Origin of the sequence: Streptomyces sp. NPDC050161 (genome assembly GCF_044460025.1) — a bacterium.
Classification (GTDB): domain Bacteria; phylum Actinomycetota; class Actinomycetes; order Streptomycetales; family Streptomycetaceae; genus Streptomyces.
Genome location: NZ_JBITJM010000026.1, coordinates 56,615 through 114,285 on the forward strand (window position 1 = coordinate 56,615; position 57,671 = coordinate 114,285).

General features: G+C 69.0%; 48 protein-coding genes, 2 tRNA genes and 1 pseudogene (2 of these 51 running past the window's edge). 18 read left to right on the top strand and 33 right to left on the bottom strand.

Annotation, left to right across the window (positions count from 1 at the left end; all coding sequences use genetic code 11):
* Positions 1 to 449, top strand: partial view of a peptidoglycan D,D-transpeptidase FtsI family protein gene (locus ACIBK8_RS31360; protein ID WP_399045599.1) — the end only. It extends 1,021 nt beyond the left edge of the window; 449 of the gene's 1,470 nt are visible here — the last part of the coding sequence; the start codon falls outside the window, past its left edge; the stop codon is at positions 447 to 449.
* A 146-nt stretch (positions 450 to 595) separates the two neighbouring features.
* Positions 596 to 2,581, top strand: coding sequence for a Stk1 family PASTA domain-containing Ser/Thr kinase (gene pknB, locus ACIBK8_RS31365; protein WP_399045600.1), 1,986 nt, complete (start codon positions 596 to 598; stop codon positions 2,579 to 2,581).
* A gap of 137 nt (positions 2,582 to 2,718) precedes the next feature.
* Here pknB and ACIBK8_RS31370 read toward each other — a convergent pair whose 3' ends face one another.
* From ACIBK8_RS31370 to ACIBK8_RS31395, 6 genes are all read right to left on the bottom strand, one after another.
* Positions 2,719 to 3,459 (bottom strand): class E sortase, encoded by a 741-nt coding sequence (locus tag ACIBK8_RS31370; protein WP_399045602.1) that lies wholly within the window; start codon positions 3,457 to 3,459, stop codon positions 2,719 to 2,721.
* Positions 3,460 to 3,484: 25 nt separating this feature from the next.
* A complete protein-coding gene (locus ACIBK8_RS31375; protein ID WP_399045604.1) occupies positions 3,485 to 5,095 on the bottom strand; it encodes a class E sortase in 1,611 nt (536 codons plus the stop codon).
* Entirely contained in the window at positions 5,092 to 5,730 is a 639-nt protein-coding gene (locus ACIBK8_RS31380) for an aminodeoxychorismate/anthranilate synthase component II (RefSeq protein WP_393684345.1), read from the bottom strand. The genes ACIBK8_RS31375 and ACIBK8_RS31380 overlap by 4 nt, the downstream gene beginning before the upstream one ends.
* Positions 5,727 to 5,903, bottom strand: a complete 177-nt coding sequence (locus tag ACIBK8_RS31385) for a hypothetical protein (protein WP_033266980.1) — start codon at positions 5,901 to 5,903, stop codon at positions 5,727 to 5,729. The genes ACIBK8_RS31380 and ACIBK8_RS31385 overlap by 4 nt, the downstream gene beginning before the upstream one ends.
* Positions 5,904 to 5,986: 83 nt before the next feature.
* Positions 5,987 to 6,679, bottom strand: a complete 693-nt coding sequence (locus ACIBK8_RS31390; protein ID WP_399045607.1) for a class E sortase — start codon at positions 6,677 to 6,679, stop codon at positions 5,987 to 5,989.
* A gap of 38 nt (positions 6,680 to 6,717) precedes the next feature.
* Positions 6,718 to 7,488, bottom strand: a complete 771-nt coding sequence (locus ACIBK8_RS31395) for a DUF881 domain-containing protein (protein WP_399045608.1) — start codon at positions 7,486 to 7,488, stop codon at positions 6,718 to 6,720.
* A gap of 180 nt (positions 7,489 to 7,668) precedes the next feature.
* Here ACIBK8_RS31395 and crgA point away from each other — a divergent pair, with 180 nt between their 5' ends.
* Complete coding sequence (gene crgA, locus ACIBK8_RS31400; protein WP_393684351.1) at positions 7,669 to 7,923, top strand: cell division protein CrgA; 255 nt, start codon at positions 7,669 to 7,671, stop codon at positions 7,921 to 7,923.
* A 279-nt stretch (positions 7,924 to 8,202) separates the two neighbouring features.
* Here the strand turns inward: crgA and ACIBK8_RS31405 are convergent, their stop codons facing one another.
* Both ACIBK8_RS31405 and ACIBK8_RS31410 read right to left on the bottom strand, forming a co-directional pair.
* Positions 8,203 to 9,111: a rhomboid family intramembrane serine protease gene (locus ACIBK8_RS31405; RefSeq protein WP_399045610.1), complete on the bottom strand. Its 909-nt coding sequence runs from the start codon at positions 9,109 to 9,111 to the stop codon at positions 8,203 to 8,205.
* A gap of 177 nt (positions 9,112 to 9,288) precedes the next feature.
* Positions 9,289 to 9,822 carry a peptidylprolyl isomerase gene (locus tag ACIBK8_RS31410; RefSeq protein ID WP_399045611.1) on the bottom strand — a complete coding sequence of 178 codons (534 nt, stop codon included), beginning with the start codon at positions 9,820 to 9,822 and terminating at the stop codon, positions 9,289 to 9,291.
* Between the two features lie 349 nt (positions 9,823 to 10,171).
* Here ACIBK8_RS31410 and ACIBK8_RS31415 point away from each other — a divergent pair, with 349 nt between their 5' ends.
* On the top strand, positions 10,172 to 10,906 hold the full coding sequence (locus ACIBK8_RS31415; protein ID WP_399045613.1) for a DUF5324 family protein: 735 nt from the start codon (positions 10,172 to 10,174) through the stop codon (positions 10,904 to 10,906).
* 219 nt (positions 10,907 to 11,125) lie between these two features.
* On the opposite strand, the gene ACIBK8_RS31420 is transcribed toward ACIBK8_RS31415, so the two are convergent.
* A tRNA-Ala gene (locus tag ACIBK8_RS31420) sits at positions 11,126 to 11,198 on the bottom strand.
* Between the two features lie 128 nt (positions 11,199 to 11,326).
* Here ACIBK8_RS31420 and ACIBK8_RS31425 point away from each other — a divergent pair.
* Positions 11,327 to 11,875, top strand: a complete 549-nt coding sequence (locus tag ACIBK8_RS31425) for a helix-turn-helix domain-containing protein (protein ID WP_393684359.1) — start codon at positions 11,327 to 11,329, stop codon at positions 11,873 to 11,875.
* Between the two features lie 56 nt (positions 11,876 to 11,931).
* Complete coding sequence (locus tag ACIBK8_RS31430; RefSeq protein WP_399045616.1) at positions 11,932 to 13,290, top strand: serine/threonine-protein kinase; 1,359 nt, start codon at positions 11,932 to 11,934, stop codon at positions 13,288 to 13,290.
* Positions 13,291 to 13,329: 39 nt separating this feature from the next.
* Here the strand turns inward: ACIBK8_RS31430 and ACIBK8_RS31435 are convergent, their stop codons facing one another.
* The 12 genes from ACIBK8_RS31435 to dnaA all read right to left on the bottom strand — a co-directional run bounded on the left by ACIBK8_RS31435 (position 13,330) and on the right by dnaA (position 29,945).
* Positions 13,330 to 14,760 carry a hypothetical protein gene (locus ACIBK8_RS31435; protein ID WP_399045618.1) on the bottom strand — a complete coding sequence of 477 codons (1,431 nt, stop codon included), beginning with the start codon at positions 14,758 to 14,760 and terminating at the stop codon, positions 13,330 to 13,332.
* Positions 14,754 to 16,679: a VWA domain-containing protein gene (locus tag ACIBK8_RS31440; RefSeq protein ID WP_399045620.1), complete on the bottom strand. Its 1,926-nt coding sequence runs from the start codon at positions 16,677 to 16,679 to the stop codon at positions 14,754 to 14,756. Before ACIBK8_RS31440 ends, ACIBK8_RS31435 begins: the two co-directional genes overlap by 7 nt.
* Before the next feature lie 223 nt (positions 16,680 to 16,902).
* Positions 16,903 to 17,037: a DLW-39 family protein gene (locus ACIBK8_RS31445; RefSeq protein WP_003958712.1), complete on the bottom strand. Its 135-nt coding sequence runs from the start codon at positions 17,035 to 17,037 to the stop codon at positions 16,903 to 16,905.
* Between the two features lie 190 nt (positions 17,038 to 17,227).
* Positions 17,228 to 17,301, bottom strand: a tRNA-Ile gene (locus ACIBK8_RS31450).
* Positions 17,302 to 17,389: 88 nt separating this feature from the next.
* Entirely contained in the window at positions 17,390 to 18,070 is a 681-nt protein-coding gene (locus tag ACIBK8_RS31455) for a DUF3566 domain-containing protein (RefSeq protein ID WP_399045622.1), read from the bottom strand.
* 15 nt (positions 18,071 to 18,085) lie between these two features.
* Positions 18,086 to 20,710 (bottom strand): DNA gyrase subunit A, encoded by a 2,625-nt coding sequence (gene gyrA, locus ACIBK8_RS31460; RefSeq protein WP_399045624.1) that lies wholly within the window; start codon positions 20,708 to 20,710, stop codon positions 18,086 to 18,088.
* A gap of 50 nt (positions 20,711 to 20,760) precedes the next feature.
* Complete coding sequence (gyrB, locus tag ACIBK8_RS31465; RefSeq protein ID WP_393684371.1) at positions 20,761 to 22,815, bottom strand: DNA topoisomerase (ATP-hydrolyzing) subunit B; 2,055 nt, start codon at positions 22,813 to 22,815, stop codon at positions 20,761 to 20,763.
* A 310-nt stretch (positions 22,816 to 23,125) separates the two neighbouring features.
* Positions 23,126 to 23,659, bottom strand: coding sequence for a DUF721 domain-containing protein (locus ACIBK8_RS31470; protein ID WP_399045627.1), 534 nt, complete (start codon positions 23,657 to 23,659; stop codon positions 23,126 to 23,128).
* Positions 23,656 to 24,840, bottom strand: coding sequence for a DNA replication/repair protein RecF (gene recF / locus ACIBK8_RS31475; protein WP_399045629.1), 1,185 nt, complete (start codon positions 24,838 to 24,840; stop codon positions 23,656 to 23,658). Before recF ends, ACIBK8_RS31470 begins: the two co-directional genes overlap by 4 nt.
* Before the next feature lie 38 nt (positions 24,841 to 24,878).
* Positions 24,879 to 25,757, bottom strand: a complete 879-nt coding sequence (gene gnd / locus ACIBK8_RS31480; protein WP_399045631.1) for a phosphogluconate dehydrogenase (NAD(+)-dependent, decarboxylating) — start codon at positions 25,755 to 25,757, stop codon at positions 24,879 to 24,881.
* 203 nt (positions 25,758 to 25,960) lie between these two features.
* Entirely contained in the window at positions 25,961 to 27,091 is a 1,131-nt protein-coding gene (dnaN, locus tag ACIBK8_RS31485; RefSeq protein ID WP_399045633.1) for a DNA polymerase III subunit beta, read from the bottom strand.
* Positions 27,092 to 28,046: 955 nt separating this feature from the next.
* Positions 28,047 to 29,945 carry a chromosomal replication initiator protein DnaA gene (gene dnaA / locus ACIBK8_RS31490; RefSeq protein ID WP_399045634.1) on the bottom strand — a complete coding sequence of 633 codons (1,899 nt, stop codon included), beginning with the start codon at positions 29,943 to 29,945 and terminating at the stop codon, positions 28,047 to 28,049.
* Between the two features lie 377 nt (positions 29,946 to 30,322).
* Between dnaA and rpmH the strand changes: the two genes are divergently transcribed.
* The 9 genes and pseudogenes from rpmH (at position 30,323) to ACIBK8_RS31535 (ending at position 37,190) form a co-directional block, all read left to right on the top strand.
* Positions 30,323 to 30,460, top strand: a complete 138-nt coding sequence (rpmH, locus tag ACIBK8_RS31495; protein WP_143940007.1) for a 50S ribosomal protein L34 — start codon at positions 30,323 to 30,325, stop codon at positions 30,458 to 30,460.
* Between the two features lie 24 nt (positions 30,461 to 30,484).
* Positions 30,485 to 30,853: pseudogene (gene rnpA / locus ACIBK8_RS31500) on the top strand (ribonuclease P protein component); the annotation flags it as partial.
* 62 nt (positions 30,854 to 30,915) lie between these two features.
* Positions 30,916 to 31,233 carry a membrane protein insertion efficiency factor YidD gene (yidD, locus tag ACIBK8_RS31505; RefSeq protein ID WP_399045637.1) on the top strand — a complete coding sequence of 106 codons (318 nt, stop codon included), beginning with the start codon at positions 30,916 to 30,918 and terminating at the stop codon, positions 31,231 to 31,233.
* A 3-nt stretch (positions 31,234 to 31,236) separates the two neighbouring features.
* Positions 31,237 to 32,421: a membrane protein insertase YidC gene (gene yidC, locus ACIBK8_RS31510; protein ID WP_399045638.1), complete on the top strand. Its 1,185-nt coding sequence runs from the start codon at positions 31,237 to 31,239 to the stop codon at positions 32,419 to 32,421.
* Between the two features lie 14 nt (positions 32,422 to 32,435).
* Positions 32,436 to 32,942: a protein jag gene (locus ACIBK8_RS31515; RefSeq protein WP_399045640.1), complete on the top strand. Its 507-nt coding sequence runs from the start codon at positions 32,436 to 32,438 to the stop codon at positions 32,940 to 32,942.
* A 138-nt stretch (positions 32,943 to 33,080) separates the two neighbouring features.
* A complete protein-coding gene (gene rsmG, locus ACIBK8_RS31520) occupies positions 33,081 to 33,806 on the top strand; it encodes a 16S rRNA (guanine(527)-N(7))-methyltransferase RsmG (protein WP_393684388.1) in 726 nt (241 codons plus the stop codon).
* Positions 33,807 to 34,100: 294 nt separating this feature from the next.
* On the top strand, positions 34,101 to 35,171 hold the full coding sequence (locus ACIBK8_RS31525) for an AAA family ATPase (protein WP_399045642.1): 1,071 nt from the start codon (positions 34,101 to 34,103) through the stop codon (positions 35,169 to 35,171).
* Positions 35,168 to 36,265 (top strand): ParB/RepB/Spo0J family partition protein, encoded by a 1,098-nt coding sequence (locus ACIBK8_RS31530; protein ID WP_399045644.1) that lies wholly within the window; start codon positions 35,168 to 35,170, stop codon positions 36,263 to 36,265. Before ACIBK8_RS31525 ends, ACIBK8_RS31530 begins: the two co-directional genes overlap by 4 nt.
* Before the next feature lie 307 nt (positions 36,266 to 36,572).
* Positions 36,573 to 37,190: a GNAT family N-acetyltransferase gene (locus ACIBK8_RS31535; RefSeq protein ID WP_393684393.1), complete on the top strand. Its 618-nt coding sequence runs from the start codon at positions 36,573 to 36,575 to the stop codon at positions 37,188 to 37,190.
* Positions 37,191 to 37,264: 74 nt separating this feature from the next.
* Here ACIBK8_RS31535 and trxA read toward each other — a convergent pair whose 3' ends face one another.
* From trxA to ACIBK8_RS31570, 7 genes are all read right to left on the bottom strand, one after another.
* A complete protein-coding gene (trxA, locus tag ACIBK8_RS31540) occupies positions 37,265 to 37,591 on the bottom strand; it encodes a thioredoxin (protein WP_227047927.1) in 327 nt (108 codons plus the stop codon).
* 47 nt (positions 37,592 to 37,638) lie between these two features.
* Complete coding sequence (gene trxB / locus ACIBK8_RS31545) at positions 37,639 to 38,613, bottom strand: thioredoxin-disulfide reductase (RefSeq protein ID WP_399045647.1); 975 nt, start codon at positions 38,611 to 38,613, stop codon at positions 37,639 to 37,641.
* Positions 38,614 to 38,727: 114 nt separating this feature from the next.
* Positions 38,728 to 39,648 carry an anti-sigma factor family protein gene (locus tag ACIBK8_RS31550; protein WP_399045649.1) on the bottom strand — a complete coding sequence of 307 codons (921 nt, stop codon included), beginning with the start codon at positions 39,646 to 39,648 and terminating at the stop codon, positions 38,728 to 38,730.
* A complete protein-coding gene (sigM, locus tag ACIBK8_RS31555; RefSeq protein WP_399045651.1) occupies positions 39,645 to 40,340 on the bottom strand; it encodes an RNA polymerase sigma factor SigM in 696 nt (231 codons plus the stop codon). Before sigM ends, ACIBK8_RS31550 begins: the two co-directional genes overlap by 4 nt.
* 193 nt (positions 40,341 to 40,533) lie before the next feature.
* Positions 40,534 to 42,228, bottom strand: coding sequence for a protein kinase family protein (locus ACIBK8_RS31560; protein ID WP_399045653.1), 1,695 nt, complete (start codon positions 42,226 to 42,228; stop codon positions 40,534 to 40,536).
* A 107-nt stretch (positions 42,229 to 42,335) separates the two neighbouring features.
* Entirely contained in the window at positions 42,336 to 44,582 is a 2,247-nt protein-coding gene (murJ, locus tag ACIBK8_RS31565; protein ID WP_399045655.1) for a murein biosynthesis integral membrane protein MurJ, read from the bottom strand.
* Positions 44,583 to 44,628: 46 nt separating this feature from the next.
* Positions 44,629 to 46,929: a DUF6049 family protein gene (locus ACIBK8_RS31570; RefSeq protein WP_399045657.1), complete on the bottom strand. Its 2,301-nt coding sequence runs from the start codon at positions 46,927 to 46,929 to the stop codon at positions 44,629 to 44,631.
* A gap of 242 nt (positions 46,930 to 47,171) precedes the next feature.
* On the opposite strand from ACIBK8_RS31570, the gene ACIBK8_RS31575 reads away from it, so the two are divergent.
* Complete coding sequence (locus tag ACIBK8_RS31575; protein WP_399045658.1) at positions 47,172 to 48,653, top strand: CCA tRNA nucleotidyltransferase; 1,482 nt, start codon at positions 47,172 to 47,174, stop codon at positions 48,651 to 48,653.
* A gap of 116 nt (positions 48,654 to 48,769) precedes the next feature.
* Here ACIBK8_RS31575 and ACIBK8_RS31580 read toward each other — a convergent pair whose 3' ends face one another.
* From ACIBK8_RS31580 to ACIBK8_RS31595, 4 genes are all read right to left on the bottom strand, one after another.
* A complete protein-coding gene (locus ACIBK8_RS31580; RefSeq protein WP_399045660.1) occupies positions 48,770 to 49,381 on the bottom strand; it encodes a hypothetical protein in 612 nt (203 codons plus the stop codon).
* 96 nt (positions 49,382 to 49,477) lie between these two features.
* On the bottom strand, positions 49,478 to 50,755 hold the full coding sequence (locus tag ACIBK8_RS31585) for an MFS transporter (protein WP_399045662.1): 1,278 nt from the start codon (positions 50,753 to 50,755) through the stop codon (positions 49,478 to 49,480).
* A 78-nt stretch (positions 50,756 to 50,833) separates the two neighbouring features.
* Positions 50,834 to 51,916: an inositol-3-phosphate synthase gene (locus tag ACIBK8_RS31590; RefSeq protein ID WP_399045663.1), complete on the bottom strand. Its 1,083-nt coding sequence runs from the start codon at positions 51,914 to 51,916 to the stop codon at positions 50,834 to 50,836.
* A gap of 46 nt (positions 51,917 to 51,962) precedes the next feature.
* Entirely contained in the window at positions 51,963 to 52,637 is a 675-nt protein-coding gene (locus ACIBK8_RS31595) for a PadR family transcriptional regulator (RefSeq protein ID WP_399045664.1), read from the bottom strand.
* Positions 52,638 to 52,998: 361 nt separating this feature from the next.
* Between ACIBK8_RS31595 and ACIBK8_RS31600 the strand changes: the two genes are divergently transcribed.
* Together ACIBK8_RS31600 and ACIBK8_RS31605 are read left to right on the top strand one after the other, a co-directional pair.
* Positions 52,999 to 55,629: a transglycosylase domain-containing protein gene (locus ACIBK8_RS31600; protein WP_399045666.1), complete on the top strand. Its 2,631-nt coding sequence runs from the start codon at positions 52,999 to 53,001 to the stop codon at positions 55,627 to 55,629.
* Between the two features lie 129 nt (positions 55,630 to 55,758).
* Positions 55,759 to 57,237, top strand: coding sequence for a glycosyltransferase family 87 protein (locus ACIBK8_RS31605; RefSeq protein ID WP_399045668.1), 1,479 nt, complete (start codon positions 55,759 to 55,761; stop codon positions 57,235 to 57,237).
* 96 nt (positions 57,238 to 57,333) lie between these two features.
* Here the strand turns inward: ACIBK8_RS31605 and ACIBK8_RS31610 are convergent, their stop codons facing one another.
* Positions 57,334 to 57,671 carry the 3' portion of an alanine racemase gene (locus tag ACIBK8_RS31610; RefSeq protein WP_399045670.1) on the bottom strand. Its footprint extends 694 nt past the window's final position, so the window shows 338 of its 1,032 coding nt (coding positions 695-1,032); its start codon lies beyond the right edge, outside the window; its stop codon occupies positions 57,334 to 57,336.

Below are 57,671 nucleotides of genomic sequence, written 5' to 3' on the forward strand. Positions count from 1 at the left end.
CTCCGCTCCAGATGGCCATGGTGACCGCCGCGATCGCCAACGGCGGCAAGCTCATGCAGCCGTACATGGTCGAGAAGCTGGTCGCGCCGAATCTGAACGTCGTGCAGCAGCACACTCCCAAGGAGATGAGCAAGCCGCTGTCGCCGGAGAACGCGCAGAAGGTCCAGGACATGATGGAGACCGTGGTCGAGAAGGGCACGGGAACCACCGCCCAGATCGACGGCGTCAAGGTCGGCGGCAAGACGGGTACCGCCCAGCACGGCGAGAACAACAAGGACAACCCGTACGCCTGGTTCATCTCCTACGCCAAGACCGACAAGGGCACCCCGGTCGCCGTCGCCGTCGTCATTGAGGGCTCCGACACACTTCGCAACGACATCGCGGGCGGCAAGCTCTCCGCCCCGATCGCGAAGAGCGTGATGGAAGCGGTGCTCAGCGACAAGAAGTGACCCTGGGCATGGCCATACCGGTCGGATATCAGCTTGCGGCTACGGCCCGGCCCGGAGCAGTGCGCCGGGTACGGTATGCCCGGACAGCACACCGCCGGACCACACACGGGTGCGGTCGGGACTGACGGAGAGGGCTGGAGAAGCTTATGGAAGAGCCGCGTCGCCTCGGCGGCCGGTACGAGCTGGGCTCGGTGCTCGGCCGCGGTGGCATGGCCGAGGTGTACCTCGCGCACGACAGCCGCCTGGGCCGCACCGTAGCGGTGAAGACGCTCCGGGTGGATCTCGCCCGCGACCCGTCCTTCCAGGCCCGGTTCCGCCGTGAGGCCCAGTCGGCCGCCTCGCTGAACCATCCGTCCATCGTCGCGGTCTACGACACCGGCGAGGACTATGTCGACGGCGTCTCGATCCCGTACATCGTCATGGAGTACGTCGACGGTTCCACGCTGAGAGAGCTGCTGCACTCCGGGCGGAAGCTGCTGCCCGAGCGGTCACTGGAGATGACCACCGGTGTGCTCCAGGCGCTGGAGTACTCGCACCGGGCCGGCATCGTGCACCGCGACATCAAACCGGCCAACGTGATGCTGACCCGCACCGGCCAGGTCAAGGTCATGGACTTCGGTATCGCCCGCGCGATGGGCGACGCCGGAATGACCATGACGCAGACCGCCGCGGTCATCGGCACCGCCCAGTACCTCTCGCCGGAGCAGGCCAAGGGCGAGCAGGTCGACGCCCGTTCCGACCTGTACTCCACCGGCTGCCTGCTCTACGAGCTGCTCACCGTGCGTCCGCCGTTCGTCGGTGACTCCCCCGTCGCCGTGGCCTATCAGCACGTGCGCGAGGAACCGCAGAAGCCCAGCAACTTCGATCCCGAGATCACGCCGGAGATGGACGCCATCGTCCTCAAGGCGCTGGTCAAGGACCCCGACTACCGCTACCAGTCGGCCGACGAGATGCGGGCCGACATCGAGGCGGCCCTCGACGGGCAGCCGGTGGCGGCCACCGCGGCGATGGGCGCCGGCGGCTTCGACCAGGACCAGCCCACCACCATGCTGCGTCCGCAGGACCCGGCGGGGCAGACCTCCATGCTGCCGCCGATGAACCCGGACGACGGCGGCTACGGCTACGACGAGCGGGACGGCCGGCGCCGCGGCGGCTCATCCGGCGGCCAGAAGAAGAGCCACACCTCGACGATCCTGCTCGCCGTCGCCGGTGTGCTCGTCCTGGTCGGCGCGATCTTCATCGGCAAGGCGATGTTCAGCAGCAACAAGACCAGCGGGACGATGTCGGTGCCCCCGCTCATCGGCAAGACGCTGGACCAGGCCAAGGAAGCGGGCCGCAACGGCAACTTCAAGGTCGTCAAGGGCGGCAGCGAGTCCTGCGAGAACGCCGACAAGGGCCAGGTCACCAAGCAGGACCCGGAAGCCGACAGCGACATCAGCAAGGGCGACACCGTCACCGTCACGATGTGCACCGGGCCCGCCGAGATCACGGTCCCGAGCCTGACGAACCTCACCGAGGAAGACGCCAAGGCCGACCTCAAGGACAAGGGCTTCACCAACATCGAGACCCAGTCCGTCGTCGCCGACCGGGAACCCGGCACGGTGGTCTCCCAGGACCCGAAGGCGGGCACGAAGAAGCCCAAGGACACGACGATCACGCTGTCCATCGCCAAGGCGAGCCCGAAGGTCAAGGTCCCCGACGTCGTCGGCAACGACTTCGCCGCGGCGGAGAAGCAGCTGAAGGACCTCGGCCTCCAGGTGACCAAGCAGGAGCAGGACGTGTCCGACCCGGCGCAGGTCGGCAAGGTCACCGCGATGAACCCGCCGGGCACCACCGAGGTCGACAAGAACTCGATGGTCACACTGACCGTCGGCAAGGCCGCCGCGCAGACGCCGGTGCCGAACGTGGTCACCCAGAAGGTGAAGGACGCCAAGAAGGCGCTGGAGCAGGCGGGATTCACCAACATCCAGTTCGCCGACGGCAGTTCCGATGACGACAACGCCCGCGTCATGTCGCAGGACCCCGCGGGACAGACCCCGTCCGACCCGAAGTCGACGACCGTGACGCTGACCACCATCGGTGGCGGCGGCGATGACAACGACGACGGCGGCATCCTCGGCTGGCACCACTGACGGCCCGCTGTGGCCCCGGCTCCCGGGGCCACAGCGCCGAACGTACGACTGAGCCCCGGCGGCCCTGGAAAGGGCCAACGGGGCTCACGTCATGGCTGCCCGCCCCGCCGCGTCGGCAGCACCGCCGCGGATGCGCCTCAGCGGAGCTCCGGGGGCGGCGTACGGTCGGCGTCGACCTTCTCCGTGCGTTCCAGCTCGCCCCAGACGATGTAGCGGTAGTCCGAGGTGTAGACCGGAGTGCAGGTGGTGAGCGTGATGTAGCGGCCCGCCTTGTGCTTGCCGGACTCCTTGGGGACCTCGTCGAGGACATCGACGTTGTACTTCGAGGTCTGGGGGAGCGTCGCGTAGACCTTGTAGATGTACCAGGTGTCCTTCGTCTCGAAGACGATCGGATCGCCGTCCTGGAGCTTGTCGATGTTGTGGAACTTGGCGCCGTGACCGTCGCGGTGGGCGGCGAGCGTGAAGTTGCCCTTCTTGTCCTGCGGCAGCTCCGACTTGACCGGCTTGGTGTAGTAGCCGGCCACACCCTCGTTGAGGATCGTGTCTTCGGTGCCCTGCTTGACCAGCACCTCGCCGTTCTTCATGGCCGGTACGTGCAGGAAGCCGATGCCGTCCTTGGTGTCCAGCTTTCCCGGCCCCTTCGGCCCGCTGGACGCCCAGTGCTTGCGCACCTCGTCACTCTGCTTGTGGGAGGCGCGGTCGGCGAGGACGTTCGTCCACCACAGGGAGTAGACGACGAAGAGCCCCAGGATCAGCCCCGCGGTGATCAGCAGCTCACCGAAGACGCTGATCACCGAGGCGATCGCCCCTCGCACCCGGCGTGGACGGCGTGACGGCGTGGACCGGTCGATGTCCTGTTCGTGGTCCGTGGCAGTCACCGCGTAATACCCCTCTTACCTTCGGTCAGCCGGTGAGCGCTTCCGGTTCGCCCTTGCTCCGCGGTCGCTCGTCGACCATCTTGCCCCAGACGATCATCCGATAGGTACTGGTGAATTCCGGGGTGCAGGTCGTCAGCGTGATGTAGCGGCCCGGCCCCTTGAATCCGGAAGCCTGCGGCACCGGTTGGATGACGCTGACGTTCTGCGGACTGGTCTGCGGGAGGATGCTCTCCATCTGGTACGTGTAATACGTGCTCTGCGTCTCCACAACGATCTTGTCGCCCGGAGTGAGCTTGTTGATGTAACGGAACGGCTCGCCATGGGTGTTGCGGTGGGCGGCAACCGAGAAGTTGCCCTTCTTGTCCCACGGCATCGCGGTCTTGATTCCGCTGCTCTTGTCGTAGTGCCCGACCATGCCGCGGTCCAGCACCGAGTGCTTGTCGATGCCCTCGGCCACCGGCGCCTTCACGTCCAGCTTGGGGATATACATGATCGCGAAGCGTTCGCCGGGGGTGAGCGTCTTCTTCTCCTCGCCACCCTCGTCCCAGGTGTGCTGGAGGGTGCTGGCGGCGCCACCGGCCTCTTCGTTGGCCAGCACGTTCGTCCACCACAGCTGGTAGGTCACGAACAGCAGCATCAGCACGCCGAGCGTGATGAACACCTCGCCCACAGCGCGGCTGGCGATCAGGCCGAGACTGTCCTTGGCGGCTCGGGCGGCGCGACGGGCCTCCAGCCGCGAGGTGGGCGCGGGCGGCGGCTCGGCCGCGGCTGACGCGGTCGCCGCACCACCGCGCTTGCCGCGCCTGCCGCCGCGCTTGGCCGCTTGCTGGGCGGCCTTGCGCCGGGCAGCACGACCGCCCGGAGCCGGATCGGTTTCACGTGAAACCGACAGGCCCATCGTCGAGTCGGTTTCACGTGAAACGTCGTCACCGTCACCGCCCGCGTGGCTCTTGCCGCCGGTCGCCGCAGACTCCTCGGCCTGACGCAGCGCCATGGTCGACTCGTCCAGCCCCGGGCCGGGGTGGGGGGACGGGACCGGAGAAGCGGGCGGGGGCACCGCCGCGGAACGGAAGGGGCGGGCCGCGGCCGGGCGCGGTGCCGCCGGCTCACCGCCGGAGAACGGATCGGCGGCGGGAGGGACGGATATCGGGTCGCCGTGCACCGAGTGGGGCTCTTGGCCGGTGCCGTAGCCCGCTTCACGGCCGGTGCCGTAGGCACTGCCGGACCTCGGGGCGTAGCCGCCGTCGTAGGGCTGTTCCCCGCTGTGGGGAGCGGTCGCCGCCTCGTCGGCCGGCGGCTGTGTCTGCGGCGTCTGGGGGTGCGGGCGGAACCAGGGCGAGCCCTGTCCGCGCGGCGCCTGCCGGGCCTGTTCGCTGCTGGGCCGCGCCCCGGTCCGGCCCGCGGGGCCCTGCTGCTGCCCCGTTGAGCTGTCCGGCCCGCTCGGGGCATCGGCCGTGCCCGCGCCGTACGTCCCGGCCGGGCCCGGCAGCGGGTCCGTCAGCGGGTCGTTGAGCTGTCCCACCGCCGCCTCGAAGGCCGCGTCGCCTCCGTACGTACCGGCGGCCTCGTACCCGGGCGACGGCTGGTCGTACGGATCCTGGGACCTGCCGTCACGCTCGGGGCGCGTGGTGGTCACGCGCCGGCCTTGCCGACCACCGGGGCAAGCCCCGTCGAGCGCTCCGCCGCTCCCGTGTCACCGCACTCCACCAGCCAGTTGGCGAGCATCCGGTGGCCCCATTCGGTCAGCACCGACTCGGGGTGGAACTGCACGCCCTCGACGGGCAGTTCACGGTGGCGCAGCCCCATGGGAATGCCGTTGTCGGTCCAGGCGGTGACGGTCAGTTCGTCCGGCACGGTGCCCTGCTCGACGGCCAGCGAGTGATAGCGGGTGGCGGTGAAGGGCGAGGGCAGGCCGCGGAAGACACCGGCGCCCTCGTGCGAGACCAGCGAGGTCTTGCCGTGCAGCAGCTCGGGGGCCCGGTCCACCACGCCGCCGTAGGCGACCGCCATCGACTGCATGCCCAGGCAGACGCCGAACACCGGGACGCCGGTCTTCGCGCAGTGCCTGACCATGTCGACGCAGACACCCGCCTGCTCGGGGGTGCCGGGGCCCGGGGAGAGCAGCACGCCGTCGAAGCCGTCCTGGGCATGGCTCAGGGCGACCTCGTCGTTGCGCAGTACCTCGCATTCGGCGCCCAGTTGGTAGAGGTACTGCACGAGGTTGAAGACGAAGCTGTCGTAGTTGTCGACGACCAGAATGCGTGCGCTCATCGGACGGCTGCCATCCCTTGATCGACCGTGACGTCATTGAAGGGGAGCAGCGGCTCCGCCCACGGAAAGACGTACTGGAAAAGCACGAAGACGACCGCCAGCACCAGCACCAGTGAAATCAGCGCCTTCACCCACGTGTTGCCCGGCAGATGCCGCCAGATCCAGCCGTACATGCTGTCGCTGCCCCTACTTGCCGATGACGATGACGATGTCGATTGCCCCTCCAGACTAAGGGGAGAGGGTGGGGGCACGTGGGTCAGCCGGGCAAAGCCGATGGCCTTCCCTGTGCCACGGGTTGGGTGGAATCCAGATGCGCCCAGGTGATCAGCCGGTGGCTGTGGCCCCATTCCGGTTCGCAGGTCGTCAGCGTCAGATAGCGGCCTGGGCCGTTGTATCCGGAGGCGCGGGGCACCGGGTCGATCACACCGATGTCGCTGGGCAGCGTGGTGTACGGCCGCCTGTCGATGCGGTACGTGAACCAGGTGGTGCCGTCGGTCAGGACCACGGCGTCGCCCGGCCGCAGCCGCGGGAAGTCCTTGAACGGGTCGCCGTAGGTGCGGCGGTGCCCGGCGACGGCGAAGTTGCCGACCGCGCCGAGCCGCGCGGTGCCCGCGTAGTGACCGAGGCCACGCTTGAGCACGTCGGTCGCGGTGCCTTCGATGACGGGCTTGGACCAGTCCGCCCCGAAGCGCGGGATGTACATGGCGGCGAAGGGCCTGCCCGCTTCGTAGGGGCACGGCCGGGCGGACGGCGCGGGGCCGGGTGCGTCGTGCTGCCCGGCGGCCGGGGCGGCCGACCACTGCTTCCGCAGCGTGCCCAGTTCGCCGTCCATCGCGCTGTCGGCCCGCACTCCGGTCCAGAACAGGGTGTAGACGACGAGGAGGACGATCAGGGTGCCGGCGGTGACGCAGATTTCGCTGAGCGTCCGTACGATCCACCGCACCGTCATACCGGCCCCGCCCCTTCCCGCCGGCCCGGCGGGGCGGGCTACGGCTTCACAGGCTGTGCGTAGTGGAGCTCCACTGTGCCGGAGTAGCCGGGAAGAGTCACCGCCTCGTGCTGCTCGACTTTCCAGCCCAGGCCGTAGGCGTTCACGTACTGCAGGTAGTTCTGGATCGCGGGCGAGGCGTTGAGTGCCTTGTTCAGTGCCTCGCGGTCGCCGACCGCGGTGATCTTGTACGGCGGTGAGTAGACGCGGCCCTGGAGGATCAGGGTGTTGCCGACGCAGCGCACCGCGCTGGTGGAGATCAGCCGCTGGTCCATGACCCGGATGCCCTTGGCACCGCCCTGCCACAGCGCGTTCACCACGGCTTGCAGGTCCTGCTGGTGGATGACGAGGTCGTTGGGCTGCGGCTCGGGGACGCCGGGGATCTTGGCGCTCGCGTTCGGCGGGGCGTCGGTGAGGGTGACGGACATGCCCTGGCCGTGCAGTTTCTCGGTGCCGGCGTTCTCCTCCAGGGCCTTGACCTTGGCGTCCTGGGCCTTGGAGCTGCCGTTGTCGCGCCGGGCGAGCGCCTCGACGTCCTCGCGCAGGGCGGCGTTGCGCTCGTCGTGCGTACCGTTCTTCTGGCTGCGTTCCTGGATGAGGTCCGACAGCCGGAGCATGGAGTCGTCCGAACGCAGGTCCGTGCCACGCGCGGTGTCAAAGCTCAGCCAGAACATCAGCCCGGCGAGGGCGAAGACGGCGAGAGTGAGCAGACGCACAGGCCGCAGGCGCGAGCGGGACGGGCGGGCGGAGGAGTCGGCAGAAGTGCTCAACGTACCCTTGCTCCTTACGACGCCGCGGAAGCACTACGCTAACGGACGCCCTGGGGCGAGGACCCGCTCCCCGGCGCATCCATCCGGCTCCCATCCCGTACGCCCCCGCGTGGAAGGGGGCACCTCCCGCTCGAGGGAAGTCGAGAGTGGGGGAGCAGCGCATCGACAGGAGAGTTCCTCGTGCCGAAGTCACGGATCCGTAAGAAGGACGACTTCACGCCGCCGCCGGCGAAGACCACCAGCCTGAAGGTGAACTCGGGCCGTGGCTGGGTCGCGCCGCTGATGCTGGCGATGTTCCTGATCGGTCTTGCCTGGATCGTGCTGTACTACGTCTCCGAGGCCGATCTGCCGATCAAGGCCATGGGCAACTGGAACATCGTGTGCGGATTCGGCTTCATCGCGGTGGGCTTCGGCGTCTCCACGCAGTGGAAGTAGCGCAAGCCCTGCCCAAGGCCATCCACACGGTTATCCACAGTCGGGGAAAACTTCAGAAGATCTGTGGATAACCTCTCGGACGTTGACGCCGGTGTGACCTGTCACACCCGCGTCGAGCCCGTCGCTCCCCCTGCTCTTACTGGGGAAACACAGGTCCGTACGGTCCGGGGCCGACGTTCCCCACAGCGTGCACAAGATCCGCCACGCGCTGTGGACAACTTGACGGAACGGGGCCCCGTGCCCTAGTTACCCCCAGCCCGCCGAGACGCCGATGCCCCTTCAGCCCACGAGCTGGAGGGTCCGTACCCACACCACGGCGACGACCGCCAGCAGCGCGACCACACACGTCAGGGTGTGCACCAGCGTCCGGCGGTCACGCGGCGCGTGCACCATGCCGTACGCGACCGCGGCGCCCACCACCAGTCCGCCGACGTGCGCCTGCCAGGCGATATTCGGCCACAGGAAGGTGAAGACGAGGTTGAGGGCGAGCAGGATCAGGACCGGCTTCATGTCGTGGTTCAGCCGGCGCAGCAGCACCGCGGTCGCCCCGAGCAGCCCGAAGATCGCGCCGGAGGCACCGAGCGAGGGCTGGTTCTGCGCGGCGAGGAGATACGACAGGGCGCTGCCGCCGAGCCCGGCGATCAGGTAGAGCGCCACGAAGCGGACCCGGCCGAGCGCCGCTTCGAGGGGCGGGCCCAGCCACCACAGCGACAGCATGTTGAACGCGATGTGCGCGACCTGCTGGTGCAGGAACATCGCGGTGACCAGGCGGTACCACTCGCCCTCCGCGACGCCGACGAGCCGGTACTGATCCGGGTCGAAGGCCAGGCCGATCAGGTCGAGGCGCCCGATCAGCCCGTCGTCGGCCGCGGACACCGCGATGAAGAGGGCCACGTTGAGGCCGAGCAGGATCTTGGTGATCAGCCGCGGGTCGGCGGCGACCACGCCGCCGGCGATCGTGCGCGGCGCCGTCGCGTGCGCCGAGTGCCCGGTGCCGCTGCCGCCGCGTACGCAGTCCTGGCACTGGAAGCCGACCGAGGCGCTGACCATGCACTCCGGGCAGATCGGCCGCTCACAGCGGGTGCAGTGGATGCCGGTCGCACGGTCCGGGTGGCGGTAGCAACCGGGGAGGCCGCGCTCGCCGTCCGCGTTCTGCGGCTCCTGTGGGCTGCCTGGCACCTGATCCATCGGTCCCTCGTCCTCTCTGCGGCTGAGCGCGTCATCACAGCACACCCGCCGGTCGCCCGGCCAGCGCCCGCGGCGGGCGTCGCGGCCTTCCTGCGCCGCCCGGACACGCTGTGCGCCCCGCCTGGTCTACGACCGGGCGGGGCGCAATGGTTCCCTCGGGCTCGATGCCCACGTGCGTCAGCCTTCGCGGGTCTCCACGACGACCGAGTCGATGATGACGTCCTGGAGGGGACGGTCGGTGCGCGGGTTGGTCTGGGTGCCGCCGATGGCGTCCACGACCTTCTTGCCGGCCTCGTTGCTGACCTCGCCGAAGATGGTGTGCTTGCCGGTCAGCCAGGCGGTCGGCGCGAGCGTGATGAAGAACTGCGAGCCGTTCGTGCCGGGGCCCGCGTTGGCCATGGCCAGCAGGTACGGCTTGGTGAAGGCCAGCTCGGGGTGGAACTCGTCGGCGAATTCGTAGCCGGGCCCGCCGGTGCCGTTGCCCAGCGGGTCGCCGCCCTGGATCATGAAACCGCTGATGACACGGTGGAAGACGGTGCCGTCGTACAGCTTGTCCGTGGACTTCTTGCCGGTCGCCGGGTTGGTCCACTCCCGCTCACCGGTGGCGAGTTCGACGAAGTTCTTGACCGTCTTGGGTGCATGGTTCGGCAGCAGCCGAATCTCGATGTCGCCCTGGTTGGTCTTCAGGGTGGCGTAGAGCTGCTCAGCCACGGATCTACCTTCCATAAGTCTTCGCTGTCGGTTCCCGATCCTCGCACGGGGCGGCTCAGCTTTCGCCCGGCCGCCGCTCTTCGGGCGGCACGACGGCTCTTTTCCGCCGCCGCCCCGCCGGCCGCCGCCGACGACGCGTGGCGTTCCGTCCCATCCGGGGCGCGGTGCGGCAAATCGTGGCATTGTCACCCCAAGGCTTCCGGAAGGTCCCCGATGACCCGGATGCCCGCCAGCACCTGCCGTACGAGGAGCGAGCGGGCATGATCTTCAATCGGGTGGACAGGCGACACAGCAGACATGGGGGAGCAGCCCCCACAGACCCGGACACGCCACCGAGGAGGAGGATCCCGTGACCCGCAAGGACAGCGTGCGCGCCGCGACCGGTACGGCCAGGGACAGCGTGCGGCACGCCGCGGAGGCGGTGGCTCCGTATGCCGGTACGGCCAAGGACACCGCGATGCAGTTCGCCCAGGAAGCGCGTACGCGTATGACACCGATGGTGGCGGAGGCCGCCCACCAGGCACGCGCCCAGTACGACACACGTCTGCACCCGCGGATCGAGCACGCCCGCGGTGCGCTGCCGCCCAAGGTCGACGCGGCGGCGACCCGTGCCGCCTGCCGCACCCGCAGCGCCGCCCGGCAGGCCGCCGACTACACCGCGCCCCGGGTGGAGAGCGCCGTGCACACCGCGCGCGCGGCGGCCGAGCCGGTGCGTGAGGAAGCGTTCGCCCGTGGCAGCGCCGCGCTCGCCGCGCTGCGCGGGCAGGTGACGGCGGCCGAGATCGAGAAGCTCGCGAAGAAGCACCGCAGGCGCTGCAGCGCAGGCAAGGCGGCCAAGCGGCTCGTGGTGCTCGGCATCCTGGCCGGCGGTGCGGTCGCCGCCTGGAAGTGGTGGGACAAGCAGGCCAACCCCGACTGGCTGGTGGAGCCGCCGGCCCCGACCGAGGTCGGCGACCGGGGCCGGCTCAGCTCGGTCGACGGCAGCGGGGGCGCCACGCTGGACCCCGATGTCCAGGCCAAGCAGGCCGAGGCCGACGAGCACGGCAACGGCGGCAAGGGCAGCAAGGGCGGCAGCAGCGCCTGACCGGCGGACGCGGACGTGCGTACGGTGCCCGTCACCCCACGGCAGGGTGACGGGCACCGCCGTGCCGGGAGCCACTACCGGGTGGCGCGCACGGCAGTGGCTCCAACCGGCCGACGGGCCCGCGACGAACGGGATTTCGGGCACCACGGCCGCCTCGCCCACCGCAACGAAAAGACCCCCTCCGGACCGCTGTACTGCGGTCCGGAGGGGGTCCGGCTGTGGAGCCTAGGAGAGTCGAACTCCTGACATCTGCCATGCAAAGACAGCGCTCTACCAACTGAGCTAAGGCCCCTTCGCGGACCAGGGTACCTGGTGTTCCGGTGGTTTCCCGACCGGGTATCGCCGGACACCGTCGCTCTCCGTAGGATGCACCGCGAGATTCGCGGCAGCGAAGCGGGATCGGGGAGATGGGGAGACGGCATGGACACAGCACAGCAGGAAGCCACCGCGCGGGCCCGGGATCTACAGCGCAGTTGGTACGGGGAGCCTCTGGGTGCGCTGTTCCGTCGTCTCATCGATGACCTGGGCCTCAACCAGGCACGACTCGCCTCCGTTCTCGGTCTTTCCGCGCCGATGCTGTCCCAGCTGATGAGTGGTCAGCGCGCGAAGATAGGCAACCCGGCCGTGGTGCAGCGGGTGCAGGCGCTGCAGGAACTGGCCGGCCAGGTCGCCGACGGCAGCGTGAGCGCCGCCGAGGCCACCGACCGCATGGACGAGATCAAGAAGACCGCCGGAGGCTCGGTGCTGAACAACACCGCGCAGGCGACGTCGTCGACCGGAGCGACGACGGTGCGGCGCGTAGTGCGCGAAATCCAGTCACTCCTGCGGTCCGTTTCGGACGCAGGCGACATCATCGACGCGGCGAACACCCTCGCCCCCACGCATCCGGAACTGGCAGAGTTCCTCAGGGTCTACGGTGCCGGTCGCACCGGCGACGCGGTCGCGCACTACGAGGCGCACCAGGGTTAGGCACGGCGCGGGGCCGCAGCGGAGCGTGCGGATTTCGGGAAAGCGGACGGGGCACCATGGGTGAGATCTTCGCCGGTCGGTACGAGCTGATCGACCCGATCGGACGCGGTGGTGTGGGCGCGGTCTGGCGTGCCTGGGACCACCGGCGCCGCCGCTACGTCGCGGCGAAGGTGCTCCAGCAGAGCGACGCGCACACGCTGCTGCGGTTCGTGCGCGAGCAGGCGTTGCGGATCGACCATCCGCACGTGCTGGCCCCGGCGAGCTGGGCCGCCGACGACGACAAGGTCCTGTTCACCATGGATCTGGTGAACGGCGGCTCGCTGGCGCATCTGACCGGTGATTACGGCCCGCTGCCCGCACGGTTCGTCTGCGTGCTGCTGGACCAGCTGCTGGCGGGGCTGACCGCGGTGCACGCCGAGGGTGTGGTGCACCGTGACATCAAACCGGCGAACATCCTGCTGGAGTCGACCGGCACCGGCCGCCCGCATCTGCGGCTCTCCGACTTCGGGATCGCGATGCGCAAGGGCGAACCGCGGCTCACCGAGACCAACTACGTGGTGGGCACGCCGGGTTACTTCGCGCCCGAGCAGATGTGGGGCGCCGAACCGGACTTCCCCGCCGATCTCTTCGCCGTCGGCCTGGTCGCGCTGTATCTGATCACGGGCGTCAAGCCGGACGCCGAGGCGCTGGTGGGGCGCTTCCTGGAGCACGGCGTCCCGAACGCGCCCGAGGGCGTGCCGGAGCCGCTGTGGCAGGTGCTGGCCACGCTGCTGCACCCGGACCCGGACGCGCGGTTCAAGACGGCGACGGGGGCGCGCAAGGCGGTGCTCTCCGCGGCCGAGCTGCTGCCCGAGGCGACGATCGAAGAAGAGATCGTCGAGGTCTTCGACCACATAGGGCCGCTGCCTTCCGGCTTCGGACCTGACGGGCCGCTCCGTACCGCGAAGGGCGGCGACGGCTCCGGCACCGCGCCGCCGACCGGACAGGTCTCGATGTCGGACACCGGGAGCTTCGTTCTCGCGCCTCCTGGTGGGCGGTTGCCCGTGCCGCAGCCGCCGGGCACCCCGCCGACGCCGGTGCCGCAGCCGGGTGCCACTCCGTCGGCGCCGCAGCCGGGATCCGCTCCGCCGCCGCCGCGGATGCCCGCCGCACCGGCCGTGCCGCCCCCGGGACCTGGCTACCGGCCGACCGAAGCGGTACGGAACGATCCGCCGGCGACCCGGCCGTACACGGCGGACCCGTACCCGGCCCCCGGACGGCCTCCGGTCATGGCACCCGGCGGGCACCCGCCCCCGGCACAGGCCGTCGCCGCACCGGCGAGACGACCGGGACCGCCCCCGAAGGTGGCGGTCCCGGTACTGATCGTCGCGCTGCTGTGCATCGCGTTCGGGGTCTGGGCGCTGCTCTCCTCCTGACGCGTCCGTCCTGGGGGGGGACGCCGGTCCGGGCAGCCGCTACCGGTCCCCCGGCTGCCCGAACTGCTGTGGCGGCAGGCCCTGTTGGGAAGGCGGCGCGGGCGGTACCGGGCGCGGGGCGGGCTCGGTGGGCTGGGACGGGGACACCTGCTGCGGGAAGGGCGGCGCCGCGGCCGGTACCGCCGCCGTGCCCCGTCGTCGTGCCACGAGCGTCCAGGCCGCCAGACCGGCCAGCAGCACCACACCCGCGCCGAGCCCGGCGTAGCCCAGTGTCCGCAGGCTGCCGCCGTCCGTCGCTTCCTGCACGGTCAGACCCTTGTCGGCCGTCTCACGGTCGTCGGGTGTGACGGTGAAGTCGCGGGTGGGCTCGGCGTATCCGGGCCCGGCGTGGGCCTTGCCCCGCACGTCCACCCGCAGGGTGAGGTCGGCGCCCCGGGGGAAGAACTGGGTGGTGTCGGGGTGGAGGGTGACCTCCAGGTAGTACCAGCCCGCGAACCGCATCGCCTGGACGGCGTCGCTGTAGTCGAAGCGGTTCCCGTAGTCGACCGGCGCGGTGAACATCTTGGCGGCGGCCGGTTTCCCGTCGTACGGGACAAAGGCGTCGTCGTCGACGGTGCCGCGTGCCGGGTTGTAGACGGTCAGGCCGAGCGCGTCCGAGACGTGCCCGGAGGCCGTGGCGGTGGAGTTGGGCAGTTCGGCGCTCAGGTTCAGCCGCTGGCCCCAGTCGACGGGCACCCGGTAGAAGCGGGTTTCGCCCGGCCTGATGCGGTCCCTCCACAGGCCCTGGCCGACGGATCCCGCGTCGTTGAACCCGGTGCCGCCCCGGGCCTTGCGCTTGCTGCCCGTGGTGAGCGGCGCCGGTGTCTCGGTGGGCCGGCTGCCCTCGGCGGGTTTCGCCGGGGTACTGCCCTTGAGGACGGGCTCGGCGATGCGGGTCAGCTCGATCGGCCAGGTATCGGGCCCGGACGTGGCCGAGCCCTCACGGCCGACGACGAGGTAGTACGGGCCGGCGCTCTGGCAGTCCGTACGGTCGCCGCCGATCCGGCGGGTGGCGTAGTCGCCGATGGGGTACGGCGCACCGCCGCCGTGGAAGGCCGCGTCGGCATCCCTGTCGCAGGTGGTGCCGCTGCTGTCCTGCACGCTGAGGGTCAGCTTGTCGCGGTGGTCCTCGACCTTGGTGCCGTGCGGCGGGGCGGCGACCACGGAGAAGTAGGCGTTGGTGCGGGCGTCCAGAGTGACCACGTAGTACTTCTGCTCGCCGCGCTTGAGAGCGTCGGTGTGCGGCCCCTTGCCGAACTCCTGGGCGTCCGCGGCGCTGGCGGTGCCCCGGATCGGGGTGGCGCCGTCGGCCGTCCGGTACGCGGGGAGGCCGTCGGCCGAGGCCACACCCACCGCTCCCGGCATGATGGTCACCACCGCCAGCGCCGTCAGTACGGCGAGCCCGCTGTGCGTCGTACGCCCCGTCACCACGATCCACCCCTCGTCGGATCCGCATTCCCACCGTCCGGCCGCGGCTTCCTGCGCGCGCGGAGGAAGGCCACCGCGAGCCCGGCGAGCAGCAGCACTCCCACGCCGATGGAGACGACCGGCAGCAGCGGACCGGAAGTCCATCCTCCACCGCGGGTGGGCCCGTTGTCCGCCGAGGCTGCGGAATCGTCCGGTGCGGTCTGCTGCACCGCGACCGAACCGGCCTGCGGACCGGACTTCGCCGTGCCCAGCACCGCGACCCGCAGCACCACACCGATCTGCGGATCGCGGGCGATCTCGGCGGCCTTGGCGCCCAGCGTCACCGCGATGTAGAAGTCGCCGTTGCTGTGCACCGGCGTCACATTGGGGTTCGTCTCGTAGCGGTTGGTCCAGGCGACCGGCACGGTCCCCATCTGGAGCAGGGCCGGACGGCCGGTGTACAGGGTCTGCGGGGTGAACTCACCGGTTCCGCTGCCCACCGGGGCGCGGTGGGGCGTGTAGACCTGGGTGCGCCCGAAGGAGAAGTGGCCGCCGTGGCCGCTGACCGTCGGCTCGTTGGCGAACTGCACGTCGTAGCGCAGCTGCTGGCCCCAGCCGACCGGCACCTTGTACCAGAGGGTCTGTGCGGGCAGCAGACGGTCCCGCCAGACGCCCTGACGCAGCGTGCGGGCATCGTTGAAGCCGGAGCCGCCTGTGACGTCCTGAGGGGCTCCTGTGGGCAGCGAGGCGCCCTTGCCACCCGCGCCGTACTCAGGCTCCGACTGGGCCGGTGTGACGCCCTTCTTCAGCGGATGTTCCACGTGAAACATCAGCTCCAGCGGCCAGCGTGCGGCGTCCGATCCCCTGGCCGCCTTCCGCTGGACGGCCAGCCAGTAGCGGCCGGCCTTGTCGCAGCCTCCGGTGCCGCTCTGGGACGGTATGCGGCTGACGCCGGAGGTGAGCGGGGTGGCTCCTTCGTGCTGGCCGAACAGTTCCGTGGTGGAGTCGCAGGAACTGCCGGTGCCGTACACGACCTTGGTGTTCAGGGCGTCGAGGGAGCCGACGGCGGCGCCGGGCTGCGGCACCACGGTCGCCGAGAAGTCGGCGGTGGAGGCGGCGTCGAGGTCCGTGGCGTAATACCGCGTCTCGTTGGGGCCGATGGTGTCGCGGTACTGCCCCGGGACGATGCCGGGCGCGCCCGTGCGGGTGGCCGTGCCGCGGACCTTGTCCCCCTTCAAACGGTAGCCGTCGGCGGAGAGTTGACCGGCCCTCTGGAGCTGACGGGTCAGCGACCCGGCGTCCGGCGCATCGTAGTAACGGCCGTTGCCCGCCTTGGCGATGCACTCCAGCTGTTCCCTGGCCTTGCCCGCGACCTGGAATCCGATCGTGTCGATCCGCAGGTTGGCACCGCTCTTGCCGAGCTGTGCCGCCACCTGACAGGGCGGCGGCGTACGGCAGTTGTCCTCGCCGTCGGAGATCAGCAGGATCGTCCGGCTGCCGTCGGATCCTGCGGCCGGCAGGTCCTTCGCGGCGCTGCGCAGGGACAGCCCGATGGGGGTGTCGCCCTTGGGTTCGACGGCGGCCACCGCCTTCTTGATGCCGGACCGGTCCAGCGCGGTGACCGGCTGGGCGAGGCGGGTGTCGGCACAGCCCTTGGGCCGGTCCGCTCCGTAGACCCGCAGTCCGGTGGGGTAGCCGTCGGGCAGGGCGTCCACGACCGCGCCAACGGCCTTGCGCGCGGCGGCGATTCGGGTGCTGCCGGATCCGTCGCCGCCGGCCATCGAGCCGGACGAGTCCAGCACCATCACCATTCCGGAACCGTCACCGGCCGGTGCCGCGGGTGCGGCGGGTGCGGCTGCGGCGGTCTGGAGCGGTGTCCCGCACAGGGCCAGCAGCAGCCCCCCGACCAGCGCCGCCGCCCTTCCTCGATGTCGTCGTGCCACGTTTCCCGTCCCCCTCGCGCACCGTACGGCAGGCCCGCCTACCTGGACTTTGCCAATGCAACTTAATAATGTGCTGTAGCAAATTCACGAGCGGGGTGTCACGTCCCTGCGACACCGCGCCGCCGGCTCCCCGCCCACGGCCCCCCACCCGTCCCGCGACGCACGAAACCCCGGCCGCCAACCGGCGACCGGGGTCCGTACGAAATGTGCTGTGCGTCTGGTCTCACACACCCGAACCTGCGGGCACGGAGTCGGTCGCCTCCGTCCACAGATCCTGCTCGGCGCGATCCGCCTGGATCTGGCGGTACACGAGGAGCCCGCCGATGGCGGCCAGTGCGACCAGGAGAAGCTTCTTCACCGCGCGACCTCGTCTTTCGTTGACGTAGGGGACCTATGTGGGCCGATGATACACACCGGTCGATACCGATCGGTTACCTAGTCCGCCGTTGGCGACGACCTGGCTCCGGCAGCGCGCGCAGCGCCAACTTCCGCCCCCTGCAAAAGCATCGGCCCGGCCGGAGAAATCTCCGGCCGGGCCGATGCTGCGGTGCGGCTACCAGGACTTGAACCTGGGGCCTCTTCCTTATCAGGGAAGCGCTCTAACCGTCTGAGCTATAGCCGCTCGTTCGCTGCACCGAAAGATTAGCGCACTTCAGAGGCGTTCCCAAAATCGGTTCGCGGGCCGCCTCCACGACCCGCTCCCCGACCCGTCATTCGTCCTCGGCGAGCGTCAGCTCCACCCCGCCGACGAAGCCCGCCGACAGGTTGTAGATGAACGATCCGAGGGTCGCCAGCGCCGTCGCGAGAACGACATCGATCACCGCGATGATCGTGGTGAACATCAGCACCCGCGGCAGCGAGAGGAACGACTCCAGGTCGAAGCCGCTGCCGTCGCTCGACCCCGTCGCCTGGCTGATCGTCCCGCCGACGGTGGTGAAGACACCCATCGCGTCCATCACCATCCACAGCACGGCGACCGCCACGATCGTGCAGACACCCAGCGCGATGGACAGCAGGAAGCTGACCTTCATCACGGACCACGGGTCGGCCCGCGCCACCCGCAGCCTGGCCTTGCGCGTCCGCGGCTCCGTACGGGCCCCGGTGCGGGGCAGCCGCACCGACGGGGCGCCGCCCGTGCCGCCGCCCGTGGCGTACGCCTGAGGCGGCTCGTAGGGCTGCTGCCGGCCCGGCTGCGGCGCGGGCTGCGGCTGTGACTGCGGGTACGGCTGGCGTGTATCGGTCACGGTTCCCCCCTGGTACGGGCCCTCTTCCCGGGGGCCGCCGGACGCGGCGGAGCCACGGGCGCTGTCTTCCGTCACGGTTGCGGGTCCGGATGACGAGCCTTTCCCGGCTCCCGATCCACCCGCCGCAGCGCCCGTGGCTCCACTCACGACCTACTCCTCGTGCTACTCCGCCGCGGGCTGCCCGCCCTCGGCCGCCGTCGGCTCGGTCCCCTCGGCGTCAGTGGTCTCATCGGGCCCCTCGACCCCATCGACCTCTTCGGCCTCGCGCCCGGCCTCGGCGTTCCGTGCGATGCCGACGACGGCATCACGCTTGCCCAGGTTGATCAGTTGGACGCCCATGGTGTCACGGCCGGTCTCCCTGACCTCGCTGACCCGCGTACGAATCACGCCACCGCCGAGGGTGATCGCCAGGATCTCATCGCTCTCCTCGACGACCAACGCCCCGACCAGCGAACCCCGGTCCTCCACGATCTTGGCCGCCTTGATGCCCAGACCGCCGCGGCCCTGGACGCGGTACTCGTCCACGGGGGTGCGCTTGGCGTACCCGCCGTCCGTCGCGGTGAAGACGAAGGTGTCGGCGCGCACCACATTCATCGAGAGCAGTTCGTCGTCCTCGCGGAAACTCATGCCCTTCACACCGGACGTCGCGCGGCCCATCGGGCGCAGCGCCTCGTCCGTGGCGGTGAAGCGGATCGACTGCGCCTTCTTGCTGATCAGCAGCAGGTCATCGGCGCCCGACACCAGCTCGGCACCGATCAGTTCGTCGTCCGTGCCGTCCTCCTGCTCGCGCAGGTTGATCGCGATCACGCCGCCGGACCGCGGCGAGTCGTAGTCCTTGAGCGGGGTCTTCTTGACCAGACCCGCCTTGGTGGCGAGCACCAGGTACGGGGCGGCGTCGTAGTCCCGGATCGCCAGGATCCGGGCGATCTGCTCGTCCGGCTGGAAGGCCAGCAGGTTGGCCACGTGCTGGCCGCGCGCGTCCCGTCCGGCGTCCGGCAGTTCGTACGCCTTGGCGCGGTAGACCCGGCCCTTGTTCGTGAAGAACAGCAGCCAGTGGTGGGTGGTCGAGACGAAGAAGTGGTCGACGATGTCGTCTTCCTTGAGCTTCGTGCCGCGGACGCCCTTGCCGCCGCGCTTCTGCGAGCGGTAGTCGTCGGTCTTCGTCCGCTTCACGTAGCCGCCGCGGGAGATCGTGACGACGATGTCCTCCTCGGCGATCAGGTCCTCGATGGACATGTCGCCCTCGAAGGGGACCAGCTTGCTGCGCCGGTCGTCGCCGAACTTGTCGACGATCGCGGCCAGTTCGTCGCTGATGATCTGCCGCTGCTTCTCCGGCGACGCGAGGATCGACTGGTACTCGTTGATCTTCTGCTGGAGTTCGTCGTGCTCGGCGGTGATCTTCTGGCGCTCCAGGGCGGCCAGCCGGCGCAGCTGCATCTCCAGGATCGCGTTCGCCTGGATCTCGTCGATGGACAGCAGGCCCATCAGGCCCTCGCGCGCCACATCGACCGTCTCGCTGCGCCGGATCAGCGCGATGACCTCGTCGATCGCGTCCAGCGCCTTGAGCAGACCGCGCAGGATGTGCGCCCGCTCCTCGGCCTTGCGCAGCCGGAAGCGGGTCCGCCGGACGATGACCTCGACCTGGTGGTTGACCCAGTTGCGGATGAACGCGTCCAGGGAGAGGGTGCGCGGCACCCCGTCCACCAGCGCGAGCATGTTGGCGCCGAAGTTCGTCTGGAGGTCGGTGTGCTTGTAGAGGTTGTTGAGGACGACCTTGGCGACCGCGTCCCGCTTGAGGACGATGACCAGCCGCTGGCCGGTGCGCGACGACGTCTCGTCGCGGACGTCCGCGATGCCGCCGATCTTGCCGTCCTTCACCAGGTCGGCGATCTTCTGCGCGAGGTTGTCCGGGTTGACCTGGTACGGCAGCTCCGTGACCACCAGGCACTGGCGGTTCTGGATCTCCTCGACCGCCACCACCGCACGCATCGTGATCGAGCCACGGCCGGTGCGGTACGCCTCCTCGATGCCCTTGCGGCCCACCACCAGCGCGCCGGTCGGGAAGTCGGGGCCCTTGATGCGCTCGATCAGCGCTTCCAGCAGATCCTCGTTGGACGCCTCGGGGTTCTCCAGCGCCCACTGGGCACCGGCGGCGACCTCGCGGAGGTTGTGCGGCGGGATGTTCGTGGCCATACCGACCGCGATACCGGCCGAGCCGTTGATCAGGAGGTTCGGGAAGCGCGCCGGCAGGACCGTCGGCTCCTGGTTACGGCCGTCGTAGTTGTCCTGGAAATCGACGGTTTCCTCGTCGATGTCCCGCAGCATCTCCATGGAGAGCTGCTTCATCTTGCACTCGGTGTACCGCATGGCCGCGGCCGGGTCGTTGCCCGGGGAACCGAAGTTGCCGTTGGAGTCCACCAGCGGCATCCGCATCGACCACGGCTGCGCCAGACGCACCAGGGCGTCGTAGATCGAGGAGTCGCCGTGCGGGTGGTACGTACCCATGACGTCACCGACGACGCGGGCGCACTTGTAGAAGCCCTTCTCGGGCCGGTAGCCGCCGTCGTACATCGCGTAGAGCACGCGGCGGTGCACCGGCTTGAGGCCGTCGCGGACATCGGGCAGCGCACGCGAGACGATGACGGACATCGCGTAGTCGAGGTAGGAGCGCTGCATCTCCGTTTCGAGCCCGACGGGCTCGACGCGCATACCCACGCCTTCAATGGCGGCGGGGGCGCCCTCGGCGGTCACGCCGTCCGGGATGATCGGGGGATTCTCGTCGGCCATGCTGGTTCAAAATCCTTTCGAGCTGCGGCTGTTGTACGGGCCGACAGGGCTCAGATGTCGAGGAAACGGACGTCCTTGGCGTTGCGCTGGATGAACGAGCGGCGCGCTTCGACGTCCTCGCCCATCAGCACCGAGAACAGGTCGTCCGCACGGGCCGCGTCGTCGAGCGAGACCTGGCCGAGCACCCGGTGGTCGGTGTCCATGGTCGTCACCCGCAGCTCCTCGGCGTTCATCTCGCCGAGACCCTTGAACCGCTGGACCGAGTCGTCCTTGATCCGCTTGCCGGCCTGCTTGCCCATCTGGATCAGCGCGTCGCGCTCCGGGTCGGAGTAGGCGTACTCGAAGTCGTCCCGGCCCCACTTGATCTTGTAGAGCGGCGGACGGGAGAGGTAGACGTGCCCGGCCTCGACCAGCGGTCGCATGAAGCGGAAGAGGAAGGTGAGCAGCAGGGTGTTGATGTGCTGGCCGTCGACGTCGGCGTCCGCCATCAAGATGATCTTGTGGTACCGGAGCTTCTCGATGTCGAAGTCCTCGTGGACCCCGGTGCCGAACGCCGAGATCAGCGCCTGGACCTCGTTGTTCTGGAGGATCTTGTCGACCCGCGCCTTCTCGACGTTGAGGATCTTGCCTCGGATCGGAAGGATCGCCTGGTACTCGGGGTTACGGCCGGACTTCGCCGAGCCGCCGGCCGAGTCACCCTCGACGATGAAGATCTCGCACTTCGTCGGGTCGTTGGACTGGCAGTCGCTGAGCTTGCCCGGCAGCGACGCCGTCTCCAGCAGCCCCTTGCGGCGGGTCAGATCGCGCGCCTTACGGGCGGCGACCCGGGCGGTGGCCGCCTGGATGCCCTTGCGGATGATGTCCGCGGCCTCGTTGGGGTTGCGGTCCAGCCAGTCGGTGAGGTGCTCGTAGACCACCTTCTGGACGAAGGTCTTCACCTCGGTGTTGCCCAGCTTGGTCTTGGTCTGACCCTCGAACTGCGGCTCGGCGAGCTTGACCGAGATGATCGCCGTCAGACCCTCGCGGATGTCCTCGCCCGTGAGGTTGTCGTCCTTCTCCCGCAGCAGCTTCTTGTCCCGCGCGTACCGGTTGATCAGGCCCGTCAGCGCGGCGCGGAAGCCCTCCTCGTGGGTACCGCCCTCATGGGTGTGGATGATGTTCGCGAAGCTGTAGACACCCTCGGTGTACTGGGTGTTCCACTGCATCGCGATCTCGACCGAGAGCATCCGCTCCTTGTCCTCGGCCTCCACGTCGATGACCGTCGGATGCACCAGCTCGCCCTTGCGCGAGTTCAGGTACGTCACGAAGTCGACGATGCCGCCCTCGTAGTGGTAGCGCACGGAGAGCGGCTTGCCCTCCTCGTCCACGTGATCGGGGCGCTCGTCCCGCAGCGCGATCGTCAGGCCCTTGTTGAGGAACGCCATCTCCTGGAAGCGCCGGGACAGCGTCTCGAAGCTGTAGACGGTCGTCTCGAAGATGTCGCCGTCGGCCCAGAACGTCACCGAGGTGCCGGTCTCGTCCGTCGCCTCCTGCTGGGCGAGCGGCGCGGTCGGCACACCGAGCTTGTACTCCTGCGTCCAGCGGTAGCCGTCCGTGCGGACCTCGACCGCCACCCGCTGCGACAGCGCGTTCACGACGGAGACACCCACGCCGTGCAGACCACCGGAGACCGCGTAGCCGCCGCCGCCGAACTTGCCGCCGGCGTGCAGCACCGTCATCACGACCTCGACGGCCGGCTTGTTCTCCGACGGCACGATGCCGACCGGGATACCGCGGCCGTTGTCGACGACGCGCACCCCGCCGTCGGGCAGGATCGTCACGTCGATGGTGTCCGCGTGCCCGGCCAGCGCCTCGTCGACGGAGTTGTCGACGACCTCCTGGACGAGGTGGTGCAGTCCACGCTCGCCCGTCGAGCCGATGTACATGCCGGGGCGCTTGCGTACCGCGTCCAGGCCCTCAAGGACGGTGATCGCGCTGGCGTCGTACGACGTCTCCGCCGAGGAGTCGCCCATGGCGCCGGCCGGAACCCCCTCTTCGGTAGAAGCCGTGTTGTTCTCGTTGAGGTCGCCGGAGTCGGCCACGAAGCGCCCTTTCTGGCACAGCACGAGCCCTTCCGCGCCTGTGGGGGAAACCCCTGACAAGACAGGCGGGAGCGGCTGCGTCGTTCGACATGTTCCGCAAGTGGGCGGGATTGCCACCAGTCTACCGGTAGCGCCGACACTCATGGGGGTTTGCAGGCACCTGAGTCGTCATGTGCCGCCCTGAACTCACGTCCGCCGACTCCCCATATCTGAGAAGGGGCCTCAGGACGCTCACACGGGCACTCAGCGCTTCGGGCTGTCAACCGGCCGCAACCGTGAGCGGGGTCTCATCAGCACCGCATCAGGACACCCCTCACCAGGGCTTCCGCACGGCTCAGCCGTACGTGTCCCCAGGACCCTGGCTGCCCGGCGCCCGCAGCGGTCCGTACCGTCGCGCGGGGCCGCCAGGACCCAGCACCTTGATCAGCTTGACGGTGCCCTGCCCCAGGTCCTGGTTGAGCCGTGCCACCAGCTGCGGCGCCAGTAGCCGCAGCTGCGTCGCCCACGCCGTGGAGTCGCACTGCACCGTCAGCACCCGGGCGTCCTCGTCGTACTTCTGCGGCTCGCAGTGCTGCGCCACCTCGGGCCCCACCAGCTGCGGCCACCGCCCCATCACGCCGCCGACCGCCGCCGGCGTCTCCCAGCCGCGCTCCGTGATCAACCGGTTGATGGCGGCACCGAGCGGCAGCGGATCCCGGCCGTCCGCCCGTGCGCCCGACCGCAGCCCGCCCCGCTTGGCCTGCTTCTTCTGCTGCGCGGCTGCGCCACGGGCCCGCGCCTGCTCCTTCGCCGCGACCAGCGCCTGCCGCGCCAGATCGATGCCGGACAGTTCGGGCGGCTTGGGCGGCTCCGGCTGCGAGGACGTCACGGCGCCAGCTTTTCCGCCGTGCCGTCGGACACCGCGAAGCGCGCACCGGCCAGCACACCCGGCACGTCATCGGCCACCGCCGCCGTCACCAGCACCTGCTCGCCGGGCGCCACCAGCTCCGCCAGCCGCTCCCGGCGCCGCGCGTCCAGCTCGGCGAAGACGTCGTCGAGCACCAGGACCGGCTCGCCCACCCGACGCTCGCCGCCGCCCTCCGGGGAAAGCCCCACGGCGTGCTCGCCCTCCGACCGCAGCAGGTCGTAGGAGGCCAGCCGCAGCGCCAGCGCGTACGACCAGGACTCGCCGTGGCTCGCGTACCCCTTCGCCGGCAGCTGACCGAGCTTCAGCAGCAGGTCGTCCCGATGCGGCCCGACCAGCGTCACCCCGCGCTCGATCTCGTTCTTCCGGGCGCCGCCCAGCGCCTCCAGGAGTACGCCGTACAGCTCCTGACGGGTCGACGCATCGGCCATCGCCTCGCCCGCCGAGCCGCGGTAGTCGAGCCCCACCGGGCCGCCGCCGGGCGCCAGTTGCTCGTACGCCTTGTCCACCAGCGGTTGCAGCGCGGCGATCAGATCGAGCCGCTGCGCCAGCAACTCGGCGCCCGCGCGGGCCAGATGCTGGTCCCACACGTCCAGCGTCGACAGATCCATCTGGCGCCCGCCGTGCCGCCGCGCCAGCGCCGCAGTCTTCAACAGGGTGTTGCGCTGCTTGAGCACCCGGTCGTAGTCCGAGCGCACCCCGGCCATCCGCGGCGAGCGGGCGGTGATCAGCTCGTCCAGGAACCTGCGGCGCTCGCCCGGATCGCCCTTGATCAGCGCCAGGTCCTCGGGCGCGAACAGCACCGTCCGGACGATCCCCAGCACGTCCCGCGGCCTGACCTGCGAGGACCTGTTGATCCTGGCGCGGTTGGCCTTGCCAGGGTTCAGTTCCAGCTCGACCAGCTGCTGCCGTTCGCCCTGGACGACGGCGGCGCGGATGATCGCGCGCTCGGCGCCCATCCGCACCAGCGGCGCGTCGGACGAGACGCGGTGGCTGCCGAGCGTGGCCAGATAGCCGACCGCCTCGACGAGGTTGGTCTTGCCCTGGCCGTTGGGGCCCACGAACGCCGTGACGCCCGGTTCGAGCGGGACCTCGACCCGGGCGTACGAGCGGAAGTCGGCGAGCGACAGATGCGATACGTGCATGGAGCTGCGCCGACCTCCCGCGGCTGCGGACCTGCTGACTACTTCTTGTTCTCCACCGCGTGGCCACCGAACTGGTTGCGCAGCGCGGCGATCATCTTCATCTGCGGGGAGTCGTCCTGGCGGGACGCGAACCGTGCGAACAGCGACGCGGTGATCGCGGGCAGCGGCACGGCGTTGTCGATCGCCGCCTCGACCGTCCAGCGGCCCTCACCGGAGTCGGCGGCGTACCCGCGCAGCTTCTCCAGGTGCTCGTCGTCGTCCAGGGCGTTGACCGCGAGGTCGAGCAGCCAGGAACGGATGACCGTGCCCTCCTGCCAGGAGCGGAAGATCTCCCGCACGTCGGTGACGGAGTCGACCTTCTCCAGCAGCTCCCAGCCCTCGGCGTACGCCTGCATCATGGCGTACTCGATGCCGTTGTGGACCATCTTCGCGAAGTGGCCGGCGCCGACCTTGCCGGCGTGCACCGAGCCGAAGTCACCCTCGGGCTTGAGCGCGTCGAAGATCGGCTGCACCTTGGCGACGTCATCGGCGGCGCCGCCGTACATCAGCGCGTAGCCGTTCTCCAGGCCCCAGACACCGCCGGAGACGCCGCAGTCGACGAAGCCGATGCCCTTGGCCTTCAGCTCCTCGGCGTGCTTCTCGTCGTCGGTCCAGCGGGAGTTGCCGCCGTCCACGACGATGTCGCCCGGCGAGAGCAGCTCGGACAGTTCGTCGACCGTCGCCTGGGTGGCGGCACCGGCCGGCACCATGACCCAGACCACCCGCGGACCCTTCAGCTTGCCCACAAGCTCTTCGAGGCTGTGGACATCCGCCAGGTCAGGGTTGCGGTCGTATCCGACGACGGTGTGGCCGGCGCGGCGGATGCGCTCGCGCATGTTGCCGCCCATCTTGCCGAGACCGACGAGACCGAGCTCCATCAGAGACCCTCTTTGCACGTAGTCGTTGCTTTTCGTACCTGCATCGAGCCTACGCCCGAAGGTGCGTGCACACCTGTGGGCTCAAGCGCTCATAAGCCGGTCGCCCCAAGGGGTCCTGGACCGGTCCTGGCAGCCCCCGCGCGGCGCCGCCCGGACCGATCGCCGGGCGGGGCCGCGCGGGCTGATGCCCCGGCCGCAGGCCGTCAGCCCGAGAGCCGCACCGGCATGATCAGGTACTTGTACGCGTCGTCCGCCTCGGCGTCCTTCGCGGGCCGGCCGCTGAGCAGCGCGGGCTTCGTCGAGGTCGTGAAGGACAGCTGGGCCACCGGGGAGTCGATGGCCGACAGGCCCTCCAGGAGGAAGCCGGGGTTGAAGGCGATCGAGATGTCGTCGCCCTCCAGCTCCGCGTCGACGCGCTCCACAGCCTGTGCATCGTCGCTGGAGCCGGCCTCCAGGATGAGCACACCCTGTTCGAAGCTCAGCCGGACCGGGGTGTTCCGCTCCGCCACCAGCGCCACACGCTTGACCGCCTCGACGAACGGCGCGGTCTCGATCACCGCCACGGAGTTGAACTCGGTCGGGAAGAGCGTGCGGTACTTCGGGAGGTCGCCCTCCAGCAGCCGGGTGGTCGTACGGCGCCCGGCCCCCTCGAAACCGATCAGGCCCTCGCCAGAACCGGAGCCGGACAGCGCCAGCGTCACGGTGTCACCGCTGCTCAGCGACTTGGCGGTGTCCAGCAGCGTCTTGGCGGGTACCAGCGCGACGGCGGACGCGTCCGGGTTCTCCGGCTTCCACAGGAACTCGCGGACGGCGAAGCGGTAGCGGTCGGTGGAGGCCAGGGTGACGGTGTCGCCCTCGATCTCGATCCGCACACCGGTCAGCACCGGAAGGGTGTCGTCACGGCCGGCGGCGATGGCCACCTGGGCGGCGGCAGCGGCGAAGACCTCACCGGGGACGGTGCCGGTGGCGGTGGGCATCGTCGGCAGGGCCGGGTACTCCTCCACAGGCAGTGTGTGGAGGGTGAAGCGGGAGGAGCCGCAGACGACGGTCACGCGTACACCGTCGGTGGAAATCTCCACCGGGCGGTTGGGGAGGGCGCGGCAGATGTCGGCGAGCAGCCGGCCGGAGACGAGGACCGTGCCCTCTTCCTCCACCTCGGCGTCCACCGAGACGCGTGCCGAGACCTCGTAATCGAAGCCGGAGAGGCACAGGGTGCCGTCCTCCGTCTTCAGCAGCAGGCCCGCGAGGACGGGCACCGGCGGACGGGCCGGGAGGCTCTTGGCCGCCCAGGCCACTGCCTCCGCGAGTACATCGCGCTCCACCCGGATCTTCACCGGAAACCGCCTCCTGCTGTTGCTGGCTCTCGCCCTGCTGGCTTTCGTCGTCGGCTGAGTTGCCGGAGACCAGTCTGACGCACGCCACCGACAGTCGGTGCTGCTCGGGGTCAAGTCGACTCGGCGGGCGGTCGGCGTTCCGGGCCCGAGTTGTGCACAGGCCCCGTTTCCGAGCGAGTTCCCCGGTAGATATCCGTGGTCGTAGTAGTAGGGCCTGTGGAAACCGTGGACAACTGCTTTTTCGCAGGTCAACGCGGATTTTTTGTCCACCGGCCCTGTGGGTGGAGGTCGTGGATAACCCGGGCTCTCTGTGGACCGCCCGAAGTTCTGCACACCCGATACACAGGCGAGGGCCACTTCTCCCCAGCGCCGTCCCCAGTTTTACCCACGTTCCCCACAGCCCAACCCACCACCTTGGTGTGACCGCTTTCACTCGGCACGGTGAGGGCGGGTGTTGCGTTGCCGAACAGTGGACAGCGGTGTGGAGAAGCTGGGGACAACCCCCGCTCACCTGTGGGCAGCCGGTGGACAAGTGAAATCCACCTCTGTGGACAGATCCTTCGTCCACAGCCTGTGGATTACGGTTGACCACAAATCCCCAGCCCTCTGACCTCGTCCGATGATCCGTCAGGACACCGGCCTGTGGATCCCACAGGGATAACTTTCCAGTCCCCAGGGTGTGGACGGAAGATTCTTGCCCAATCTGTGGAGAGAGGCCGTGACCTGGCACGGAATCGAACAGAGCCGGTGCCTTCCACAGGTTCGGGACGACGGAGGACGGGGTCAGGAAGGCCGGATCCGGCGTCCGGAGGACCGCACACCGCTGCCCCGGAGGCTCCGGCGCGAGCGCTGCCGACGCCGCAGGAGCCCGTACGGCGAAGGGCGCCCCGGGAACCCGTCCCGGAGCGCCCTGGAGCGCTGCAGCGGCGGCCCGCACGGGCTCCCGCCCCGCGCGTCAGCCGTTCTTGATGCGGTTGGTCAGCTCGGTGACCTGGTTGTAGATCGAGCGGCGCTCGGCCATCAGCGCCCGGATCTTGCGGTCGGCGTGCATCACCGTCGTATGGTCACGGCCGCCGAACTGCGCGCCGATCTTCGGCAGCGAGAGATCGGTCAGCTCCCGGCAGAGGTACATGGCGATCTGGCGGGCCGTCACCAGGACCCGGCTGCGCGAGGATCCGCAGAGGTCGTCGACGGTCAGCCCGAAGTAGTCCGCGGTCGCCGCCATGATCGCCGTCGCCGTGATCTCCGGCGCCGCGTCCTCACCGCCCGGGATGAGGTCCTTGAGCACGATCTCGGTCAGGCCCAGGTCCACCGGCTGGCGGTTGAGCGAGGCGAACGCGGTGACCCGGATCAGCGCGCCCTCCAGCTCACGGATGTTGCGCGAGATCCGCGAGGCGATGAACTCCAGCACCTCGGGCGGGGCGTTCAGCTGCTCCTGGACCGCCTTCTTGCGGAGGATCGCGATCCGGGTCTCCAGCTCGGGCGGCTGGACATCGGTGATCAGACCCCACTCGAAGCGGTTGCGCAGCCGGTCCTCCAGGGTGACCAGCTGCTTGGGCGGCCGGTCACTGGACAGCACGATCTGCTTGTTCGCGTTGTGCAGCGTATTGAAGGTGTGGAAGAACTCCTCCTGCGTCGACTCCTTGCTCGCCAGGAACTGGATGTCGTCGACGAGCAGGATGTCCATGTCGCGGTAGCGCTTGCGGAACGCGTCCGCCTTGCCGTCGCGGATGGAGTTGATGAACTCGTTGGTGAACTCCTCCGAGCTCACGTACCGCACCCGGGTGCCCGGGTACAGGCTCCGCGCGTAGTGCCCGATCGCGTGCAGCAGGTGCGTCTTGCCGAGCCCGGACTCGCCGTAGATGAACAGCGGGTTGTACGCCTTGGCCGGCGCTTCGGCGACGGCGACCGCAGCGGCGTGCGCGAAGCGGTTCGACGCGCCGATGACGAAGGTGTCGAAGAGGTACTTCGGATTCAGCCTGGCGGTCGGCTCTCCGGGGCCCGTCGCGGGCGCGGGCTGCGCGGCGAGCGGACTCGGCGCACCACTGGGCGCGGGCAGCTGGGAGCCGGGGTCGAGATGCCGGCCGTGCGAGGGCTGGTGCTCGGAGCGGTCGCGGCGCGGCGTCTGCTGGTCGTACGGCCCCCGGCCGTCCCCGTGCTGCGGCCCGTTGGAGCGCTCGGGCCCCTGCTGGCGGTAGTCGTTCTGCGGCTGCTGATGCTGGGGGTGCTGCTGCTGTATGTGTGACGGCGGCGGCGAGGCGTACGGATCGCGCTCGGGAAAGCCGCCGAGGCGCTGCTGCTGCCAGCCGTACTCCTCGCGCGGGCCCGCGCCCATGGACGAGGAGTGCTGCGGCCAGGAACCGGGCTCGTGGCGGGGCTGCTGGTGCTGCTGCTGATAGTCGGGGTAGGCGGGCCGGACGTTCGGCAGCTCGTCGCCCTGACGGCCGTAGCCCTGCCTGTTGTCGTAGCCGTCATAGGCATCGTGCTGCTGCGGCGGCTGCGGGTGCGACTGCTGCTGTTGGCCCTGGTGCTGCTGCGGCTGCTGGTACTGCGGGGGAGCCTGCGGAGCCGACGGTTCTTCGGCGGAGTCGTCGACCGTGATCGCGATCCGGATCGGACGCCCGCACTCATGGCTGAGGGCCTCCCCGATCAGCGGTGCCAGCCGGCCTTCGAGCACGCCCTTGGCGAATTCATTGGGGACGGCGAGCAGCGCGGTGTCGGCGACCAGCGCCAGCGGCTGCGTCCGCTTGAGCCAGTCCTGGTCCTTGGGCTTGAGGCCGTCGCCGTCCGCCCGTAGGAGGTGCTCGAGGACGCGCGGCCACACTGCGGCAAGATCGGCAGGTACATCAGCCACGGGGCACGCTCTCTCAGCAGTCCCACGAATGTGTGATTCTCAGGACGGGCGGGAAGGAATCGGGGTTCGGCCACGGTAGTCAGGCCGGGCCTGGGGATTCAAGTCGTTGTCCACAGGCTGTGCATAGTGTGTCCTGACAAGTGTCCGGTACGGGGCCCGGTACCACCGGTTTGACCGGATGGCGTAGCCGCGCGTACCGTGACCAGGTCGAGTTGTCGATGGCTGCTGCCGCCTGCCTCCGATGGGCAAAGATCACTCTCAGTGGTCATGAAGCGGTGCACTTGGGCGTTGCGAGCTACTCGTGGGCGCACGGTGACAGCCAGTCGACGCCCCACATCTGTCTCGCATGAGGCAACAAGCATTCCTGGAGCCCCCGAGTGAGCAAGCGCACCTTCCAGCCGAACAACCGTCGCCGCGCGAAGACCCACGGCTTCCGTCTGCGCATGCGGACCCGCGCCGGCCGCGCCATCCTGGCCTCGCGTCGTGGCAAGGGTCGCTCCAGCCTGTCGGCCTGAGCAGCCAGACCCTAGGTCCATGACGTGCTGCCTACCGAGCATCGGCTGAGGCGGCGCGAGGACTTTGCGACCGCGGTACGCCGGGGACGCAGGGCCGGGCGCCCGCTCCTTGTCGTTCATTTTCGTAGCGGTGCAACGGACCCGCACGCAGCGGGGGAACACGTTTCCCCCGCGCGTGCGGGTTTCGTCGTGAGCAAGGCCGTTGGGGGCGCCGTCGTCCGCAACAAGGTCAAGCGTCGGCTGCGCCATCTCCTGCGCGACCGGCTGTACCGGCTGCCCGCCGGTAGCCTGGTTGTCGTACGGGCGCTGCCCGGTGCGGGTGAGTCGGGCCATGATCAGTTGGCTCGTGACCTGGACGCCGCCTTGGAGCGGCTGCTGGGTGGGGTACCGCGCAGCTGCAATCCCACGGGGGGCAACCCTCGGATCCCCGGTCGGGAACCGGGAGGGAGCGCACAGTGAAGTACCCGCTGCTGCTGTTGATCAAGCTGTATCAGTGGACCATCAGCCCCTTGCTGGGCCCGGTCTGCAAGTACTACCCGTCGTGCTCGCACTATGGCTTCACGGCCATCGACCGGCACGGCGCGGTAAAAGGGACTGCGTTGACCGCCTGGCGCATCCTGCGTTGCAACCCGTGGTCGCTCGGTGGCGTCGACCACGTTCCTCCCCGGAAGCATCCGGTTTGGCATCAGCGGCTGAGGAGCCGCCTGGGCGGGACTGCCGTCCCTGAGCCCGTCGCCCAGCCCGAGACTCAGCCCAACGCCCAAGGAGCCTGATTCGTGGACACGATCCTCAAACCTCTCTATTACGCTGTTTCCTGGATCATTGTCCAGTTCCACTCGTTCTACAGCCTCATTTTTGACGAGAACAGTGGCGCGGCGTGGGGGCTGTCCATCGTCTCGCTGGTGGTCCTGATCCGCATCTGCCTGATCCCGCTCTTCGTGAAGCAGATCAAGTCGACGCGGAACATGCAGGCGCTCCAGCCGAAGATGAAGGCCATCCAGGAGCGCTACAAGAGCGACAAGCAGCGCCAGTCCGAAGAGATGATGAAGCTCTACAAGGAGACGGGCACCAACCCGCTCTCGAGCTGTCTCCCGATTCTGGCCCAGTCGCCGTTCTTCATCTCGCTGTACCAGGTCCTCAGCCACATCGCGCAGAACAAGACCGTCGGTGTCATCGACCCGGCGCTGCTCCAGAGCGCGCAGAAGGCCCACATCTTCGGTGCCCCGTTGGCCGCGAAGTTCATGGACAGCGCCGAGAAGATCCAGTCCCTGGGTGCTTCGCTGGTCGACGTCCGGGTGGTCACGGTCGTCATGATCGTGCTGATGTCGGGCTCGCAGTTCTACACGCAGCGCCAGCTGATGACCAAGAACGTCGACCTCACGGTGAAGACGCCGTTCATGCAGCAGCAGAAGATGCTGATGTACGTCTTCCCCGTCATGTTCGCCGTCTTCGGCATCAACTTCCCCGTCGGTGTGCTCATCTACTGGCTGACCACCAACGTGTGGACCATGGGCCAGCAGATGTTCGTCATCCGTCGTAACCCCACCCCCGGCAGCAAGGCGTTCACCGAGCGCCAGGAGCGGCTGCGGGCCAAGGGCAAGATCGTCGAGGACCCGGCCGAGATCGAGGCGAAGCAGGCCGCCGAGGAAGCCCGGCAGAACCGCCAGCAGCCCAAGCGGCAGCCGAAGTCCAAGCGGCAGACGTCCGCCCCCGTCGGCGGTGCACGTCCCGCAGGAACCCCGGGTGCGCGCACCCGGGCCGGCTCGCAGTCCGGGGCCACCGACCAGGACGCCTCGAAGAAGCAGTCGCTGGAGAAGAAGGCCCCGCAGGACAGCAAGACCACGCAGAGCGGCAAGGGGAAGGGCGGCTCTGCCGAGAAGGGCAGCTCCTCCGGATCCCGCACCACCAAGTCCGGACAGCGCAAGGGCCAGCAGCGCCCCAAGCACCCGTCCAAGAAGTAAGAAGGAGTCCTTTCGTGACGGACACGACACCTGCCGCCAAGGGCACCGACACCCTGACCCGCCTGGAGCAGGAAGGGGAGATCGCCGCCGACTACCTCGAGGGCCTGCTGGACATCGCGGACCTCGATGGCGACATCGACATGGACGTCGAGGCCGACCGCGCCGCGGTGTCGATCATCAGCGACTCGACCAGCCGCGACCTTCAGAAGCTGGTGGGCCGCGACGGTGAGGTGCTGGAGGCGCTGCAGGAGCTGACCCGTCTCGCGGTGCACCGCGAGACCGGCGACCGCAGCCGCCTGATGCTCGACGTCGCCGGCTTCCGGGCGCGGAAGCGTGAGGAGCTGGCCGCGCTGGGCGCGAAGGCGGCGGAAGAGGCCCAGAGCACCGGCCAGCCGGTGAAGCTGGACCCGATGACGCCGTTCGAGCGCAAGGTCGTCCACGACGCCGTGGCGGCGGCGGGTCTGCGCAGCGAGTCGGAGGGCGAGGAGCCGGAGCGCCGAGTGGTTGTCCTCCCGGCCTGACCCAGCTCCACACATCCAGATGTCTTTGGCCCCGTCTGCTCGCAGGCGGGGCCAAAACTTGTCAGCCTTCTGTGTTATCCCGGGGGACATATCCCCGGTTCCCGGCAGCATCAGCAGTCCAGAGGAAGGGCGGTTCCCGTGACGGAGGCAGCAGCGGAGCTCCCTCCCGCGCCGAAAGAGGCGCAGGAGGTATTCGGTGAGCGCTTTGCGGAGGCCGTGCGGTACGGCGAGCTGCTCGCCGACGCCGGTGTGACACGAGGGCTGATCGGCCCGCGTGAGGTGCCGAGGCTGTGGGAGCGGCATCTGCTCAATTGCGCGGTGCTCTCCGAGGTGGTTCCCGAGGGCGTCTCGGTCTGTGACGTGGGCTCGGGCGCCGGGCTGCCCGGCATCCCGCTGGCCCTGGTGCGTCCGGACCTGAAGATCACGCTCCTGGAGCCGCTGCTGCGGCGTACGAACTTTCTTCAGGAGGTCGTCGAACTGCTCGGCCTCGACCACGTCACCGTCGTACGGGGGCGCGCCGAGGAAGTCATGGGGAAGCTGCCGCAGGTACACGTGGTGACCGCGCGCGCCGTTGCCCCGCTCGACCGGCTCGCCGGCTGGGGGGTGCCGCTGCTGCGTCCTTACGGACAGATGCTGGCGCTCAAGGGCGATGCCGCGGAGGAGGAGCTGAAGGGCGCGCGCGCCGCGCTGAGCAAGCTCGGCGTGGTGGCGACCTCGGTGGTGCAGGTCGGCGAGGGGATCGTGGATCCGCTCTCGACCGTGGTGCGTGTCGAGGTGGGCGAGAGCCCCGGCGGTGTGCGCTTCGCTGCCAAGCGGGCGAAGGCGGCGCGGGCGAGCCGGGTTTCGCGGGCGCGGCGCCGCTGACGCGGGGGCGCGCAGCCCGATCCGGATCAGAGCACGTGCCCGACAGTGGGCGGGTGGCGGCACGTGCCGCAAAGGCGACCAAATGGGCACGAGGCGGAGTGTCGCGGCTCAATCGGGCGCGACGCTGGCATCGTGTTTCACGTGAAACGTCGTTCTCTGCTGCAAGGGATCATCGGGCGTGGTCGAGCGGCTTCCGCGCCACGCGACCGCAAACCCACACGGGTCACCGAAGTATCCACAGAAGTGGATTCGTCCACAGGAGAACGGACCTCACTGGTTCGTGGTACCGAAAGCATGGCAGGCTCTGAACATTGCGAGCCTGATGTCGAGGAGAGTGAATCCGTGCGGTCCGACGCCAACATCGCGGGACCGATGACCGATCCGGTCCCCGGTCCCCGAAGCGAGTCGCTCGGGGAGGATGTTTCACGTGAAACGCCACCCCCGATGGACGACACCCCGATCGGTCGTGCAGCGCAGTTGGCGGTGGAGACAGTTGGCCGCGCGGGTGAGGCGCTGCCACGACCTGAACAGACACGCGTCATGGTGGTCGCCAACCAGAAGGGTGGGGTTGGCAAGACCACGACCACGGTGAACCTGGCCGCCTCCTTGGCGCTGCACGGAGCCCGCGTGCTCGTCGTCGATCTCGATCCCCAGGGCAACGCCTCCACCGCGCTGGGGATCGACCACCACGCCGAAGTGCCGTCGATCTACGACGTGTTGGTGGAGAGCAAGCCGCTCTCCGATGTGGTGCAGCCGGTGCCGGACGTCGAGGGTCTGTTCTGCGCGCCCGCCACCATTGACCTGGCCGGCGCCGAGATCGAACTGGTTTCGCTGGTGGCGCGGGAAAGCCGCCTGGACCGGGCGATCCAGGCGTATGAACAGCCGCTGGACTACATCCTCATCGACTGTCCGCCCTCGCTCGGCCTGCTGACCGTGAACGCTCTGGTCGCCGGTGCCGAGGTGCTGATTCCGATTCAGTGTGAGTACTACGCGCTGGAGGGCCTGGGCCAACTCCTCCGCAACGTCGAGCTGGTGCGGGGTCATCTCAACCCCAAGCTCCACGTCTCGACGATTCTGCTCACCATGTACGACGGCCGTACGCGGCTGGCTTCCCAGGTCGCCGACGAGGTGCGCAGTCACTTCGGCAAGGAGGTGCTGCGTACGAGCATCCCGCGCTCGGTGCGTATCTCCGAGGCGCCCAGTTACGGGCAGACGGTGCTCACCTACGACCCGGGATCCAGCGGCTCGCTCTCGTACCTTGAAGCAGCCAGAGAGATTGCCCTGCGCGGCGCGGGTCAGACCGCGGGCCAGGGGTTGAGTGTGAACTATGAAGCGCAGCACAGCACGCCGGAGGGGACGCAGTGAGCGAACGACGTAGAGGGCTCGGCCGTGGGCTCGGTGCGCTGATCCCCGCGGCACCGCAGAGCACCGAGCAAGGCGGACCCACGGTGGGACGGGGGACGACATCGCCGTCGGCCGTACCGGTCCTGGCTCCCGAGCGGGGTGTGGCAGCGGCGAAGGTCGCCTCACTCCCGGCCGCCTCGGTTTCCCGTGAAACAGAGGCGCCCACCGCGGATGCGGATCCGGTTGCCGAACGGGAGGTTCCCGGCGCGCACTTCGCCGAACTGCCGCTGGACTCGATCACACCGAACCCCCGGCAGCCGCGTGAGGTCTTCGATGAGGACGCACTCGCGGAGCTGGTCACCTCCATTCAGGAGGTGGGGCTGCTGCAGCCGGTGGTGGTGCGTCAGGCCGCACCGGAGCGGTACGAGCTCATCATGGGCGAACGCCGTTGGCGTGCGTGCCGTGAGGCCGGCCTGGAGAAGATCCCGGCCATCGTGCGGGCAACGAACGACGAGAAGCTGCTGCTCGACGCGCTGCTGGAGAACCTGCACCGGGCTCAGCTCAACCCGCTGGAAGAGGCCGCCGCCTACGACCAGTTGCTCAAGGACTTCAAGTGCACGCATGACGAGTTGGCGGACCGGATCGGGCGTTCGCGTCCGCAGGTCTCCAACACGCTGCGCCTTCTGAAGCTGTCGCCCACCGTGCAGCGCAGGGTTGCGGCAGGTGTGCTCTCCGCGGGGCACGCCCGTGCGCTTCTGTCGGTCGGCGATTCGGAGGAGCAGGATCTGCTTGCCCGCCGCATCGTGGCGGAGGGCCTCTCGGTCCGTGCGGTCGAGGAGATCGTCACGCTGATGGGTTCGCAGCCGGCCGGCGCGAGCAAGGCCAAGGGGCCCCGCGCGGGAACCCGGGTCTCCCCCGCGCTCACCGGTCTCGCTTCCCGGCTGTCCGATCGCTTCGAGACGCGGGTGAAGGTCGACCTCGGGCAGAAGAAGGGAAAGATCGTCGTCGAGTTCGCCTCGATGGAGGATCTGGAGCGGATCCTGGGCACGTTGGCTCCCGACGAGGGGCCCGTTCTGGGAACGCCGCCGTCCGAGGAAAGCGACGACGAAGGCTGAGCTGACCGACCCGAGCTCGGAGGGCGGGCCGTGATCCGGAAGACACACCGGGACACGGCCCGTCCTTTGCGTTCTCGCGGTACCCGCGCCCGTAAAGGGTGGATACGATGCGATCGGTATGGCACATCCACGTGGAGACGCCTCACATCGAGGAGCGAGCCATGCGACCGGTGAGCCGCACCGGACTGCCGGCCGCGGGGTTCGGCCTGGCAGCCGTCGGAGGGTTCGTCGGCGGTCTGCTCGGCGAGCGGGCGGCGTCGGCAGCCCGCCGCAGTGCGGCAGGCGAGGGAAGTGAGGACCTGGCTCCATGGGCCGTCGACTCGTACCGCTCACATTGGACAACCTTCCGGACGTCCCCAAGCGCTGCCGCTCCTGTGTGTTCTGGGAGCTGGATCCCGTCAGCGGCGAGGCCGCGGTAAAGGCGGGCCGGCCCGACCTGGAAAAGGAAGCCTGGATCTCAGCGGTGCTGCTGGAGTGGGGCTCCTGCGGGCGGGTGGTCTATGTCGATGACGTGCCTGCCGGGTTCGTGCTGTACGCCCCTCCCGCTTACGTGCCGCGGTCCACGGCATTCCCCACCAGCCCGGTGTCCGCGGACGCTGTGCAGCTGCTGACCGCCCGGTTGCTCCCCGGCTTTCAGGGGCAAGGGCTGGGGCGGGTGATGGTCCAGACGGTCGCCAAGGACCTCATCCAGCGCGGCTTCAAGGCCATCGAGGCGTTCGGGGATGCCCAGTGGTCGGAGCCGGCGTGCGTACTGCCGGCCGATCATCTCCTCGCGGTGGGCTTCAAGACCGTCCGGCCGCACCCGCGGTTTCCGCGGCTCCGGCTGGAACTGAGATCCACCATCTCGTGGAAGGAAGACGTGGAGATGGCTCTCGATCGTCTGCTGGGCGCCGTCCAGAAGGAACCTGCACTGCGGCCTTTGTGAAACGAGCCGGAACAGAGAACGGGCCCGTCCCTCAAGGGGGCGGGCCCGTTTCCCGTGAAACGTTACGGCGTGCCTCAGGCGAGGTAGTCCGACAGGTCGCGCTCGATGGCGGCCTTCGGCTTGGCGCCGACGATGGTCTTCACGACCTCGCCGCCCTGGTAGACGTTCATGGTCGGGATCGACATGACGCCGTACTTGGCGGTGGTTCCCGGGTTCTCGTCGGTGTTCAGCTTGGCGATGACGATCTCGTCGTGCTCGGCGGCAATGGCCTCCAAGGACGGGGCGACCTGGCGGCACGGGCCGCACCAGGTGGCCCAGAAGTCCACGAGAACGGGCTTGTCGCTCTTGAGGACGACCTCTTCGAAGTTGTCGTCCGTCACGGTTACCGTGGCGCCGGCCATGGCAATCTCCTTACTGGGTGGGTGGTGAAAAGCTGGGGAAGTGAGGGTCAGACGGCCGGGGTCTTCTCGGGCTCCGGCGTGGCCTGGTCGTCCGCCAGCGCCGCGAGGAAGCGCTCGGCGTCGAGTGCCGCGGAGCAGCCGGTGCCGGCCGCGGTGATGGCCTGACGGTAGGTGTGGTCGACGACGTCTCCGGCACCGAAGACGCCTTCGAGGTTCGTGCGGGTGCTGGGCGCGTCCACCTTGAGGTAGCCCTCGTCATCCAGCTTCAGCTGGTCCTTGAAGAGCTCCGTGCGCGGGTCGTGACCGATCGCGATGAACAGGCCGGTCACCGGCAGCTCGGACGTCTCGTCGGTCTTGAGGTTGCGCAGCGTCAGCCCGGACAGCTTGTTGTCGCCGTGGATCTCGGCCACCTCGCTGTCCCACACGAACTTGATCTTCGGGTCGGCGAAGGCACGCTCCTGCATGGCCTTGCTCGCCCGGAGGGTGTCGCGGCGGTGCACGATCGTCACCGATTTGGCGAAGCGCGAGAGGAAGGTGGCCTCCTCCATCGCGGTGTCGCCGCCGCCGATCACGGCGATGTCCTGGTCCTTGAAGAAGAACCCGTCGCAGGTGGCGCACCAGGAGACGCCACGGCCGGACAGCTCGTCCTCACGGGGCAGGCCGAGCTTGCGGTGCTGCGAGCCGGTGGTGACGATGACGGTCTTCGCGCGGTGCACTGTGCCTGCGGTGTCGGTGACGGTCTTGATCTCTCCGGAGAGGTCGACCGAGACGATGTCGTCGGGCACCAGCTCGGCGCCGAAGCGCTCGGCCTGTGCCCGCATGTTGTCCATCAGGTCAGGGCCCATGATGCCCTCGCGGAAGCCGGGGAAGTTCTCCACGTCGGTGGTGTTCATCAGCGCACCGCCTGCGGTGACGGCACCTTCGAAGATCAGCGGCTTCAGGGACGCACGGGCGGTGTAGAGCGCTGCGGTGTAACCCGCGGGCCCGGAGCCGATGATGATCACGTTGCGGACGTCGCTCACGGGTGTCTTCCTTGTCTCTGCCGACTGCTTGCTGGGGCTCTGGGAACTCTCACCCCACCCAACGGATCCTACGGGTCGAGCATTCCCGCCGTGCCGCAGCGCACGTGCCGTCGTTCAGTCTCGCGGGTACGAGTGGGTCAGCAGGACCTTGCCGGGAGACGGGGGCGTGGCGGAGACGCAGGACGAGTCGACGACGTACGCCGTGACGCGCTTGGGATCCGAAGGGGCAGGCAGCACGACGAGATAGGCGTCCTTGCCCTCGTACCGGCTCTGGCGAGAGACGATCGGCGTCTCGGGACGGCCGATGCCCCGGCTGACGCAGGAGGGGACGGTGTCGGCGCTCCCGCGCATCGGGGTCTCGGGCTCGCTGCGGGTTCCGATCTCAGGAGATTTCTGCGCCCCCTTGGAGGCGAGCAGCTCATGGATCCGTGCCCCGAGGGTCGCGGACGTCAGTCCGTCGTTGCCGCCTTCGGTCGCTGTTGTGGGTCGGTCCTGTCCGCCGTCGTGGTCGGCGGTGGTGGTGGAGTTCTGGACGAGGAGCCCGCCAACGCTGAACACGGCCGCGGCTGCGGCGGTGCCGAGCAGGATCCTGGGCCACCGGCGGGCCCGGGGCGAGCGGCCACCGGACGTACGCCGCCCGGGGCCGGAAGAGCCTCGTGGGTGTCCTGCGGGTCGGCTTGAGCCTCCGGCAAGGGAGGCTCCGGTGGCTGTTTCACGTGAAACAGCGGCCGAGCCATCTGCCGTTTCACGTGAAACATCGGCTTCCGCGACGGGCGAGGTGGCGTCGAGCAGCGCCTCGGCCGCCAACGCGGCATCGATGCGGCCGACGATATCCGCAGGCATCCGCACAGGTCCGGGCAGGGTACCGAGCAGTCCGCGGATCTCTTCCAGAGAGGCGTGGACGTCTTCACACAGGGCGCATGTGGCGAGATGTTTGCGCAGCTCGGCGGTGCGGGACGGAGAAAGAAGCCCGTCCGTGAGGTCGGAGATCTCTGCGACCTCCGGGTGCTCATCCGTGCCGGTTGACGACGTCATGCTCGCCCACCTCCGCCCTTCACGGCACCTGTGTCTTCCGGTCCTGACGTCGGTGGGACGGATGTCCCCGGCACCTGGTTCCTTGCCGTGCCCTTCGTTCTTCCGTCGCCGTCATCGGTGCGGAGGTGACTGACCAAGGGAAGGAGCCGGGCGCGCCCTCGTGAGCAGCGGCTTTTCACCGTGCCTGTGGGGACCTCCAGGATTTCCGCGGCCTCGGCGACGGGGTATCCCTGCATGTCGACGAGAATGAGCGCGGCTCGCTGTTCTTCGGGGAGCGTGCGCAGAGCGCCGAGGAGTTCACGGTGCAGGTCCTCGCGCTCCGCGGGAAGCGCGGCCGATTCCTCCGGCTCCAGGAGTTGGTCCAGGTGCTCGGTCTCGGCGATGGGAGAGGTGCGCCGGGAGGCGGCCTTGCGGGCCCGGTCCAGGCAGGCGTTCACGGTGATCCGGTGCAGCCAGGTCGTCACAGCGGACTGGCCGCGGAAGGTGTGGGCCGCTCGGTACGCGGAGACCAGGGCGTCCTGGACGGCATCGGCCGCTTCTTCGCGGTCACCCAGGGTGCGGATCGCCACTGCCCAGAGACGGTCGCGATGCCGCCGGACGATCTCCCCGAAGGCATCGGGATCGCCTTTCACATGCAGGGCAAGGAGGTCGGCGTCGGTTGGTGGCGAAGCCTCGTCGCTCTCGGTGGACACTGGCCCCCCGGCCGTAGCTGCGTGATCTCGCCCCATTGAATCCTGCGGCACAGGGAATGTAAATGAGAGTGGCTGTCGGCTCTCTGCCGTGAGCTGACGCATACCCCGGGGATGGCGCGGTGCCGACGCGATACCTGGCGCGAAACGATGCCTGCGTCGGCTGAGGCGGATCGCAGCGCGCCAGGCAAGGGCGTCAGCCGATGACCTTGATGTCCGTGACCTTTCCGCGGTAGTCGCCACCGGTGTCCTGCGGGAGCTTGGTCAGCCAGACCAGGACGAACCGCGTCTCCAGCGGCTTCGAGGGCTTGAGGTTCACCTTGCTGCCGGAGCCCTCCGCGACCTTGGTGAAGGCGTCGAGGGTGGTCGGCATCTCGGTCGCGTCCTTGGACGCCGCCAGCAGCTGGACGGAGGTGTCGCCGATGAAGGTGACGTCGGTGCTGCCGATGCGCTGCTTCTTGCCCAGGTCGAGGATGAGTCCGACGCCGCTCTTGAGGCGCCCGAAGTTGGGCCAGTTCCGGTAGGACGACGTGGGCCAGTAGGAGTTCGGGTCGGAGTCGTACGCCTTGCCGGTCTCGTCGGGGTTCTCGCTGCCGTCCGATCCCTCGGGGTCGAAATCCTTCGCGGTCACGATGCTGAGGGGCTTGCCCGTCAGCTGGTCCTTGTTCTTCGGGGCCGGCTGGGAGTTGGGCTGCGGCTCCTGCTTCTCGCCCTTCAGCAGGTTGTCAGCCAGCTGCCAGCTGCCGAGTCCCAGAGCCGCGATCAGCAGAGCGGAGACAGCCCACTTCAGGGCCTTGCCGGTACGGCTCTGCAGCGGCGGCGGGGGGCTGGGGACGGGCTGCGCGGCCCGGTTCATCTGGCCGTTGCGCGCTGCGGACTGGCCGTAGCTGCCCTGCTGGTACTGGGTCCGCTGATACGGCGGCGGAGTGGTGAAGGAGGTCTCCGGGGGCCGGATGCGCGGCAGGGCGGCGACCGCCTTGGCCAGCTCGTCCGGGGTGGTGCACGGCTGTTCCTGGCGCGATGCGGTGGCGCCGTCGTTGACCACTGCGCGCATGGCGAGCTCGGACAGTCCGCGGTGGACGCCGGCCCGCACCTGGTCAGGGGCGATCAGCCCGACGCCCTTCGGCAGCCCGGACAGGCCGTACGCGTCGTTCTCGTAGGGCCAGCGCTGGGTCAGCGCGGCGTAGAGCAGCGCGCCGATGGCTTCGGTGTCGGTGCGCTGCGGCTCGTCGGACGTGATGCCGCGCAGCGCGGCCATGACCGCGAGGCCGCGGATGCGGTATTGGCCGGACTCCGTGCGCAGCACCGAGCCGGGGTTGATCCGCAGATGGGCCAGGCCCTCGCGGTGTGCGGCGGCCATGGCCTGGGAGACCTGGCTGACGAGCTGGTAGGCGTCGTGCGGTTCCAGCGGCCCGCCGGCGAGCACGGCGGACAGCTCGGTCGCGTCCGGCAGCCACTCGTGGACGACGTAGACGAGATCGTTCTCCTCGACCGCGTCGAGGACCTGCACGAACCGGGGATCCCCGAGGAGCGCGGAGGCACGTGCGGCGGACAGGACGGGGCGGGCGCGCGGGTGGTCGGCGGGCAGGATGTGCACGCCCACGGCCCGGCGCAGCTTCTCGTCGACCGCGCGCCAGCTGCTGAATCCCTCCAGACGGGTGACGCACTCCTCAAGGCGGTAGCGTCTGGCGAGCTTGTGGCCGCTGTGCAGCTCGGGCGGCTCCGTTTCGGCCGCCGCCGTCGCGTCATCGGTGCCGGCGGCATCCTGCTCCGCTTCGGACACCTTGTCGGCCTTCGCACCGTCGTCCGTGGCCTTACCCGCCTTGGCGGTCAGCGGTTCCTCACCGCTTGTGTCGGCCACGTCGACGGCAGCCGTGCTCCGTTCCGCCACCGTCGTTCCTGCCTCCCCATCCGTTGCAGGCTCAATGAGCCAAGACAATTGTGCCCACAGTCCGCCACTATGCACGACACGCGGTGGCGGTCGATGGTTGTGCGTCCTCAGCGCCCCAGCTTGGCGCGGACCATGCCGACCAGCGCGGTCAGCTCTTCGATCCGCATTTTCCGTGCGGCCACGTAGAAGACCCCCAGAAGAGCGACACAGCCGGCGATCAGCGCGGCCAGCGAACCGAGGAGGTCGCTGCCGAGTCCCTGCATGATGCCGTACACGGCGGCACCGGCGATGAGGGTGGCCGGAATGCTCGCACCCGCCAGCCGCGCGTACGTGCGCACGATGCGGGCGCTGTCCAGGTCGCCGCCCATCCGCTTGCTCAGACGGCGCCAGGCCACGCCGACGCCGATCATGTAGGCGAGGCCGTAGGAAGCCGCCATGCCGACCACTGCCCAGCGCGCGGGCAGGACCAGGAAGCAGGCGGCCGATGCGACAGCGTTGACGGCGGCGACGATCACCGTGTTGTAGAAGGGCGTCCTGGTGTCCTCGTACGCGTAGAAGGCGCGCAGCACGACGTACTGCACCGAGAACGGGATCAGGCCCACACCGAAGGCCATCAGCATGTAGCCCATCGGCACCCCGGCGCCGGACGAGCCGTAGACCAGCGTGCACAGCGGAATGCCGAGGGCGAGGAAGCCGAAGGAGATCGGGACGATGGCGACGGCGGAGGTGCGAAGGCCCTGGGAGATGTCGTCCCGGACGGCTCCGGTGTCTCCGTCGTGGGCCGAACGGGACAGGCGGGGCAGCAGCGCCGCCATCACGGAGACGGTGATGATGGCCTGCGGCATGTTCCAGATCAGCTGGGCGCTGGCGTAGGAGATGAAGCCGGTGCCGGGGTGGCCCTGCCGGTCGGCGGTGTTGCCGGCCCAGGTGGAGAGCTGGGTCACGACGAGTACGCCCGCCTGGTTGGCGAGGACGAACAGCACCGTCCACTTCGCGAGCTTGGCGGCCTTGCCCAGTCCGTGGCCGCGCCAGTCGAAGCGCAGCCGGAAGGTGAAGTCGGCGTCCCGCAGGTACGGGATCATCGCCAGCGCCTGGACGACGAGGCCGAGCAGCGTGCCGATGCCCAGCAGCCGGATGCCGTCGGTGGGGATGGTGGTGACGCCGATGTTGGAGGTCTCGGCGGTGCCGTACACCCAGATGAACAGGCCGAAGGTGGCGATCATGACGATGTTGTTCAGGACCGGGGTCCACATCATCGCGCCGAACCGGCCGCGGGCGTTGAGGATCTGTCCCATCACGACGTGCAGGCCCATGAAGAAGATCGTGGGCACGCAGTAGCGGGTGAAGGCGACGGCGACCTCGTTGGCCGCGGGATCGCGGGAGATGTCGAACGACACCAGTTTCACGAGGAGTGGCGCGGCGAAGACGGTGGCGACGGTGAGGATGCCGAGGACCACGATCACCAGGGTGAGGAGCCGGTTGGCGTATGCCTCGCCGCCGTCGTCGTCCTCCTTCATCGCGCGCACCAGCTGCGGGACGAACACCGAGTTCAGTCCGCCGCCGATGGTCAGAATGAAGATCATCGTCGGGAGCTGGTAGGCCACCTGCCAGGAGTCGCCGAGGACGGCGCCGCCGAGTGCGGCGACGATCAGCGCGGAGCGGACGAAGCCGGTGAGCCGGGAGACCATCGTGCCGGCCGCCATCACCGCGCTGGACTTGAGCAGGCCGGAGGCCCGGCCACCTGACGGCTTTGCGGCAGTCGCCACCGGGCCGGTTTCCTGCGCCGGCTGCTCAGGGGCGGACTCCGGGCCCGGAGCTTCCCCGGCCACCACCGGTGCCGGCTCGGGTGTCATGGGACGGCGCTGTGGTTCGTACGACTGCTGCTGATCGCGGAAGAGGTGTGCGAAGGCATCGGGCTCGGGCCGTTCGTCGGCGGCCTGGGTGACCAGATCGTCGACCCCTACGAACTGCGTCGCGCCAGTGGCGTCGCCGTACGGAAGATTGCGGCCCGGACCCTGCGGCTCGGGTGCCGGCGGTGCGGCCCACAACTGCGGGTCGGGAGCGTGCTGCCCCGCGGGCGGCTGCTGGTAGAGCGGCTGCTCGGGCGTCGGACCCGGCGGAGGCGGAGGGTGCGAGGCGCGGTCGTACAGCGCTTCGGTGACCGGGTCCTGGACCGCCGGATCGTGCGCACGGTGCGGGTCGTAGCGGTACGCGTCCTGGACATAAGGGTCCTGCGCGTAGGGGTTCTGGGCGTAAGGATCCGGGGCCCCGGGCGCTTGCGGCGTCGGAGGGACCGGCCCCGCGGGTTCGCCATTGGCGCCCCGGCCGCGGTCACCGTCATACGGCGCGTTCATCGCTGCCCCACCTCATCCGTCGCCGGCCATCCGGCCCCGCCATATATCAACGGTCCACTTTCTCACCTGAGCCGGACGCGCCCGTGTTTCCCGAACCGGTTTCCGGCGCGGGGTCACCCGGCTGCTCGGCCTCGTCGCTGCCCGCATCGCCGCTGCCGCCGCTGTTGTCGTCCTTGCCGCCAGGGCCGTCCGTGCCGTCCTCGCCATCGGGACCGTCAGCGGATTCGGGGCCGTCCTCGCCGGCGGGACCGTCCTCGGCCCGACGGGCGGCAGCCCGCTTGCGCTGGAGGTAGATCCGCACGCCGGCCAGGACGAGCAGCAGCACTCCGCCTGCGATGACGAGCATGACCGTGGCGGTGATCTCGGTGACGTTCACCACGAACGTCATCGCGTTACCGTACGGCGTTCCGTCCGCGGTGTAGAGCTGGGCCTTCACCCGCACCGGGCCGTTGGCGTTCGCCGTGGTGTCGAACTTGAACGACTGGCTGTGTCCGCCGTCGACCTTGATCCGCTGCGGTGTGCCCGCGTCCAGCCGGTTGGGCTGCGAAGACGTCAGCTCCAGCGTCATGCCCTCGACGCCCTGGAGCAGGTTGTTCTGGACCGTCACCGGAATCGTCGCGCTGCGGCCGGAGAGCGTGGCCTCCGACTTCTGGATCAGGCGGACCTTCTTGGTCAGGCTGGCGAGATAGCTCCGGACCGAGGTGCGGAACGTACCGGCGCCGGTCCTGTTGCCGCGCCATTGCGTCGACATCTCGCGCATTATGGCGTTCCCGAACGGGGTCACCACGCGCTCCGGCTGGTCCAGGATCACCCGGAAGCCGTCCAGCGCGGACTGGGTGTCCTGGATCTGCTGGAACGCCGCGGTGGGAAGTTCCTGGTGGCGCAGGGCGGACGGGTAGGACGCGCTGCTCGGAATGCGGCGGGTGGCCGCGGAATCCGGTTCCGCCTTGGCGGCTCCGCTGAGGTTCAGCGGCTGGATCCAGCCGCTGGAATCCAGGCTGCGCAGGGCGGACGCCATGGTCTGGGCCTGTCCGGCGGTCGGCATGCGCTGCGGTGCGACCACGATGCTGCGCTGCCGTCCCGGGTCCTGGAGGCTGATCATCTGGGTCTGGGCGAGGAAGTTCTGGATCGCCGGTGTGGAGTTGCCGGCGCGCGACATGTCGCCTTCGAAGGCTCGGGAGAGCTGCTCGTCCGCGACGATCGCGGTGTTGCCGCCGCCGATGGGCCGTGCCGCCGTCGGCGTGTACGGCAGCCCACTGGTCTCCTGAAGGCTGTCGCTCCGGGTGATGACGTTGTGCGCGCCCGCTGAGGTGGCGACGTCGACGATCGAGGAGTCGATCGCCCCGTCGACCGGCCAGGCGAAGTCCGTGCGCGGCTTCACTCCCAGGATCGTGTCCACGGTCCTGGAGGCCAGTTCGGTGGCCGGGCCGAGGTGGCCGAGGGAGCTGGGAACGCGCTTGCCGTGGTGGGCCAGCGACGCCAGGTCAGGGTCGGCGAACGGCAGCGCGACGACCTCGTGGCTCTTCACCGCGTCCTCGAGCTGGTTCAGCCACTGCTTGGCGACCGCCTGGTTCTTGCCCGCGGGACCGTCCGGGCCCTGCACCTTGTACGTCTTGGTCATCGCGTCGACCGTGGCGAGCAGGTCGGGATCGATGACGAAGGTGACGGGGAGGTTCTTGCCGAGCGCGACCATCTGCTGCAGGCGCCCGCCGGGGGCGATCTCCGCCGCGAGGTCGTCATCGCGGAAGACCGGGGTCTGCTCGGCGTCGGCGTTGGTCTCGGCGGTGAGGTGGGTGGAGGAGATCAGCGGCCACATGTAGGTGAGCTGAGTCTTCTTGCCGGCGTCCTTCTCCTGCCAGGGCAGGAAGGTCCGCTCGATGCCGAGGACCTGCTCTACGGGCGCGGACTGTGTCTTCCCCGAGAGCGAGACGCCGAGTTGGTACACGCCATCGTCGCCGAGGCCGAGATCCTTGACCGGCACGCTGAGCGAGAAGGGGCGGCTGATGCCCGGCTCCAGCGCGGGGATCTTCGCGGTGTGCCCGTCGACCTCTTCGCCGTCCGCGCCGGGCGAGAAGCCGGTGCGGTGGGAGACGGTGCCGAGGTCGCTGCGTCCGCCGAGCGCAGGGCCACGGCGCATGGCGACGTGGGCGCCGGTGACCGCGGAGCTGCCCTTGTTGGTGAGCGTCCCGGAGACGGTGACCGTATCGCCCTTGGCGGGTGTGGACGGCGACAGGGAGTCGATGCTGACGTCCACCGTGCGCGACCCGGTGGGAGCCGCGTGTGCTGCGGGGGCGTGCGGAATCTGCAGCAGCCCCACGAGAAGGGGCACTCCGGTGAACAGTGCCACGGTGCGTCGTAGCCATCGACCACGCGGCCGTTCAGTCCACTGGAACCTTGCCGCATCGGCCACGCGCTCGCCCGTCCCTCGTCGTCGTCAGTGGTCGTCGGAATGTGCGTCCACGAATGGTAACGAGGCTCGCTGCGGCGTGGTGCCGCGGAGTGCTCCACATGATCGGTTAAGGGGTCGGGGATGCGACGGCGTGGGCAACGTGACGTCTGATACGGCACGGGCACGTACCCTGTCCTGTTGTGCCGAACGCCAACAATGACATCCCCGCCCCGCAGCCCGAGCGGACTCCGCAGTCGACGAACGCGCTGAGCCACGTACAGCGACGTGCCGTGAGCGAACTGCTGCGGGTGTCCCCCGTGGCGGACGACCTGGCCCGCCGTTTCCAGGAGGCCGGGTTCACGCTTGCCCTGGTCGGCGGCTCGGTACGGGACGCGCTCCTGGGCCGGCTCGGCAACGACCTGGATTTCACCACCGACGCACGGCCCGAGGACGTCCTGAAGATCGTCCGGCCGTGGGCCGACGCGGTCTGGGAGGTCGGCATCGCCTTCGGCACCGTCGGCTGCAAGAAGAGCTCGTTCGACATCGAGGTCACGACCTACCGCTCCGAGGCGTACGACCGGACCTCACGCAAGCCCGAGGTGTCCTACGGCAACTCCATCGAGGAAGATCTGGTCCGCCGGGACTTCACGGTGAACGCCATGGCCGTGTTCCTCCCGCAGAAGGAGTTCATCGACCCGCACGACGGCCTGGAGGACCTGGCCGCCCGGGTGCTGCGGACGCCTGGGACGCCGGAGGAGTCGTTCTCCGACGATCCGCTGCGGATGATGCGCGCGGCCCGCTTCGCCGCGCAGCTGGACTTCGATGTCGCCCCCGAGGTCGTCGCCGCGATGACGGCGATGTCGGACCGCATCGAGATCGTGTCGGCGGAGCGCGTACGGGACGAGCTGAACAAGCTCATCCTGGCGCCGCACCCGCGCAAGGGCCTGAAGCTGCTCGTCGACTCGGGTCTCGCCGACAAGGTGGTGCCTGAGCTTCCCGCGCTGCGGCTGGAGCGTGACGAGCATCACCGTCACAAGGACGTCTATGAGCACTCGCTGACGGTCCTGGAGCAGGCGATCGACCTCGAAGAGGACGGGCCGGACCTGGTGCTGCGGCTGGCGGCGCTGCTGCACGACATCGGCAAGCCGCGGACGCGCCGTTTCGAGAGCGACGGCCGGGTCTCCTTCCACCATCACGAGGTGGTGGGGGCGAAGATGACCAAGAAGCGGATGACCGCGCTGAAGTACTCGAACGACATGGTCAAGGACGTCTCCCGGCTGGTGGAGCTGCATCTGCGTTTCCACGGCTACGGGACGGGCGAATGGACCGACTCGGCCGTCCGGCGGTACGTCCGCGACGCCGGCCCGCAGTTGAAGCGGCTGCACAAGCTGACCCGCTCGGACTGCACCACGCGCAACAAGCGCAAGGCCAACGCGCTCTCCAGGGCCTACGACGGCCTGGAGGACCGCATCGCGCGGCTCCAGGAGCAGGAGGAGCTGGACGCGATCCGGCCGGACCTGGACGGCAACGAGATCATGCAGATTCTCGGCATCGCTCCCGGGCCTGAGGTCGGCAAGGCGTACAAGCAGATGCTGGAGATCCGCCTGGAGCACGGGCCGATGGACCGCGAAGAGGCCGTCGCCGCGCTCAAGGAGTGGTGGGCCACGCAGAGCCAGGGCTGACGGCGGTGGGTGTGTTTCACGTGAAACACACCCACCCGGAGCGCTGGTTTCACGTGAAACGGGCCGGCATCCTGACCTGTTTCACGTGAAACACCGCGCGCGATCCCGCTGAGGCGTTACTTCGTCTTCGACAGGCACAGGACCAAGTGGGTGTCCGAACGCCTCCGCCGCTCAACGGTCTTCGCATACGCGAGGGTGCCCTTGGTGCACACGGACATGTCGCTGGTGTCCGTGTGGACCTCCTCGACCTTGTACTCGGCCTGCGCGGACCCGCAGTCGACGACCTCGAAACCGCCGTCGATCGTGCTGCCGCTGTTGTGCATGCAGTCGCCGACTTCGGCGTTCTCGGCGTCGTCCAGGCTCATCAGCCAGAAGACACCGAACGTGACCAGAGCGATGACGACGCCGATGCCCTTCAGGATCGTCTTGGCGGACGGTCCGTTGCGGGACGGACGCGGCGGGGGAACGGGAGCGCCGCCCTGCCCGTACGGCTGCTGCGGGTTCGGCACGTAACCCTGCTGCGGCGGTTGCCCGTACGGCGCCTGCTGCGGCGGGTGGGCATAGCCGCCCTGGGGCTGACCGTACGGAGCCTGCGGCGCTTGCGGGTAGGCGGTCTGACCGTACGGCGGCTGACCGTACGGCGATTGGCCGTGGGGCTGCTGTCCGTACGGGCCCTGGCCATATGGGTTCTGACCGTATGGGTTCTGGCCGTGCGGTGGTGTGGTCATGAGAGTCCCCCGATGCTGATCTGCGCAGGCGCGCGTGTATGACGCCCGTAAGGTACCGGGTCTTGTGACGTCGTCGCAGCGGCGGTTGGTGCTGCGTCAGTCGGAGGAGTGGCGCTGTGCGGCGCCGAGGCGGAGCATCCCCGCGAAGGTTGCCGCGTAGAGCCCGGCCACCACGACCACCAATTCGACCGACTTTCCGTCCGGCGGGAGCATGAGCGCCGAGACCGCGGCGGCGCCGACGAAGGCGACGTTGAACAGCACGTCGTAAACGGCGAACACCCGGCCGCGGTAGGCGTCGTCGACCGTGTACTGGACGACCGTGTCGGTGGCGATCTTCGTCCCTTGGGTGCTGAGGCCGAGCACGAAGGCGGCGGCCAGCATCGGGCCGGGAGTGAACGGCAGCCCCAGAGCCGGCACCAACACCGCGCCCGCTGCGGCGCAGCAGGCGATCCACCCGAACGGCGTGAGCCGGGCGATGGCCCAGGGCGTGATGAGCGCCGCGGCGAAGAAGCCCGCCCCCGAGACGCCGACGGTGATCCCGAGCAGTGCCAGCCCTTCGGACTCCGTTGCCGACCAGGCGTAGCGGCACAGCATCAGCACCATGACCGTCAGCGCGCCGTAGCAGAACCGCACCACCGTCATCGCGATCAGCGCGCGGGCGGGAACACGCCGCTGTACGAGGTGCCGCAGGCCGTCATGCAGGCCCCGCGCGGTGCTCAACAGGGCTTCTTTCAGGCGCCCTTGGAGCAGAGAAGGGTCGGGGCCGAGGAGGTCGGGCGCCATTCGCAGGGCGGTCAGGGACGAGCACAGATAGAGGGCCGCGCTGAGCAGCACGACGAGCGCATCCGCCTGCGGGCCGATGAGCCGGACCGCGAAGGCGAGCCCTCCGCCGGCCGTCGCGGCGAGCGTTCCAGCCGTAGGGGAAAGGGAGTTGGCGACGACCAGCTGCTCTTCACCCGTCACCACTCGGGGCAGCGCGGCGGAGATCCCGGCCAGTACAAAGCGGTTCACGGCGGTGACGGACAGCGCCGATGCGTAGAACAGCCAGTCGGGAACGCCGATGAGGATCAGGGCCGCGGTCGCGGCGGCGAGGAAGGTGCGCAGAAGGTTGCCGCGGAGCAGGACCTGGCGTCGGCGCCAGCGGTCCAGCAGGACGCCGGTGAACGGGCCGAGCAGGGAGTAGGGAAGCAGCAGGATCGCCATGGCGGAGGCGATGGCGGCGGGCGAGCTCTGCTTCTCCGGGGAGAAGACGACGAAGGTGGCGAGCGCCACCTGGAAGACGCCGTCGGCTGCTTGTGAGAGCAGCCGTGCGGCCAGAAGTGAACGGAAGTCGCGCAGCTTGAGTAATACGCGGAGATCGCGCACGGCAGGCATGGCGCACAGCTTCACACAGCCCGCGGGCCTCCGGGAGTCATATCCGGAGGCCCGCGGGGAGGCGTGATGCCGGGTGGGTCAGCGCTCGACCTCGGCCTTGATGAACTTCTCGACGTTCTCGCGCGCCTCGTCGTCGAAGTACTGCACCGGCGGCGACTTCATGAAGTAGGAGGACGCGGAGAGGATCGGGCCGCCGATGCCCCGGTCCTTGGCGATCTTCGCGGCGCGCAGCGCGTCGATGATGACGCCCGCGGAGTTGGGGGAGTCCCAGACCTCGAGCTTGTACTCCAGGTTCAGCGGCACATCGCCGAAGGCGCGGCCTTCGAGGCGGACGTAGGCCCACTTGCGGTCGTCGAGCCAGGCCACGAAGTCGGAGGGCCCGATGTGGACGTTGTCCTCGCCCAGCTCGCGGTCCTTGATCTGGGAGGTGACGGCCTGCGTCTTGGAGATCTTCTTGGACTCCAGGCGCTCGCGTTCGAGCATGTTCTTGAAGTCCATGTTGCCGCCGACGTTCAGCTGCATCGTGCGGTCCAGGACGACGCCCCGGTCCTCGAAGAGCTTGGCCATCACACGGTGCGTGATGGTGGCGCCGACCTGCGACTTGATGTCGTCACCGACGATCGGGACACCGGCTTCGGTGAACTTGTCCGCCCACTCCTTGGTGCCGGCGATGAAGACCGGAAGGGCGTTGACGAAGGCGACCTTGGCGTCGATGGCGCACTGGGCGTAGTACTTCGCGGCGTCCTCGGAGCCGACAGGGAGGTAGCAGACCAGAACGTCGACCTGCTTGTCCTTGAGGACCTGGACGATGTCGACCGGAGCCTGCTCGGACTCCTCGATCGTCATGCGGTAGTACTTGCCCAGACCGTCGAGGGTGTGGCCCCGCTGTACCTGCACACCGGCGTTCGGCACGTCGCAGATCTTGATGGTGTTGTTCTCGCTGGCGCCGATGGCGTCCGAGAGGTCGAGGCCGACCTTCTTGGCGTCGACATCGAAGGCGGCCACGAACTCGATGTCACGCACGTGGTAGTCGCCGAACTGCACGTGCATGAGACCGGGCACGCGAGTGTCCGGGTCGGCGCCCTTGTAGTACTCGACGCCCTGTACCAGCGAGGCGGCGCAGTTGCCCACGCCGACGATGGCTACGCGAACCGAACCCATTCCGGTTGCTCCCTGTGTGCTCGCTGAGGCCCTGCTGGGCAGGCCCTCATGTGGTGGTGTCATCGGACGGGTCCGGCCGGGTACCACCCCGGTGCCGGGGCAGGCCGCCCGTATCTCCTGACTGATCCTGCTTGTCCCGTGCTGCGGACTCCGGCGCACGCCGATCGTGGCCGGAGCGCTCACTTTCGATGAGCTCGTTCAACCAACGGACCTCGCGTTCCACGGATTCCATGCCGTGGCGCTGTAGTTCGAGGGTGTAGTCGTCCAGCCGCTCGCGAGTGCGGGCCAGTGAGGTGCGCATCCTTTCGAGGCGTTCCTCCAGCCGGCTGCGGCGGCCTTCCAGCACGCGCATCCGTACGTCCCGTGACGTCTGGCCGAAGAAGGCGAAGCGGACGCCGAAATGCTCGTCCTCCCACGCATCCGGCCCGGAGTGGGAGAGCAGCTCCTCGAAGTGCTCTTTCCCCGCCGTGGTCAATCGGTAGACGATCTTTGCCCGGCGTCCTGCCGCTGCGGGAGCGCACTCAGGGGCGCCGCCCGTCTCCTCGATGAGCCAGCCGGTCGCGACCAGCCCCTTGAGGCAGGGGTAGAGGGTGCCGTAGCTGAACGCACGGAAGACCCCGAGCGAGGTGTTGAGCCGTTTCCGCAGCTCGTAGCCGTGCATCGGGGACTCGCGCAGCAGGCCCAGGACGGCGAATTCGAGGATGCCGGACCGTCTGCTCATCCTCCACCTCCTCGGCCTCGTACGTTCTTTATCTCGTGCTGATGTATCGACTCGATACATCCAGACGATAGAACGGGCACCAGGACGGAACAAGCAAGGGGACGGTGAACGGCGTCACATCACTGATTCTTACTACCCAACCTGCCTGATTTGGAGTGAATTTCGACGGTGGGCAGGTTTTGGCCCTGCGTAGTCTGTGCGGCATGCAGACTGCCGGGAACTGTGGGCCTATACGTGGCGTCCCCGTCCTCGGTGCCGTGCGACCCGCGCGTCAGGAACGGGTCGTGCATCGGGGGGACCTGAAGTCAACTGCCGCCTTCAGGCGACGAGATAGCGCGCCTGCCCGAGGAGTAGCCGTTCCATGAGCGAGCACCGTCGCAAACCACCACAGCCACAAGGTGGTGGACGCGCCGCGGCCCGACGTGCCGCGCAGCAGTCATCGGGACGGCGCGGGTCGCCTTCGCGTGGCGCTGCTGACGACGCCACGCCTTCTTCCGCCGCGCACGGCCAGGAACGGCCGGCGGGCGGACGGGCCGAAGCGCGCCGTGCCGCCCAGCGCGGTGGCCGTCGGCGGGCGCCCGACACCGCCGTGGGATCGGGAGCGGGACGCGGCGGCCATGGCGGCCGGGGGCGTCGCACCGGTGGCGGCGGGTCGGAGGGAGGGCGTGGCCGGGGCCGCGGTCGTGGCGGGGACGGGCCGGCGAAGAAGCGCCTCATCGACTACCCGCGGGCGAACAAGGTCGGTTGGAAGCGGTTCGTACCGTCCTGGAAGCAGGTCACGGCGCTGTGCGTCGGCTTCATCGGACTGATCGTCGGCGTCTCCGGCATAGCGCTCGCACTGGTGCAGGTACCTCTTGAGAGCGCCGCCGCGCGTCAGGAGAACAACGTCTACTACTGGGCCAACGGCGACATCATGGCCCGCGACGGCAAGACGAACCGTCAGATCGTCGACATCAGTGACATCCCGCGGTCGATGCAGGACGCGGCGATCTCCGCCGAGAACGCGTCGTTCGAGAAGGACTCCGGCGTGGACCCGAAGGGGATCCTGCGTGCCGTGGTCAAGATGGCCCAGGGCGGCGACACCCAGGGCGGTTCGACCATCACCCAGCAGTACGTCAAGAACGCCATGCTCTCGCAGGATCAGACGCTCGACCGCAAGTTCAAAGAGCTCTTCATCTCCATCAAGGTGGGCGCGAAGGTCCCGAAGCCCAAGATCCTCCAGGGCTACCTCAACACCAGCTACTACGGCCGGAACGCCTACGGCATCCAGGCCGCCGCGCAGGCGTACTACGGCAAGGACGCCAAGGACCTCAAGCCGGACGAGAGCGCCCTGTTGGCCACCGTCCTCAAGGGTGCGGACCTGTACGACCCCGCCGGCGGCAGCGGGCCGCACTCCACGCGGAAGGCCAACACCGCGCGTGCGCAGTCGCGTTGGTCCTGGATCCTCGACCGTGAAGTCGAGGTCGGCCGCATGACGAAGAGCGAGCGGGCCAAGTACAAGAAGTTCCCCCAGCCGCAGGAGCCGAAGCCGGTGGCCAGCAAGGGCGGCCAGACCGGCTACTTGATGGACACCGCGAAGAAGTACGTCCTCAAGAACACCGACATCAGCGAGGCGGCCTTCGACAAGGGCGGCTACCAGATCCACACGACCTTCGACAAGAAGAAGGTCGAGGACCTTGCCGCTTCGGTGAAGAAGGTCAGCAAGCGCGATATCCATCCGGAGAAGCGGGCCAAGGACAAATACGTCCAGTTCGGTGGCGCCTCCGTGGAGCCCGGCACCGGCAAGGTCGTCGCGCTCTACGGCGGTGAGGGTTACGACAAGGGCCACTTCAGCAACAACGCCGACACCTTCGGTGTGCCGGTCGGCTCGACGTGGAAGCCGTTCGTCCTCGCCGCCGCGATGAAGTACGGCACGAAGCACAGTGACGGCCAGGGGATCTCCCCCGACAGCCGCTACAACGGCAACGACCACCTCAAGGTGAAGGACGCCGACGGAAATTACGTCATGAAGCAGGACGGCTCGCCGTTCTACCAAGTGAACGAGAGCAATCACCCATGGGGCTACATCAGCCTCATGAAGGCGATGGAGCAGTCCGTCAACACCCCGTTCGTCCAGCTCGGTATGGACGTCGGGATGGACAAGGTCCGCGACATGGCCAAGGCGGCGGGCATCTCCGAGGGAAGCTTCGACAAGAACCTCAACCCGTCCTTCGCACTGGGTACTTCCACGCCCAGCGCGATCCGCATGGCCAATGCCTATGCGACCTTCGCGAAGTCGGGCACCAAGGTCGAGCCGTACTCGGTGACCGAGGTGACGCACAAGGGAGAAACCGTCGAGGGGATCGAGGAGCCGTCGAAGGAGTCGGCCATGGAGCCCAACATCGCCAACAACGTCACCAAGGCGCTGGAGAACGTCATCCAGAACGGTACGGCGCAGGAGGCGCAGAAGCTGGGCCGGCCGGCCGCCGGCAAGACCGGTACCACCGACGAGAACAAGTCGGCCTGGTTCGTCGGCTACACCCCACAGCTCTCGACAGCGATCACGATGTTCCGTGAGGACGCCAAGAACCCCCGCCAGCTCTCCATGAACGGTGTCGGCGGCCACGACTCGATCCACGGTGGCGCTCTGCCGACCGAGGTGTGGACCCAGTACATGATGCAGGCGATGAAGGGCATGCCCGTGCGGCAGTTCCCGGCCGCCGATCCGATCGGGCAGCGCACGGACGAGGAGGGCATGCCGACCCCGACTCCGACCCCGACTCCGACTCCCACACCGACCCCGACGCCGACCGAGAAGCCGTCCGAGACCGCCACGCCGTCGCATTCGCCGAGCCCGACGCCGACGGAGACCTGCGCGGAATGGGACATCAACTGCCAGAACAGCGGCGGAACGACCGGCGATCCGGGCGGTGAGACCGGCGGCGATACGGGCGGGGACACCAGCCCGACTCCCGACCCAGGGGATACCGACAGCGGCGGCATCTTCGGATGACCCCGCTCGGTTTCCCGTGGAACAGCGTCCGTTTCACGTGAAACCGCGGAAACTCGAAGCCCCCGACCCGGCTCGACCGGGCGGGGGCTTCGCCACGTTCTGCTCAGGAGTGTGCGGCAGGATGGGGCCATGACGAGCGTGCGACAGGACGAGTCCGTACGGCCTACGCGACGGGACGAGGTGGCGGCGGGCGGGAGCGAGCTGATCGGAGGCCCGATCGGACGCCACGCACTGCTGGGCCTGAGTCGTCTGACGCCGGTACGGGTCATCGCGCTGGTCGCCATCGGCATGTTCGCGCTCGGCATGGTGCAGAAGCTGCCGTGCTACAACGGCGGCTGGTTCTTCGGCGCCACGACGCAGTACACCCACGCCTGCTACTCCGACATCCCCCACCTCTACGCGGGGCGCGGCTTCGCCGACGGGCTCATCCCGTACTTCGACCGCCTGCCCGGCGACATGCAGTACCTGGAGTACCCGGTGCTGACCGGGCTGTTCATGGAGGTCGCCTCCTGGATGACACCGCACGGGGGCGGCATCCAGGAGCGTGAGCAGATCTACTGGCTCGTCAATGCCGGCATGCTGCTGGTGTGCGCGGCCGTGATCGCCGTCTGTGTGGCCCGTACGCACCGGCGGCGTCCGTGGGACGGGCTGCTCGTCGCCCTGGCACCCGCCTTCGCGCTCACCGCCACCATCAACTGGGACCTACTGGCCGTCGCGCTGACCGCCGCGGGGATGCTGATGTGGTCGCGCAGCCGTCCACTGGCCGCCGGGGTGCTGATCGGGCTGGCGACCGCGGCGAAGCTGTATCCCGTACTCCTGCTGGGGCCGCTGCTGATGCTCTGCTGGCGGTCCGGGACCTGGCGCGCGTACGGGCGGTGCCTGACGGGGGCCGTGGCCGCGTGGCTGGTGGTGAATCTGCCCGTGATGATCTCGTACAACGGGGCCGGTTTTCACCTGCGCGAGGGCTGGGCGAAGTTCTACACGTTCAGCCAGGAGCGTCCCATCGACTTCGGGTCGGTCTGGTTGCTGATCTCGCAGCGCACCGGCAACCCGCTGGAGAACGCCAACCTCTACGCGACGCTGCTGATGATCGTCGGCTGTGCGGGTCTGGGCCTGCTGACCCTCTACGCGCCACGCCGGCCCCGCTTCGCGCAGCTCGCGTTCCTCGTCGTCGCGCTCTTCATCCTGACGAACAAGGTCTACTCGCCGCAGTACGTGCTGTGGCTCATCCCGCTGGCCGCGCTCGCCCGGCCGCGCTGGCGGGACTTCCTGATCTGGCAGGCGTGCGAGGTCATGTACTACCTCGGGATCTGGATGTACCTGGCCTACACGGGCAGCGGCGACAAGCATCAGGGACTGCCGCTGGAGGGGTACCAGCTGACCATCGTGCTGCACCTGCTGGGCACGCTCTACCTCTGCGCCGTCGTTCTCAGGGACATCCTGATGCCGGAACGGGACGTGGTCCGCAGGGACGGCGACGACGACCCGTCGGGTGGCGTCCTGGACCACGCGCCGGACGTCTTCGCGCTCGGACAGGCGCACCAGGTGCCACGGCACGCGGCGCACTTCGAAGGGCCGCCCGTCCGCTGGGGCGCCGTCCGGGAGTGACTCCAAGGCCCGTGGAACGACGAGGGGCCCGGTGTCCGCAGAGGAGTTCTGCGGACACCGGGCCCCTTCCGTTCCTGGCGTGCCCTGCCGGTGGCGTCAGCGGTCGACGATGCGGTCGAACTGCGTGGTGGTGTGCCGCAGATGGGCCACCAGCTCCTCTCCGACCTGCGGCTCGGGTGCGTCACCCGGCACGAACAGGATCGACACCTGCATGTGCGGGGGCTCCGCGAACCAGCGCTGCTTGCCGGCCCAGACATACGGTGCGAGATTCCGGTTGACGGTCGCAAGACCCGCGCGGGCCACGCCCTTCGCCCGCGGCATCACGCCGTGCAGCGCCTTGGGTGACTCCAGGCCGACGCCGTGCGAGGTGCCGCCCGCCACCACGACCAAGTAGCCGTCGGACGCGGCCTTTTGCTGGCGGTAGCCGAAGCGGT

Bases quoted from the DNA above. Each gene is read 5' to 3' on its own strand.
- pknB (WP_399045600.1), top strand. From the start codon at position 596: ATGGAAGAGCCGCGTCGCCTCGGCGGCCGGTACGAGCTGGGCTCGGTG.
- ACIBK8_RS31380 (WP_393684345.1), bottom strand. From the start codon at position 5,730: ATGAGCGCACGCATTCTGGTCGTCGACAACTACGACAGCTTCGTCTTC.
- ACIBK8_RS31385 (WP_033266980.1), bottom strand. From the start codon at position 5,903: ATGTACGGCTGGATCTGGCGGCATCTGCCGGGCAACACGTGGGTGAAG.
- ACIBK8_RS31390 (WP_399045607.1), bottom strand. From the start codon at position 6,679: ATGACGGTGCGGTGGATCGTACGGACGCTCAGCGAAATCTGCGTCACC.
- ACIBK8_RS31405 (WP_399045610.1), bottom strand. From the start codon at position 9,111: ATGGATCAGGTGCCAGGCAGCCCACAGGAGCCGCAGAACGCGGACGGC.
- ACIBK8_RS31425 (WP_393684359.1), top strand. From the start codon at position 11,327: ATGGACACAGCACAGCAGGAAGCCACCGCGCGGGCCCGGGATCTACAG.
- ACIBK8_RS31430 (WP_399045616.1), top strand. From the start codon at position 11,932: ATGGGTGAGATCTTCGCCGGTCGGTACGAGCTGATCGACCCGATCGGA.
- gyrA (WP_399045624.1), bottom strand. From the start codon at position 20,710: ATGGCCGACGAGAATCCCCCGATCATCCCGGACGGCGTGACCGCCGAG.
- recF (WP_399045629.1), bottom strand. From the start codon at position 24,840: ATGCACGTATCGCATCTGTCGCTCGCCGACTTCCGCTCGTACGCCCGG.
- gnd (WP_399045631.1), bottom strand. From the start codon at position 25,757: ATGGAGCTCGGTCTCGTCGGTCTCGGCAAGATGGGCGGCAACATGCGC.
- ACIBK8_RS31525 (WP_399045642.1), top strand. From the start codon at position 34,101: ATGGCAGGCTCTGAACATTGCGAGCCTGATGTCGAGGAGAGTGAATCC.
- ACIBK8_RS31535 (WP_393684393.1), top strand. From the start codon at position 36,573: ATGGGCCGTCGACTCGTACCGCTCACATTGGACAACCTTCCGGACGTC.
- trxA (WP_227047927.1), bottom strand. From the start codon at position 37,591: ATGGCCGGCGCCACGGTAACCGTGACGGACGACAACTTCGAAGAGGTC.
- ACIBK8_RS31550 (WP_399045649.1), bottom strand. From the start codon at position 39,648: ATGACGTCGTCAACCGGCACGGATGAGCACCCGGAGGTCGCAGAGATC.
- murJ (WP_399045655.1), bottom strand. From the start codon at position 44,582: ATGAACGCGCCGTATGACGGTGACCGCGGCCGGGGCGCCAATGGCGAA.
- ACIBK8_RS31580 (WP_399045660.1), bottom strand. From the start codon at position 49,381: ATGACCACACCACCGCACGGCCAGAACCCATACGGTCAGAACCCATAT.
- ACIBK8_RS31585 (WP_399045662.1), bottom strand. From the start codon at position 50,755: ATGCCTGCCGTGCGCGATCTCCGCGTATTACTCAAGCTGCGCGACTTC.
- ACIBK8_RS31590 (WP_399045663.1), bottom strand. From the start codon at position 51,916: ATGGGTTCGGTTCGCGTAGCCATCGTCGGCGTGGGCAACTGCGCCGCC.
- ACIBK8_RS31595 (WP_399045664.1), bottom strand. From the start codon at position 52,637: ATGAGCAGACGGTCCGGCATCCTCGAATTCGCCGTCCTGGGCCTGCTG.
- ACIBK8_RS31600 (WP_399045666.1), top strand. From the start codon at position 52,999: ATGAGCGAGCACCGTCGCAAACCACCACAGCCACAAGGTGGTGGACGC.
- ACIBK8_RS31605 (WP_399045668.1), top strand. From the start codon at position 55,759: ATGACGAGCGTGCGACAGGACGAGTCCGTACGGCCTACGCGACGGGAC.